Origin of the sequence: Streptomyces sp. NPDC059850 (assembly GCF_042731515.1) — a bacterium.
Lineage (GTDB): Bacteria > Actinomycetota > Actinomycetes > Streptomycetales > Streptomycetaceae > Streptomyces.
Map to the genome: position 1 here is coordinate 1 of NZ_JBHWJI010000066.1, position 48,819 is coordinate 48,819.

The window sequence follows — 48,819 nt, forward strand, 5'->3', positions numbered from 1 at the left end:
CGGCCGGGGCGCGGGGGCGCCCGCGTGTTACGGGGGGGTGTTTGCCGGTCGCCAACCCCGCGGCGCGCGCGCCGCGCTCGACGGGGTGTTCCTCGCGACGCGCACATGGTGTTCGGGGCCGATGTACGCGTCCGGAGCGCGGCCGGGCAGGGTCCAGGCGCCGGGGTGGGCACGCCCCGGACCCGGTGACCGGCGAGGAGACCCCCGACCATGTCCGGCATCCCCCTCGCCGTCCTCGACCTCGCCCCCGTCTCCTCGGGAGCCACCGCCACCGACGCCCTGCACGACAGCGTCGACCTCGCCCAGCAGGCCGAACGGGAAGCGGCGGCTGCGGGTCGACGTCAGAGCGCCTTGCCCGGGTTGAGGATGCCGTGCGGGTCGAAGGCCGACTTGATGCGGCGCTGGAGCCGGTGCTGGTCCGGTCCCAGCTCGTCGGCGAGCCAGCGTCGTTTGAGGGTGCCCACGCCGTGTTCGCCGGTGAGCGTGCCGCCGAGGCGCAGAGCGGCGCTGAAGATGTCGCCCGCCGCCTGCCAGGCGGCGTCCGGGATGCCGGGGAGGGCCGGGTCGAGGACGAGAATGGGGTGGAGGTTGCCGTCGGCGGCATGGGCGAAGGTGAAGATCCGCACCCCGTGGCGGTCGGCCGCGGCGTCGATCTCGCGTACGGCGGTGGCCAGCCGGTTCCGGGGTACGGCGATGTCCTCGATCAGGACCCGGCCCAGCCGTTCCAGCGAGGGCAGCGCGAGCCGCCGGGCGGCGAGCAGCCCGTCCGCCTCGGCCGGATCCGCGGTGACCTCGACCGACGTCGCCCGTTCGCGCAAGCACCGTACGGCCGCGTCGGCCTCGGCCGCCGCGCCCCGCCCATCGCACTGCAGGAGCAGCAGCGCGCCCCCGCGTGACCGCAGATCCGTGCCCTGGGCGTCGTCCACCGCGCCCAGCACCGGGCCGTCGAGCAGCTCGGCCATGGCGGGCTCGATGCGGGCGGCGGTGAGCGCGGAAACGGCCTCGGCTCCTTCAGCGAACGTGGCGAAGTACGCGGCGACCGTGACCGTCTCCTCCGGCACCGGGCGCAGCCGCAGGGTGGCGGCGGTGATCACCCCGAGGGTGCCTTCGGAGCCGGTGAGCAGGCCGGTCAGGTCATAGCCGGTGACGCCCTTGACGGTGCGCCGTCCGGTCCGCACCAGCGTCCCGTCCGCGAGCACCGCGTCAAGACCCAGCAGCGCGTCTCTGGTGACCCCGTACTTGGCACAGCGGAGCCCGCCCGCGTTGGTCGCGATGTTCCCGCCGACGGTCGAGATCGCCGCGCTCGCCGGATCGGGTGCGTACCGCAGCCCGAACTCGCCCGCCGCGCGGTCCAGTTCGGCGGTGATGACACCCGGCTCGACGACGGCGATCTGCTCCTCGGGACTCAGCTCCAGGACGCGGTTCATCTGTGACAGGTCGAGGACGACACTGCCCGCGCCCGCGCTCGCTCCTCCGGACAGCCCGGTGCCCGCCCCGCGCGGCACCACCGGTACCCGCAGGTCGTGGGCGTGGCGCAGCGCCGTCTGGACGTGCTCGGTGCGCGTGGCGTGGATGACCGCGAGCGGCACGCCGTCCGGCTGGCTGCCGGAGCGGTCGGTGGCGTACGGGCCGGTGGCCTCGGGGCCGGTGCCGAGTGCTTCGCTGGGCAGCTCGCGCCGCAGAACCGTCAGCAGCGCGGCGGCGGTATCCGTATCCGTAGCAGTATCGGACAGCGGGACAGTCATGTCGGCCTCTCACTTCGTGTGCCGAGCGCGGCCGCGCCGATGGCGAGCAGCGCCGTGTCTTCCTGCGGGGCGTGTACCGGGGCGCACTGCACGTCCCGGAAGTGGCGCTCCAGGGGGTTGTCGCGTGACAGCCCCGGATTTCCCAGCAGCCGCACCCCCATGGCGACCGCCTCGGTGGCATGCCGGTCCACCAGCACACGGGCGCCCAGCGCGTGTTCGGGTGCGTACGAGCCGTCGGCGCCGTCGACCCGCTCCGCACCCGTGAACACCAGCTGTTCGGCCGAGTCCAGCCGCAGCGCGATCTCACCGGCCACCCGCCGGAAGCGCTCGGTACGGGCCACCGGATGGCCGAGGTTGGCGGGGATCCGCTCGTGGGCGAAGCGGTGGACATCATCCTGGGCGGCCCGCGCCACACCCAAGTAGGGAGCGGCGAGCGGCAGATGGAGGGCCGCGCCCGCGCGGTTGTCCTGTTCCGCCGCGGCGCCGTGCTCGGCCAGGTCGATGACGTTGCCCTGGGGGATCTCGACGTCGTGCAGCGCGATGTCATGGCTTCCGCTGGCGCGCAGCCCCAGATGGTCCCAGCGGTGGGTGATCTCGATGCCGGGCGCGTGGCCTGGCACCACGAAGGTGCCGACCCGTGGCGTGGGCTCGTCCGTGGTGGCCCACACCAGCAGCCAGTCCAGCCCTTCCACCCCGGTCGCGAAGCGTTTGCGGCCGCTGAGCGACCAGCCGTCCGGGATGCGCCGGGCCAACGTCGAGGGCAGCCCTCCCCGCGCGGGCGAGCCGAGTTCGGGCTCGACACGCACGTGGTTGAGCAGCACCGGACGCGCGGCGGCCCCGGCCAGCACCTGTCCGTACAGCTCCTCAGGCCAGTGCGGCCGCACGGCCTGGCGGCGGTGGACGGACAGGCTCATGGCGGCGATCAGCGCCACCGACGGATCGCCTTCGCCGAGCGCGTGCAGGATGCGCGCGGTGTCCGCCACCCCGAGGGCGGGACCCCCGTACCGCTCGCCGACGGTGGCGGTGAGCAGCCCGGCCTCGTGCGCGGCGCGGATCCCCTCGGCTGGAAACACGCCGTCGCGGTCGTACGCGGCCGCGGTGGTGGCGAGCCGTCGCGTCACGGAGGACAGCGAGGTCAGGTCCGGGACGGGAAGCGATAGGTCGGTGGTCATGAGGCGAGCGCCTTCCGGAGCCGCGCGCTCAGCCGGTCGCTCCAGAATTCGTCCACGTCCAGCTTCCGCTGCACCGCGCCGAGGTCACCGAAGGCGTCGGCGACCTTCTGCTCGGAGGCGGTGGCCCCGGCGCTCACCGGCCGGATCCCGGTCTCGCGCTGGGCCTCTCCCGCAGTGAACTCCTCCAGCGCCTGATCCACCGGCTGGTGGGTGGCGGCGGCCATGAGCTTCGCGTACTCCTTCTGGCGCCCGTCGCGCACATAGGCGAACGCCTTGTCGATACGGGCCAGCAGATCCGCCAGCGCCTTGCGCCCGGCCGCGCCGCCAAGCGTGTCGTCCGAGGCCGTCCACAGGAAGTTGCCGGAGAGGACGTCCTTGCCGGAACCGATGGTGCGGGCGCCCCGCTGATGGGCGGTGATGACCGCGTTGCCGTATCCGGCGAACGCGTCGATGGAGCCGCCGTTCAACGCGGCGATCCCCTTGTCGGGATCGAGCGGGGCGGCCTCGATGTCGTCCCAGCCGAGCCCGGCCCGCTTCAGCAGTTCGTAGAGGAAATAGTGGGCGGTGGTGTTCTTGACGTAGCCGACCTTCTTGCCCCGCAGCTGTGCAATCGAGGTGATCGGGGACCCCTTGGGGGCCACCACCTCCTGGTTGAGGGTGTTGCCGCGCCGCACGGCGACGACCTTGAAGTTCGGCTTTCCGTCGGCCGCCGCGAAGACCGGCGGGATCTCGCTGGAACTCGCCACGTCCAGCGCCCCGGCGCGCACCGCCTCCAACTGCCGGTCACCGCCCTGGAACAGGCTCCACCGCACCTGGTACGGAGTGTCGTCCAGGTGCGCGAACTTCAGCAGGGCCTCCTCTTCCTTCCAGCCGGTCGCCCCGACCCGGAGGGTGACGGAAGAACCCTTCCCGCCCGCGCCCGAGGAGCCGCCACAGGCGCTCAGCGCACCGGCGGTCAGCGCCACGACGGCGGCGAGAGCGGTACGGGCGCGGGCGCGCCGGGAACGGGAGCGGGCCAGTGGCCTGGACATCCGGATGATGCCTTTCACGAGGAGAAGGGGGAGAACGGGGGCGAGGAGGGGCGTCAGGCGGCCGAGGTGGCGGCGCGGTGCGCCAGCTCCTGACGGACCAGTGGCAGCACATGACGCCCGTAGTCGATGGCGTCGTTGAGCGGGTCGTAGCCACGGATGGACAGCAGCTCGCAGCCGATGTCGACGTAGTCGAGCAGCGCCTTCGCGACCGTCTCCGGGGAGCCGACCAGTGCCGTGGACGCACCGGCGGCGTTGGTGGCGGTGGCGGGCGCGGTCCACAGGCAGCGGTCGTGCACCTCGCCGCGCTCGGCGACGGCCAGCAGCCGCTGCGAGCCGACGTTGGACGGGGCGCCCTGGCCGACCGCCGGGTAGTGGCGGCGCTTGGCCCGCTCGGCGTGGTTGGCCTTGACCGCGCCCAGGGTGCGGTGGGCCTTCTCCCAGGCCAGTTCGTCGGTGGGGGCGATGATCGGCCGGAAGGACACCCAGATGCGCGGCCGGGTCCGGCCCGCGGCGTCCGCGTACGCGTTCACCGCCGCGATCTGCTCGGCGGTCTCCTTCAGCGGTTCGCCCCACAGCCCGAAGATGTCGCCCAGCTGCCCGCCCACCCGGTACGCGTCCTGTGACGAGCCGCCCACCGAGATGGGGATGGTGCCGTTGTAGGGGGCGACATCGGAGCGGAAGCCCTCGAAGCGGTAGTACGGGCCCTCATGGGAGACCGGCCCGTCGGCCTCCCACACGTTGCGCAGGATCCGGATGTACTCGTCCGAGCGCGCGTACCGCTCGCTCTTGCTCAGATAGTCGCCCTCGCGGTGCTGCTCCTCGTCGTTGCCTCCGGAGATGATGTGCACCACCAGCCGCCCGGCGCTGATCTGGTCCAGCGTGGCCAGTGCGCGGGCCGCGTGGGTGGGGAACACCACCCCGGGGCGGTGGGCGAGCACCGGCTTGATGCGCTCGGTGTGATGGGCGACGAACTGCGCCAGCTGCAGCGCGTCCGGGGACGCCGAGTGGTAGGTGACCAGGGTGTAGTCGAAGCCGGAGTCGTCCAGGGCGCGGGCGTAGCGGCGGGCGTAGTCCACATCGATCCCGGAACCCGCGGTGGGGTCGCCCTCGGTGGCGGGATTGGGATGGACGGCGCTGATGAACTCGACGGGCATGGCTGCGGTCACTCCTTGACGAGGCTGGTGTCGACGTGGTCGGCGAGCGTCGGATTGGGCGTGAGCACACCGATGCCGTGCATGGTGTCGCCGACCTTCTGCACGGAGCGGATCACCGGCTCACTCACCGGCAGCAGGTCGCTGTTCGCCTGGTCGACCAGGGTCTTGGCGACCGTGGCGGAGGCTCCGTTGGTGCGCTGGATGGCCTTGGCGTACTCCGCGGGGTGCTGGCGGGACCAGACGAGCGCCTTGTCGAGGCGGCGCAGAAAGTCGGTGATGGCCTTCTTCTTCGCCGGGACATCAAGAGCCTTCTCGGAGGCCCCGATGAAGCCGTAGCCGCTCACCCGCCCGTTCGCCCCGTTGACCAGCAGACGGCCCCCGTGCTGTTCGGCCACCGTCTTGTACACGCCGAACGTGGCCCAGGCCTCGACCTTGCCGGAGGTGAAAGCGGCCTGGGCGTCGGTCGGCAGCAGATACTGCACCTTTACGTCCGAGTAGCTCAGCCCCGCCTGCCGCAGCGCGTGCGCCAGCAGATACTCGGCGATGGACCCCTTGGCCGAGGAGACGACGACCTTCTTCCCCATGAGGTCCTTGACGCTCTTCACGGCCGAGTTCTCACGGACCACGATCCCGGTGTGGGTGCCGTCGTTGCGCAGCGCCGCCACCGCCTTGACGGGCACCCGGCCGGAGAGCGCCTGGAGGGTGGGCAGATCGGCGGCGTACGAGGTGTCGGCGGCCCCGGCCTGCACGGCTTGGAACAGCGGTGCGGCGCCCTCGAACTCGGCCCACTTCACCTTGTACGGCGTTCCCTTGAGGGCACCGGAGGCGTCGAACAGCGTCTTCAGGTTCCTGGCCTGGTCGCCGAGGGTCAGCGTGACCTTCGACGGATCGGTCTCGGACGCCGCCTGGCTGTCGCCCGCGCACGCGCTGGTGGCGAGGAGGGCGGTGAGCGACAGCGTTGCGCCGAGAGCGCGCGCCACGACCCTGGCCCTGCGGTTCCCGGTGTTCAATTGCTTCAAGCTGTTCAAGCTGGTCAAGCGGTTCATGTGGTCACCTTTTCCCGGTGGTGCGAAAGGGCCGAGGCGTCGTCGACACCCAGCTGCCGCAGGAGTTCGCCGCGCAATGCCACGAAGTCGGGGGAGCCGAGGTCGCGCGGGCGGCCGAGGCCCACCTCCGCCTCGTAGCCGATCCGGCCCCCGTCCATCACCAGCACCCGGTCGGCCAGCAGCAGCGCCTCCTCGACGTCGTGCGTGACCAGCAGGATCGAGCAGCGGTGCCGCTGCCACAGATCGGCCACCAGCCGCTGCGCCTTGACGCGGGTGAGCGCGTCGAGTGCGCCGAACGGCTCGTCCAGCAACAGCAGTTCGGGTTCGTGCACCAGCGCACGGGCCAGCGAGACGCGCTGGGCCTGACCGCCGGAGAGCGTCCGAGGCCAAGCGCCCGCGTACTCCTCGATGCCGACCTCGGCCAGATAGCGCTCCGCGAGCGCGCGGTCTCCGCGCGGCAGACCGAGCACGACGTTGTGCCACACCCGCAGCCACGGCATCAGCCGCGGCGACTGGAACGCCACCGAGCGCCGCTCCGGTACATCCGCCTCGCCCTCGGTCTCGCTGTCCAGCCCGGCGAGGATCCTCAGCAGCGTCGACTTTCCGCAGCCGCTCTGGCCGAGCAGGGCCACGAACTCGCCCTCGCGGATGGTGATGTCGAGCCCGTCGACCACTGTCTTGTCGCCGAAGGCGCGCGTCAGCCCGCGGACCTCCACGCTGTTCGTGCCGTTCACCGCGGTCACGCTCCTTCTCCGTCGAATGAGGCCCGCCAGTCCAGGAGCCGCCGGGACAGCGTCCGCACCGCGAAGTCGCAGAGCAGCCCCAGCACCGCGTACACGGCGAGGCACAGGACGATGACGTCGGTCTGGAAGTACTGCTGGGCGTTGCTCATCAGATAGCCGATACCGGCGTCCGCGTTGACCTGCTCGGCGAAGACCAGGGCCAGCCACGCGGTGGACAGCGCGTACCGCAGCCCCACCAGAGCACCGGGCAGCGCGGACGGCAGGATCACGTACCGGATCAGTCCGATGCGGCCCAGGCCCACCATCCGCCCGGCCTCGATCAGTTGCGCGTCGGCGGAGCGGATGCCGCCGTAGATGTTGAAGTACAGCGGGTAGGTGACGCCGAGCGCCACCAGCGCGATCTTCGGTGTCTCGTCGATGCCGAACCAGACGATGAACAGCGGGATCAGGCCCACCCAGGGAATCGCCCGGAACATGCCCATGGAGGAGTCGATGACGTCCTCGCCCAGCCGGAACAGCCCGGCGGTGAGCGCCAGGGTGAGCGCCACGCCCGCGCCGATGAGGAAGCCGATCGCCGCGCGACGGCCGGAGGCGGCGATGGCCTCCGTCAGCTCACCGGTGCCGATGAGGTCCGCCCCGCGTTGCACGACGTCGACGGGGGAGGCCAGCACGGTCTCCGGGAGCACGCCCGTCGCGGCGGCCACGTACCAGAGCAGCAGCAGCCCGACGGGCCCGGAGGCCCGCCGGACCCCGCGCGGGACCCGAAGGCGCAGCCGTGGCCGGGACCGGGTGCGCGCGGCGGGCGGCGCGGAGTCCTTCGCCACGCCGGGCGTTGGCGGTGCGGTGGCGCGCGGGGGCGGTGAGGCCCCGGACACGGAGGAATACGGGGAGGGCATGATGCGGCCTCTCGGTCGGGAAGTGTTCAGGGGAGGTGTGTGCGGGCGGCGGATCAGCCCGTCGCCGCACCCACGGCCGCGGGGCGCCCGGTGTCGGTGGACCAGGCGGACCACGAGCCGGGGTAGAGCGCGGCCGTGACGCCGATGCGGGCCAGGGCCGCGACCGTGTGGGCGGCCGTGACGCCGGAGCCGCAGTAGACCCCGACCTCGCCCGTGCCGTCGGCGCCCAGGGCGGCGAAGCGCCGCGCCAGCTCCTCCACGGTGTGGAACGTGCCGTCCGGCGCCAGGTTGTCGCCCGTCGGGGCGGAGCGGGCGCCGGGAATGTGCCCGGCGCGCGGATCGACCGGCTCGGCTTCGCCCCGGTACCGCTCGGCCGCCCGCGCGTCCAGCAGGACGCCCGTACGGGCCACCTCGGCCGCCGCGTCGGCGTCCAGCACCGGCAGGTGTCCGGTGGTGAGCACGACGTCCCCCTCGGGCGGCGGGGCGGGCTCGCCCGTTTCGACCGGCAGCCCGGCCGCGTGCCAGGCTGCTAGGGCCCCGTCCAGCAGCGAGACCCGCTCGACCCCGGCCCATCGCAGCAGCCACCAGGCGCGGGCGGCGGCGGTGTTGCCGTTGTTGTCGTACACCACCACCGGCCGGTCGGCGGTGAGCCCCCAGCGGCGCGCGGCCCGCTGCAGCGCGGCGGGGTCCGGCAGCGGATGGCGGCCGTGTTCCGGGGCGGGAGGGGCGGCGAGTTCGGTGTCCAGGTCGACGTACACCGCGCCGGGGAGGTGCCCGGCGAGGTAGTGCTCATGGCCGTGCGGATCGCCGAGCCGCCACCGTACGTCCAGGACGACGGGCGCCGGATCGCCGTGGGCCAGCCGGGAGTACAGCTCGGCCGGAGTGGTGAGGACGGGGGCGGTCATCCGAGGTCCTCCGTGTCCTCCGTGACGGCGATGGGCGCCAGGCCCTCGTCCAGCCGCAGCCGTTCCAGGAAGAGGACCACCGTGGCGGCGGCGGTGCGGTGGGTCACGTCGTTGAGGACGTCGTGCCGCGTCCCGGCCAGGCTCACCAGCTCGGCGCCGGGCAGACTCCGGAACGCGCGGCGGACCTCACCGAGGGGACTGACGGTGTCCTCGGCACCGTGCAGCCCGAGCACCGGAACGGAGATCCCGTCCAGCACAGGCTCCAGCGGCGTGGGGCCCGCCAGGGCGCCGCGCCGGAACGCCGCGTCGGCGGTCAGCCTGCCCCGGTGCGTGGGGCAGGCGGTACGCCGCTCCAACTCGTCCTCCCAATCAGGGGATTCGGCGGGGCGCGGCCCGGTCGGCAGTCCGGCGAGGATCAACGCGTCCAGCCCGGGGGTGCCGAGGGCGGCGAGCCGCGCCGCGTGGGACGCCCCGGTGTCGGAGCCGACCAGGACGCGGGGGCCCGGGTGGGTCTCGTCGCGCAGCAGCTTGGTGGCCGCCTCGGTGATGGCCTCCGGGTCGGACGAGGCATCCCCCAGGGCACGGACACGGTAGCCGTCGGTGGAGATCCGGCGGCCGAACCGCTCGTACACACCGCCGTGTTCACCCCGCCCAGGGAGGAGCACGAGCGTGCCGCGCGGGGCGATTCCCGCTGGTTCGTCCCAGGAGTGGACAGGCAGAGCAGAGGACATGAGAACTCGATTCATCGACAGCGAAGCCAGCCCGCACGAACGGGGCGCGGCGGCGCGGACGGAACAGGGCGATACGGAGACACGAAGGCGACGGAGCAAAGGCGACCGCGAACGGGCGAGGTTCCGGCGGCGAGCCCCCGGAGAAACCGTCGGTCAGCGACAGCGCATGGCGCCGGTGAGGCCGAAGTCGACCACGCGCCGCCGGGTCAGCCAGGCGCGGCTGCTGGCGCGGCACAGCGCCGGTCCGGCGGCCGAAGGCCCGGTTCCGGTGAGGTGCGTGCGCGGCCGACGGGCCGCCACGAGCGCGCTGCGTGGCATGACCTCAGAATGCACGAGCCCGGAGTCGGCCGTCCAACGATGATTCGCCATCAAAACCGATCGTGATCTCCGATCGATCGGTGCTAGCCTGCACACATGCAGCCGGTACTGGACATCGTGGCGTTGCGCAGCCTCATCGCCGTCGCCGAGTACGAAGGCTTCCACCGCGCCGCCGGCGCGCTCGCCCTCAGCCAGTCCACCGTCAGCCAGCACATCCGGCGGCTGGAGAAGTCCCTGGGACGCCCCATCGTCGAACGCGACGGCAGGAAGACCCGGTTCACCGCCCATGGCACCCGACTGCTGGAAGAAGCCCAGCAGATCGTCGGCGCACACGACGCCGCCATCCGCCGGCTCATGGGGGAGGACCGGTCCGACGCGGCACCGGTCGTCATCGGCGCCACCGAACACGGCGCCGACCAGATCCTCCCCGTACTCACCGCGGCCGTACGCGACACCCGGCCCGGCGCCGAGGTCCGCGTACGCATAGACCGCTCGGCACGGCTGACGGACGCCGTCGCACGCGGCGAACTCGACCTCGCCGTCTACGTCACCGAGGCGGCACAGGCCCCCGGCACCCCCGTGGGCGAACTCCCCCTGCGCTGGTACGCCGCCCCCGGCTGGACACCACCGTCCGCCCCCGCCCCCTTGCCCCTGGTCGCCATCAGCGACCCGTGCGTGATCCGCCGCCGCGCCCTGACCGCGCTCGCCTCCCACCACACCCCCGCCACCGTGGTCGCCGAGGCCGGATACCTCGCCGGAGTCCTGGACGCGGCCCGCGCCGGACTCGGCGCCGCCCTGCTCGCCACCCCCGGCAGCCCGTACCCCGACGGCCTCACCCCACGCCACGACCTCCCCGCCGTCCCCCCGGTCCGCCTCAGCGCCCGAGCCCGCACCGGCTGCGACCCCTCCCTGACCCGAGCCACCATCGAGGCGGTACGCGCCCTGCTCACCTCCCGCGAGGCGGACACCCCGGTGTGAGCCGACTCCGTAAGAGGGGGCACCCGGCGCGTCGTCAGGTGCTTCGGACGCGGCGGACGAGCAGGTACATCTCGCAACCGAGGCAGTAGCCGAAGGCCGCGTTGAGGAAGGCGGCGGCCAGCGCGAGCGCGGTCGCGGCCATGCCCAGCCAGTGGACACCGGCGAGGTAGCCGACGGTGCCGACCAGGGCGAAGCCGACGCCGACGCCCTGGGCGAAGCGGGGCGGCCGGGCGTCCTCCAGCTCACTCGGCGGGGAGAGCCTGGGCTGGAGGACGACTCGGTACAGCCAGCCGTACGGGGAGTACCGCAAACCGGCGAACGCGCCGAGCGCGAAGACCGCGGTCTGTGCGGCGAGCAGCGCACTGCTGTCGGTGATCAGTACGGTGCACAGGACGATGGTGGTGAGCGCGGCGGCGAACCGGGGGCCGCGTGGGTCGATCTGCATGGAACGGGACTCCGGGAAGAGGGAGGACGGCCATCGGGCCGCGATGGGTGTCAGCGACAGCGGGTGGCCGTCATCGTAGCCACATGGCATTGAGCGTCGGTGGCCAGGTGGCGGGGGAGAGGCCGGGCGGGTGCAGACTGGTGGCATGAACGGGTTGGTGGTGTGTGCCGCGGTGCTCCTTCTGGCGAGCGTCTTCGGAGTGGTGCGCGCGGTGCGCGGCGGCAGGCTTCGGACGCGGCAGCGGGACGGCGCGGTGCGCCTGTCGGCGGTGGAGCTTGGAGCCGAGCTGGGGGACCGGGCTACGCTGGTCCAGTTCTCCACCGCCTTCTGCGCGCCGTGCAGGCCGACGCGACGGTTGCTCGCGGAGATCGCCGGGACGGTACCGGGCGCGGCGCATGTGGAGATCGACGCGGAGGACCGGCTCGACCTGGTCAACCGGCTGGGAATCCTGCGCACCCCGACCGTGCTGGTGCTCGACCCGGACGGCCAGGTCGTCGGCAGGGCGTCCGGGCAGCCCCGCCGCGCCGAGGTGATGACCGCCATCGGCAAGGCGACCGGGTCCTCCGGCGCCCCGTCGTGAGAGAACGCCAAGCCTCGGTACGGGCGATCACCGAACGGTCGCTTCCCGCTCGTACGGGATCTGCTCACCGGCCTCGATCGCGACCGGGAGCCAGGAGGCTGCCCGGTGTGCGCCCGTTGAACGCGGTCAGGCTCAGTGCCCGGCCATCGAGCTGGAAGTCGATTCGTCCGGGGGCGTTGTAGACGTGTTGCAGCCCCTCGACGGAAGCGCCCACGGTGGTCGGTCGCGGCTCGTCGAAGGGGGTGTAGCCGCCGGTGACCACCCAGCGCGGGTCCGGCGCGTAGGCGGGCGTTGCGGTGAACGCGGTACGCAGCGGATGCTCAGGGTGGCGCGGTCGGATCAGGTCGTGGCCGCTACGCTTGGCGATCTCGATCACCGCATCCCCCCAGACGGCGTTGACACCGCCGCGCTCCGGGATGGCGCCGAACGTGTGCCGTCCGTGCACCGCGGTGCCGTCGACGACGAGTTTGCAGGCCGGTGATGGCGAGGAATCCGTGCTCGTGGGCGAGTGCCGACTCCTGCCGGTGGTGCCATGCCTCCCATTCCGCGGTGAACGTGCTGCTGCCGGTGGCCGGGTGCTGGACGGTCATGTGTGTTCCTGAGGGAAATTGGCGCTGATGGCCGGAGAGGTAGATGGCCGCGGCGCCGGAGACGTGCGGAGCCGCGAAGGAGGTGCCGTTGCCGGTGTAGGTGGCGGTGTCGGAGCTGTTCCAGCCCGCTGTGATGTTCGAGCCCGGGGCGAAGAGATCCACCACCGAGCCGTAGTTGGAGTAGCTCGCCCTGGCGTCCGCGCTGGTGGTGGCGCCGACGGTGAGGGCGGCCGGAACCCGGGCGGGTGAGTAGTTCGCGGCGTTGGCGCCCGAATTGCCCGCGGCCACGGAGTAGGTCACGCCGGAGGCGATCGAGTTGCTGACCGCGGTGTCCAGGGAGGTACTGGCGCCGCCACCGAGTGACACGTTGGCCACGGACGGACCGGAGTGGTTCTTGGTGATCCAGTCCACGCCCGCTATGACGCCCGCCGTGGTGCCGGACCCGTTGTTGCCGAGCACCCGGACCGCCACGACCTTCGCCTTCTTGGCCACACCGTAGGTGGTCCCGGCGGCGGTCGTGGCGACGTGGGTGCCATGGCCGTAGCCGTCCTGCGCCGTGGTGTCGTTGTCCACGAAGTCGTAGCCGTACGACGCCCGGCCGCTGATCTCCGCGTGCGAGATCCGCACACCGGTGTCCAGGACGTAGACCGTCACACCGCTTCCGGCGCTGTCCGGGTAGGTGTACGTGCTGCTCAGCGGCAGGTTGGCCTGGTCGACCCGGTCCAGGCCCCAGGGGGCGTTGGTCTGGGTCGCGTCGGCGTGAACGGTCCGGTCCTGTTCGACGGAGGCGATGGCCGGATCCGCGGCGAGCCGTCTGGCCTCGGTGGCGCCGAGCTTGGCCGCGTAGCCGTTCAGCGCGGTGGTGAAGGTGCGCGTCACCGCCCCGCCATGTCTGGAGACGACCTCCTTGCCTTGGGCCGACGAGGCCTTCAGGCCCGCCGTCTTCTTCAGGGTGACGATGTAGCTGCCCGGGACCGCGTCCGCGGCGTCGGCGTGCAGGACCGCGCCTTCGGCCGGTGTGGCGTGGGCGGGGAGCGCCGTGCCCGCGCCGACGCACGCGGCCGCGGCCGTCGCGGCGATCGCTGCGGCGATCCGCCGCTTGGTGGTACGCATCACTGCCATCGCGAGGGTTCCTCCTCGATCGGTGGCGCGCTGTGGTGCGTGCGCACGCCTTCGCGGCCCTCTTCCTCGCCATCACCGGTCTCGCCGCGGCCATCGACCACCCCGACATACAGACCCTGCTGTGGCCCACCGGCTCCGCGTTCGTCGTCGGACTGCTGTACATCGCCGAAGGCGGGGCACGCCGCAACCCGCTCCACTACGGCCTCGGTACCTGGCTCGCCCTGACCTCCACCGCGGCACTCCTCCTCGGCATCCACACCCACAACGGGCTGCGCACCATCGACAGCCGGTACGTCGAACTCGCCGAAACGCTGGGACTGAGCCGCCCGCGCTTCCTGCTGCACATCGTGCTGCCGGGTGCGCTGCCCGGCTTCCTCCTCGGGATGCGCTTCGCCGTGACCACCGCCTGGCTGGCCCTGGCCGTTGTCGAGCAGGTCAACGCCACCAGCGGGATCGGCTACATGATGGGGCTCGCGCGCACGTACGGGCAGACCGACATCATCATCGTCGGGCTCGTCGTGTACGGACTCCTCGGGCTGCTCTCCGACGCACTGGTACGGCTCGTGGAGAGGGAGGCCCTGTCATGGCGACGCACACTGGCGGACTGACCGCCACCTCCCGGGAAACCGACGTGGCCGTCCGTATCGACGGGCTCGTACGGGCCTTCGGCACCCGCACCGTGCTGGACGGGCTCGATCTGACCCTGCGTGCCGGGGAGTTCGTGGCCATGCTCGGCCGTAGCGGCTCGGGCAAGAGCACCCTGCTGCGGGCGCTCGCCGGACTCGACCACGACGCCGGCGGCGAAGGCACGCTGAGCGCGCCCGCCCATGTGTCGGTGGTCTTCCAGGACGCCCGGCTGCTGCCGTGGAAGCGGGTGCTGGCCAACGTCAGCCTGGGCCTCACGGGCGCGGACGCCGGGGAACGGGCCCGCACGGCGCTCGACGAGGTGGGCCTGGCCGGGCGGGAGGACGCCTGGCCCGTGGAGCTGTCAGGCGGTGAGCAGCAGCGGGTCGCGCTCGCCCGCTCCCTGGTGCGCGAGCCCGAACTGCTCCTCGCGGACGAACCCTTCGGCGCGCTCGACGCACTCACCCGGACCCGCATGCACGCGCTGCTGGCCCGCTTGTACGAGCGCCACCGCCCCGCCGTACTGCTGGTCACCCACGACGTGGACGAGGCGATCGCACTCGCCGACCGGGTGGTGGTCCTGGACGAGGGCCGGATCGCCGCCGACCTCGCCGTGAAGCTTCCGGCACCGCGATCACACGGCACCCCCGAGCACGCCGCGCTGCGGACCCGACTGCTCGCCCGGCTGGGCGTCGACGGACCCGACGCCCTTTAGGAGTTTTCCGGTGAGCCACATCATCACCCGACCGTTCCTCAATTGGACAGCGCGTTCCGCCGGACCTGGAGCAGATCGCGGACGGGCCGGCTGAGGACCGGGAGTGGCGGCCGGTGAGCGCCAGGCGCGGGCCGTCCTCGCTTCCCGGGAGGGCGACGGCCTGGACCCGGCGTCGGCCGACGCCCCGTTCACCGTGCCCCCGGCCGCGCCCGGGGTCTGGCAGCCGACACCACCCTCGTACGCTCCCGCCACGCAGTACGGCAACCGCCTCGCGCGGCCGTTCGTACTCTCGGGTGCCGACCAGTTCCGGCTCGGGCCGCCTCCGGCACTGGACTCCCGGACGTACCGGTCGGACCTGGCCGGGGCGCGTGCCTACGGCGCGGCGGACAGCCCCCGGCGCTCGGCTCGCCAGAGGCAGCCCGCGAACTTCTGGTACGGTTCCTCGCTTGCCCTCTACACCGAGCCGCTGAGAGTCGCGCTGGCGCGCTGCGCCGCGTCGCTGGAGGAGCGGGCGAAGCTGGTGGCCCTGTTTCACATCGCTTCGGTGGACACGCAGATCGCGACCTCCGACACCAAGTACGAGTATCAGCGCTGGCGGCCGGTCACCGCGATCCGCACCGGCGCGATCGACAACGACCCGCACTGGACACCGCTGCACGACACACCGGCGCATCCGGACTACCCGAGCGGCCACAACACCTACTCGGGAGCGGCGGAGGAGATACTGTCCGCGCTCGTCGGCCCGCGTACCGCGCCGTTCGAGCTGACCGGTTCCACCGCGCCGGGAGTCACCCGCGCGTACACGGGCTGCCGTCAGCTGACGGCCGAAAACGTCGACGCGCGGATCTTCTCGGGCATCCACACCCGCTCCGCGGACGAGGCAGGCGTCACCCTCGGCAAGAAGGTGGCCGCCCATACGCTGCGCGCGAGTCGGGGTGGCTCTTCTCCGTTCCTGTGAACACCACCTCCGTCGCCCCGGCGTCCCGGTAGCGCCGCACCTCGGCGGCGACGGTCCTCTCGTACCACCGCCGGGTCGCGGCGTCAGTCGCTGCCGGGCGCCGTGCCGGGCTGCGTGGTGTCGAGAACGTACAGCTCCGGCAGGTTGACGACGATGGCCTCCTGGGTGCTGCGGGCGATCACCACGACGGCCTCGTCGTCCGGGCTGGGGTTCTCCTCGCGGTGCGGAACGTACGGCGGCACGAAGATGTAGTCACCGGGCGAGGTGCGGATGCGGATCTCCTCGGCCGTGCCGCTGGAGTCGTCGAGGAAGACGAACTCCGGGTGCCCCTTCACCACGTGGATCGCCGTCTCGGAGGCCCCGTGGTGATGGTTGGAGGACGCGGTGTCGGGGGCGACATGGGTCTGGCCCATCCAGATGCGTTCCGAGCCGACGCTGCGACCGCTGATCGCGGCGAAGCGCCGCATCCCTCCGGACTGTGCGGTGTCGCCGTCGAGGGCGTCGGCGCGGATGTGGTGCAGACGCGCACGCAGCGGCAGCGAGGAATCGCCTTCGGGGTGGTCGTGGAGATCAGGATGGAAGGCGTCGTTCTGGGGCGAGGGGGTGCCGCCGGACTGGGGCGAAGCGGGGGAGGAGGGCATGGGCGCCGACCGTAGAGAGCCGAGCCAAAGGACGTCAAGATGACCACCCCACTGGCCACCGCCCTCACCGGCGCCGATGAGCGAGACATACCGCGTCGCACTCTGCGCACCACCGCCTCGGGCGCAGGCGACGTTCGCCACAGCGGTCAGCCTCGCCGCTCCGACCGCCACCTGACCAAGCCAGGCCGGGGCAGCCCCCTGCAACGCGCCTATTCGTCGTCGTCCACATCGTCGACATCATCGGCATCATCCACATCGTCTTCGTCGTCATCGCTGTCTTCGCGTTCATCCTCGTCATCGGACTGCGAGGGGCCAGCTGAACCGCTGCTGGTCGACGGTTGAGGGGTGGTGGAGCGGGGCGGGGGAGTCCGTTCCTCCTCCTGACTCGGAGGGGCGGTGATCGAGGCCCCTCCTCCTGAGGGCTGCCTGCTGCCAGCGGAGAAGGAGGCCGAGTCGATGATCGCGGACATGGCCAGGACGCATCCGGCGAGGACCAGAGCGGCACCGCCCCCGGTGAGTATCGTGGTCTTGTGGCCCCTCAAGCGGTCCCGGACGCTTACGTCGTCGTTCCTCGCCTCATCCTCCCCATGGTGGTCCGGTAACGGAGACGACGGGTTTTGGGCTCCGGTATCGGATGACACATCTCCTCCTGGAAGCCGACGTGACGACGCTGTTGGAGTCACACGGAATGGGACGCGGCCGCCGACCACGCTAGTCGCCACCGGTTCAGGGCAGAGCCAGCGTTGCTCCAGCGCTTAGTTAAGGGAAGGCCAATATTCGGCTCCTATGGGCGCGGTCAGCGGTGGCGGGTGCCGATCCCGGTCCCGTGCCGTTGACGACCGAAGACCAAGACTGGACACGCCGTAAATAGCACGAACAGCCATATTCGTAGAAGATTGTCCTACCATGGCGCTATGCGCGGAATTCTGTTGGCCGGGGGTACCGGCTCACGACTGTGGCCGCTTACCCGCTCGGTATCGAAGCAACTGCTGCCGGTATTCGACAAACCCATGCTGTATTACCCGCTTTCCACGCTCGTGATGGCCGGAATTCGGGAGATTCTGATCATCACCACCCCCGAAGACCAGTACCAGTTCCGCAGGTTGCTCGGCGACGGCAGTCAACTGGGCTTGCGGCTGGAATACACGGCACAAGACCGCCCGGCCGGAATTGCGCATGCCTTCCTGGTAGGGGAAGACTTCATCGGCGATGAGTCGGTCGCTCTGATTCTGGGCGACAACATCTTCCACGGGAGCGGTCTCGGCACACAGCTCGCCCACCAGGACGGTCTGAAAGGCGGCAGAGTATTCGCCTACCCGGTCGCCAACCCCTCGGCCTACGGCGTCGTGGAATTCGACGAGCAGGGCCAGGCGCTCTCCATCGAGGAGAAGCCAACCCGACCCAAGTCCCGATACGCCGTGCCCGGACTGTACTTCTACGACAACCACGTCGTGGACATCGCGCGCGGCCTGCAGCCCAGCGCGAGGGGCGAATTGGAGATCACGGATCTCAACCGCATTCACCTCAACGCCGGAGCGCTGCGCGTCACCCAGCTCGACCGGGGCACCGCATGGCTCGACACCGGAACCTTCGCCTCCCTGGTCCACGCTTCGGAATTCGTGCGGGTGATGGAAGAGCGCCAGGGCCTCAAGGTCGGCTGCATCGAGGAGACGGTCTGGCGGGCCGGTCTGATCGACGACGATCAGCTCCGAGACCTGGCCCAGCCGCTGCTCAAGAGCGGATACGGCCACTACCTTCTGGGGCTGCTGGAAAACTCCCGGCACACCGTCCTGCCCCAGCGCGGCAGCGGAACCGCACGGTGGCAGGGGGCAAGCACGTGAGACCACTTCGCATCGAAGGGGCCTGGGTGGACACGCCCAGGGTGTTCGAGGACAACCGGGGACGGTTCCACGAGTGGTTCAAGAACGAGAGATTTCATGGTTCGGTCGGGCAGGGGTTCCAGCTCGAACAGGCCAACTGCTCCCGTTCCCTTCGCGGCACTCTCCGAGGCATCCACTACGCCTCGGTTCCGCCCGGCCAAGCCAAGTACGTCACGTGCGTCAGCGGCGCCGTCCTCGACGTGGTGATCGACATCCGCACCGGCTCCCCGAGCTTTGGGGTCTGGGAGGCGGTGCGGCTCGATGACACGACGCATCGCGGTATTTACCTCTCGGAAGGGCTGGGCCACGCCTTCATGGCGCTGGACGACAACTCCACCATCGTCTACCTGTGTTCGCAGGGGTACGCGCCACAGCGGGAACACGGCATCAACCCGCTCGATCCGGCGTTGGCCATTGCGTGGCCTGAGGGCCTCACGCCACTTCTTTCCGAGAAGGACGCGGCCGCCCCCACACTGGACGAAGCCGAGCGGCAAGGAATGCTGCCTTCTTTTGAAGCCTGCCAGGCGTACCGCAGAAGTCTCTCCACGGCACGTGAGGTGACCAAGCTTCGCCAGCGGGTCGACGCTGGCGATGACGGTCTTGTTGGTTGATACCTCAACAACGCCCCGTTCGCAGAGGAGTTTTGGCGCGCCTTCCTGCATGCTGCGGCCGTACGAGTGATTCTTCGTATGACACGAGCATAGGGAGAATCTTCCGACGGTGAAGAGTGAAAGATGGCTCCGTCCATGACTACGGACGCCGCGGGCACTCCTTGCGGTGTCGTCACTCCCAGCTTTGTGAGGAAGGTTCCAGTGAGCCGTAGAACTGGGCGGGCTTCTCGTTTGAAGTCCGCCACGATGGTTTCGGCAGGCGCGGTTGCCGTCATGCTGAACATGGTTTCGAGTACGGCGGCCGTCGCTGACGCGATCCAGCGTTCCGGCGGGGAGAGCAGCGTGGAGCTGCCCGGCCCGAACGGCGCCATGCGCTCTTACACCAACCACAACCATAACCATGACTATGGCCATGGCCACGACCACGACAAGGGTCACGACCACGACCACGACAAGGGTCGGGGTCCGCAGGGCCCCCAGGGTCCGCAAGGGCCGCAGGGTCCCCAGGGCCCCCAGGGATTCCAGGGTCCGCAGGGCCCCCAGGGATTCCAGGGCACCCAGGGCACCCAGGGCACGCAGGGATCCCAGGGTGCACAGGGCTCTCAGGGATCCCAGGGCGCGCAGGGGTCCCAGGGTGCACAGGGCACTCAGGGCGAGCAGGGTTCCCAAGGTGCGCAGGGCGCCCAGGGATTCCAGGGGTTCCAGGGATTCCAGGGCGAGCAAGGGGCCCAGGGGGCCCAGGGGGCCCAGGGAGCCCAGGGTGCGCAAGGCGCTCAGGGGGCCCAGGGAGCCCAGGGCACTCAGGGCGAGCAAGGGGCCCAGGGAGCCCAGGGCGCTCAAGGTGCCCAGGGTGAGCAAGGGGTGCAGGGTGCCCAAGGTGCTCAGGGCGCTCAAGGTGCTCAGGGAGCCCAAGGCGCACAGGGCACTCAAGGTGCACAGGGCGCACAGGGTGACCAGGGGGCGGCCGCAGGCTTGGGGAACTTCTCCGTTGTCCTCGGCGCCCTGGGTACGACGTCGACCGCCACCTGCCCGGGAGCCACCGACGTCGCCACCGGCGGTGGATTCCAGGCGGGAAGCCAGGGACAGACCATCCACGGCAACTTCGCGGTCGGCAACCCGGCCACGGGGTGGCAGGCCGCAACCGTCAACGCAGCCGGTGTCCAGGCCTACGTAGTCTGCTTCACGCCGCCGGCTCCGTAACCTTCACTGAACGCGGCGCGGTACCAGCCCTCTTCACCTGGTACTGAACGCGGTGCCCGAGAGCCTCGGCTTCCCGGGTACCGCCGCCGTTCCGCCCGGGGGCGAAAGCGCGGCCGCGCGCCTTGGACCAAGCCGGGTACCCCGGGCCAATGAGACATCCTCCGCCCTGAATTCGGGCAGCAAGCCACCTCGGAGAACCATGCGCATCCTCGTGACCGGCGGTGCCGGATTCATCGGGTCCGAATACATCCGCCAACGGCTGACGTCGGACCCGACGGCACGGATCACCGTCCTCGACAAACTCACGTACTCAGGCGTCGAGGCCAATCTGGCCCCGATCGCGGACCACCCCGGCTACCGCTTCGTCCGGGGCGATATCTGCGACCATGACGCGGTCGACCACGTGATGGCGGGCCAGGACGCGGTGGTGCACTTCGCCGCCGAATCACACGTCGACCGGTCGATCGAGGGAGCCGGTCCGTTCGTCCGCACCAATGTGATGGGAACGCAGGTGCTCCTGGACGCGGCCGCTCGGCACCGCGTCGGCCGCTTCGTCCATGTGTCGACCGACGAGGTGTACGGCTCGATCAGCGAAGGCTCCTGGACCGAAGACTGCCCGACGGCGCCGAACTCCCCGTACTCGGCCTCCAAGGCAGGCTCCGATCTGCTGGCGCTCGCCTACCACCGCACCCACGGCCTGGACGTCGTGGTCACCCGGTGCTCCAACAACTACGGGCCGTACCAGTTCCCCGAGAAGCTCATCCCGCTCTTCATCACCAACCTGCTGGACGGCAAGGCGGTCGCCCTGTACGGAGACGGCCGCAACGTCCGCGACTGGGTGCACGTCTCCGACCACTGCCGGGGCATCGACCTCGTCCTGCACGGCGGCAGGGCCGGGGAGATCTACCACATCGGCGGCGGGACCGAACTGAGCAATCACAAGCTCACCGGGCTGCTCCTGGACGCGGTCGGCGCCGACTGGGAGCGGGTCGTGTACGTGGAGGACCGCAAGGGCCACGATCTGCGCTACTCGCTCGACGACAGCAAGATCCGCGAACGTCTCGGCTACGCCCCGCAGACGGACTTCGTGGAAGGGCTGGCCGCCACCATCGCCTGGTACCGCGAACACCGCTCCTGGTGGGAGCCGCTGAAGGCGCGGGTCGAGCCGCGATGACCACGCGCTGGCTGGTGACCGGTGCGCGCGGAATGCTCGGTCAGGACATGCTGGCCGAACTCGCCACCGACCCGGACGCCACGGTGACGGGAAGGAGCCACGACCAGCTCGACATCACCGACCAGGCCGCCCTGCACCTGGCCGTCGCAGGTCACCACGTGGTGGTCAACTGCGCCGCCTGGACGGACGTCGACGGCGCCGAGCAGGCCGAGGCCGAGGCCGCCGCGGTGAACGCCACCGGTGTGCGCCACCTCGCACGCGCCTGCGCGGCCAGCGGTGCCGTCCTGCTGCACATCTCCACCGACTACGTGTTCCCCGGCAACGCCGACCGGCCGTACCCCGAAGACGCACCGACCGGGCCCGTCAACGCGTACGGGCGAAGCAAACTGGCGGGGGAGCGGGCGGTTGCCGAACTGATGCCGCGCACCGGCTACATCGTGCGCACCGCCTGGCTCTACGGCGGCCACGGCCACAACTTCGTGGCCACCATGCTCGAACTCGCCACCCGGCGAGCAACCCTGGACGTGGTGGCCGACCAGCACGGCCAGCCCACCTGGTCCCGCGCGCTCGCCCGGCAACTGGCCCTCCTCGGCCGCGCCGCCCTGGCCGAGCGGGCTCCGGCAGGCATCTACCACGGCACGGCGACGGGCCACACCACGTGGTACGGCCTGGCGTGTGAGACCTTCCGCCTCAGCGGTCTCGACCCCGCGCGGATCCGCCCGGTCGGCTCGGACACGTTCCCGCGCCCGGCGGCCCGCCCGGCGTTCGGCGTACTCGGACACGCCAACTGGGCCCGCTCCGGCCTCGCACCCCTCCCACCGTGGGACGAGCAACTGGCCACGGCCCTTGGCGCGCCGCCCTTCGACGCCCTGGCCGACGCGGCGCGGATGAGCGGCGGACGCCTGCCGATCTGAACGAGCGTGATGCCACTGGACTCGGAGGAAGGCCCCCGCCGGACTGACTGACAGTCCGGCGGGGGCCTCCGGCTCCCCGGGCTCTACACCAGCAGCGGGCCGCCACACCGCTCGGCGCCCTCCTTCATCGTGATCAGATTGGCGACCACGTAGGAGATGTTGTTCTGCGAGTGCCACTCGGTCGGGTAGTACGTAACCAACCGCGACCGCTGAAACTTGGCCTCGATCTCGGGGACGAAGGCGCGGTACTGGTTGTCCGTGTAGTACCAGAACGAGTTCTCGTTGTAGAAGGCGACGTGCGTCGGGTCCTGGTACGCGCCACGGCCATCCGAGCTGGGCGTCATGGTGAGAAGCATGCCACCGGGAGCCAGCAGCCGGTACAGCTCGTTGATCAGCGGCACCTTCGCGGGCACGTGCTCGAGGAAGTCCACCGCGCGCATCAGGCCGACGGAGCTGTCCGGCAGGTCCAGCTTCCCTGGCAGGGTCGCGACGATGTCGACGCCCTCCCCCGGGAACTGGTCCACGCCCAGATAGCCGGGCGGCTTCCGGTGGGCCGCGCCGAGGTCCAGCGCGAGCAGCCCGCGCCGCTGGGTCCAGGCGAGGGCGTTGGCCTCGATGTACTTGTCGTAGAGGGCGACCGTCTCCCGCTGGATGTGTGCGTTGATCTCCGGGTCGCGCTGGGTGTTCGCGGGGTGCATCCGCTGGAGGTACAGGCAGCGGGAGATGTGGTGGAAGTCCCCGACATGGAACAGACGGCACATCAGATCCTGATCGTCCAGGACCGTACGTGTGGCGTCGTATCCACCGGCCTTCTCGTAGCTCTCCCTGCGGAAAGCGCGCACATGGTTGGGCGCGTACCAGATGTAGGCGACGTTGTGCGGCGTCGGCGGCATGGTGATGGCCTGGAGCAGGTTGCGCCCGTCGACGTCCACCTCCTCGTACTGCCAGCCGTGCGACTCGTTGAAACGGGAGTCGTCCCTCTTCCCGGCCTCCGTGACGTGCGCGGTGTTGCTGTGGACGAACACAGCCTCGGGGTGTGCGTCGAACGCCTCGCCCAGCTCCGCCAGGCACGCCTTCGCCAGGAGATCGTCATGGTCGAGTTCCACGAGGATCTCGCCACGCGCCAGTTCGCAGGCCCTGCGCTTCGCCGCTCCGACGCCACGCACGTCGTCCGCGATCTCCACACGCACACGCTCGTCGGGGCGCTCCGGCCGCCACCGGGCTCCGTTGTTGAGCAGAACGATCCACTCCCAGTCCGGGCACGTCTGCGCCTGCAGGGTCGCCAGGCACTCATCGAGAAAACGCGGCCGGTGGCTGGGGGTGAAGACCGAGAATCTGGGTGTTGCGGTCGATGTCATCTGGTGGCACCTGCTCAGTTCGATGTCGGTGTGGGGCTTACGGCATCCTGGAACGATTCCGGTACCTCGGAATGGAGCGAGGGGTCGGCCGCGACAGCACGCCGGAACTCGTCCTCGGCATCCGAATCGCGGTCCCGCTCGGCGAAAATATGGCCGAGTTGCAGATGGGCCGTCGCAGCCCGAGGAGTCGCGGCGATAGCCCGCTCCAGAAGATCGACGGCCCGGTCGGAATCACGCGACTTCCAAAGGAGAGCCTCGTTGAAGAGCGCGGACGCGTACTTCGGATCGATCTCCAGCGCCTTGTCATAGGCTTCACGGGCGTCGGCTGCCTTGCCCTGCTGCTGCGCGAGGACGCCAAGGTTGTACCAGGCGACTTTGTTGCGCGGATCCAGCGTCAGGACGCGCCGGTACGTACGGGCCGCCCCAGCGGAATCATGGTGCTGCTCCTGCATAAGGGCGGTCTGCATGAGCACATGCGCCTTTTGGGCCTTCGGGACCGCTGACGCCAACGCCGACGCCGACGTTGACGCACCCGCGGATTTCTGCGGCGTGGCCGAATGGGACTGAATCACCCATACAGCCACCCCAGCGGCAACCGCCGCCGGCACGGCGAGCTTTACCCAGAATGTCCTACGTTTCACTTTGTCACATCTCATGGAATGATGAGGGACGGTGGACGTGCCAGATCTCAGGTGACCGAAACCGAAAACCGTGGTGAAAGCAGCGGTAATCGGAGTCCGAATCGCCCTACTGCCCGCCGAGATTACAAGGCTGCCCTGAAGATGCCGACCATTCGGCAGTCAATCCAGGATGCAGACCACCCGAATGTACGCAAAGATGCGCGGGCGAAGCCGCACCGTACAGTCCAGCTGGACTGGTCTCGGCGCGCAGCCGACTCGGTCAGCGTCCGAGCGCTGAACGGGGGGGCATCTGACGGAGCCGAGCCCCACTGATCGCGGCAAGAACCGGAGGACCAGAATGCCCGCCCTGCGTCAGGCCAACGTTTCTGACCATGGCACGCTCGTTGAGTGTGTACATCAGTGGTGGGGGGACTCACGCACCCCCGAGCAGGCCCGAGAGCTGTCCCTGCTGCTGCCCAGGCTGTTCCTGCAGTTCTTCTCCGGCACCAGCCTGATCCTTGAGGACGGCACGGACATCCGTGCGTTCCTCATCGGCTTCTACGCCGCCGACAACGACACCGAGGCTTACATCCACTTCGTGGGAGTGGACCCCAAACTGCGCGGACAGGGCATAGCCCGCCGCCTCTACACGGCGTTTTCCCAGCGTGCCGCCGAAGAAGGCCGCACGGAGGCCCGAGCGATCACCTCGCCGATGAACGCAGGATCCATTGCCTTCCACCGCGCCATGGGATTCTCCCTGGAGAAGGGGGACAGGGAGGACGACGGGCTGTCTGTCCACACCAGCTACGACGGTCCTGGGCAGGACCGGGTGTGCTTCTACAAGAAGATCGCTCTCTGACCTTCAAGCGTCAACTCGCCAAACGGCAGGCTGTGTGAGGCATCCCTCTTCCGTCGTCGTGGCACTGGTGGCCTGAGAAGGCCGACCATGTAGTCATGACCTCCTCGCCCCGCCCGCCGCACATCGGTGGCCGACCGGATCCGATCGGCGGGACTACCGCGCCCGGTGGAGAGTCCGCTCCCGCCCGCGGGTACCTGCTGGACAACGCGCGCGCCGAGGCGGGCGAGCGATTCGTTTGGCTGGCCGAGCTGTTCGACGGTGTGACGCGCGGGCACTTCGATCGACTCGGGGTCAGGGCTGGCTCGCGCTGCTGGGAAGTGGGGGCCGGTGGCATCAGTATCCCGGAGGCGCTCGCGGCGGCCGTCGGTCCGACCGGGCACGTGCTGGCCACGGACATCGACCCGTCGTGGCTGAAGGCAGGCGACGGGTACGAGGTGCGCCAGCACGACATCGCCGCTGATCCGCCCCCGGAGCCGGGGACGTTCGATCTGGTGCACGCCCGGCTCGTGCTGGTCCATGTACCCGACCGGGCCCGCGCGTTGGCCACGATGGCGGCAGCGCTACGGCCCGGCGGCTGGCTACTGGTCGAGGACGCCGATACCGCTCTGCAGCCACTGGCATGCCTGGACGACAGCGGCCCTGCGCAGCGGCGGGCCAACCGGCTGCGCGACGCGGTCCGGGAGCTGCTGACGGGGCGCGGCGCGGACCTGCGCTACGGCCGGACACTGCCGCGGGCATTGCGTGAGGTGGGCTTGGCAGATGTCGCCGCAACGGGCTCTTTCCCGGTCGGCGGGCTGGCCTGCGACCGGCTGGAGGCGGCGACCATCCGGCACGTGCGTGGCGAACTGCTCGCTGCTGGCCTGGCCGACGACACCGAGATCGACGCGCACCTGGCGGCCATCCACGCGGGCCAACTCGACCTGACACTCGCGCCGCTGATCTCGGCCTGGGGGCGCCGTCCGGCCGAGCCCCCTCCGGCACTCGGGTAGGTGCGGATCCAGGCGTTGTCCGACCTGCCCACAGCGCCGTTCGTCGAGGGAGGCCAGGCTGCTCGCGCAGGTGCGCGCTGCGCTTGACCAACTCCGCGAGCAGCCCGAACTCCGCCCCGAGGATGTCCAGCAGTCCGGCTGTGCGCAGGTCCGCCAAGAGGACCTCGTGGAGGCGCGGCCAGACTCCTGTACACAGCACGAAGATGATCCCGCGCAGAGCAGCCCCGTCATCCACTGGCCACCGCGGTTCGGGTCCGCCCCCCGGGGCCGAAGCCGTTGCGTCCCCGGAGCCCGACACCTCGGCGGGCGTCAGGCGACCCCGCTCCGCAGGGCTTCGACCTCGGCGTCCAGCGCCGCTTCGCGGGCGACGATCTCGCTGACCGACGTGAGCGCTTCGTCGGCGCGGTGCGGCGGAATGACGATGACGCCGTCCCCGTCGGCGGCGATGATGTCGCCGGGGTTCACCACGACGCCGCCGATGGCGACCGGTTCGCCGATCGTGCCCGGTCCGTTCTTGAAGGGACCGGCGGGAGTGAGCCCGCGGGCGAAGATCGGGATGCCGAGGTCTTCGATGATCGCCGCGTCGCGGACGTATCCGTCGATGATCGCCCCCGCGGCACCGTACGCGGCGAACCGCTGGGCGAGGTTGTCGCCGATGATGGCGCGGCCGTCGTAGCCGAAGGCGTTGATGACGAGGATGTCACCGGGGCGGATGTGCTCGAGCGCCGCGATCACGGCCTTGTTGTCGCCCGCCACGGTGAGGACCGGGAGCGCTGTGCCGACCGCCTTGGCCCCGTTCCAGATGGGGGCGATGCCCCCGTCGACGATGTTCAGCCGGTCGAGGGCGTCGCCGAGGTTGGCCACGGAGTGGGTGCGGAACTGATCGAGCACATGCCCGTCGACACGCTCCCACGCGCTGTTCACGCGCACGTTGTCCTGAGTCATCGCGGGCTCCTCCAGATGGTGGGGTGTGGGTGGGGAAGGCGGAGTGGGCCGGGACGGCCGACGAGGCGCGTACCGGAAAATGCGAAAGCTTTCGCGTTTTGTGAGAGTCAGTGTGCATCCATCCGTGTCGTGAGACAAGGGGTGACGTGCGAGGCGAGGCGAGGCGGGCCGCCGCCCGCGTGCCGGCCAGGTGGCGGCGGGAGAATCCTGGCGATCCAGTATGGAAGCGGGATTGAAGCGCAAGGTTAACGTCGGGGCAACGCACACCCTTGACCGCTCCGAGAATGCGAATCTATTCTCATTCGCGATTCAAGTCGCAACTTTGATGTCGGCGCTGCTCCGCGGCCCCGTACCGTGACGCCCCCCCAGCCCCCACCCCCGGGCGCACACCCCATGGGGGCCGACACGGCGGTGTTGCCCGGCATCGAGCCCGCGCAGGCCCTGTACGGGCGGATTCCTGAACAGCACCGAAGCCACACAACCACCCCGAGACCCCGTCGCCACGTCCCCTCCCCAGAAGGCCGGAACGGGCAGCGCACCTCGGCACAGGAGCGACTGTCGGCAGTCACCCCGCTCAGCGCATGATTCTAAGGACGCCGTTCCGGAGTCCGCGACACCGAAAGTGAACGCGCATGACAACGTCAGACCGGCTTGACAGAACATCGGACCGCCACGGGGAAGCGCCGGAACCGTCCGGCACGACCGCGACCGCGACGGCGCCCGACGTCGCCTCCGCCAACGACAAGGTCGTCCGCAAGGCCACCGTCGCCGGCGCGATCGGCTCCTTCGTCGAGTGGTACGACTACGGCATCTACGGCCTGCTCGTCACCTATCTCGCGATCAACATCATGGGGGAGGCCGACGCCGGAAACCTCTTCCTCACCAACGTCGGGTTCCTGGTCAGCTTCATCGCCCGCCCCTTCGGCAGCGTCATCTGCGGATACCTCGGGGACAAGATCGGACGGAAGAGCCTCCTGGCCACCCTTCTGGTGCTGATCTCCGCCGCCACCGCGGCCATCGGTCTCATCCCGTCCTCCACCGTCATCGGTGTCGCCGCACCCGTCCTCCTGGTCCTCCTCCGGGTGCTCCAGGGCTTCTCGGCGGGCGGTGAGGTGGCCGGCGCCATGTCCTTCGTCGGCGAGTACGCCCCGGACGCACGCCGCAACTACATGATGAGCTTCATCGCCGTCGGCTCGTTCATCGCCCTGATGTTCGGCAGCGTGTTCTCCGCCGTCCTCATCACGACGCTCGGCGAGGACACCATGACCTCGTGGGCCTGGCGGATACCGTTCCTCCTCGCCGTCCCGCTCGGCTACGTCGGTTTCTACATCCGCAGCCGGCTGGAGGAGACCCCGCACTTCAAGGTGCTGCGCGAGCAGAACACCGTCGTGCGCAACCCGCTGAGGGCCGCCCTGACCTCCCCGCGCCACCTCAAGGCGATCGTGCTCACGATCTTCCTCCCCGCGCTCAACGGCCCCGGCTACTACCTGCTGTTCGTCTACATGCCCACCTACATGAAGACCTCGCTCGGGGACCACAACTTCTCGATGCTGCGGGCCCTCATGGTCACGGCGTTCAGCCTGGTCGCCATCGCGATCTGTATCCCGCTCATGGCACGCCTGTCGGACCGGATCGGCCGCAAGCCCGTCCTCACCCTCTCCGCCGTCGCGATGGCCGTCGTCTCGTACCCGATGTTCCGGCTCATCACCACGGGAGAGTTCGGGCTGGCCTGTATCGGCACCGTCGTTCTCGCCATCGCCTTCTCGGGCCACGCCGCCGTCGTGCACACCGTCCTCGCCGAGATGTTCCCGACCACCGTGCGCTACTCCGCCTACAGCATCGGATTCAGCATCTCCACGATTATCTTCGGAGGGAGTGCCCCGCTGCTGATGACCGAGCTGATCGAGTCGACCGGCTCCAACCTGATCCCGGCCTTCGCCTCCATCCTCACGGCCCTGATCACCCTGGTCACCATCGCCTTCGTGCGAGAGACCAAGGGCCAGCCCCTCGCCTCCAGCTGAAACACCCCGGGAGACACCATGGGAATCAATTCCGTAGCCGTCGTCGCCGACCTCGGTGAGAGTTTCGGCAACTACACGATCGGCGACGACGGCGCTCTGCTCGGCCTCGTCACCTCGTCGAACATCGCCTGTGGCTTCCACGCCGGTGACCCGCGCATCATGGACCGGACCGTCGCCGACTGCGTCGAGCGCGGCATCGAGCTGGGCGCCCACCCCGGATACCCCGACCTCGTCGGCTTCGGCCGCCGGCTCATTGAGGCGACCGAGGACGAGATCCGCACCGACGTCCTCTACCAGCTCGGCGCGCTCGACGCCTTCGCGAGGGTGCACGGCGGCACGATCAGCCATGTGGCCCCGCACGGCCGGATGGGCTCGATCGCACAGACCGACGCCAAGCACGCGCGGGCCATCACCGACGCGATCGCCGCGTACAACACCGACTACGTCGTCATCTGTCAGCGCGGTCTGCTCGCCGAGGAATCCCGCAAGCGCGGACTCGAGGTCGGTTACGTGTTCCTGGCCGACCGGGGATACGGCGACGACGGCATGCCCGTCTCCCGCTCCCACGAAGGCGGCCTGATCTACGATCCCGAGCTGATCGGCCGGCGCTCGGTCCAGGTCGTCCAGGAGGGCACCGTACGGTCGGTCAACGGCAACGTGGTTCCGCTCGGACACGACGCCGACGTCCTGCTCCTGCACGGTGACCACCCCACCGTCCTGGAGAACGGCACCGCGCTGCGGGCCGCGCTCGGCGCGGCGGACGTCCGCGTCGCCGGTCTGCGCGACGTCCTGGCGGAGAAGGCGGAGGTCGCGCTCGCCCGCTGAGGGCCGAGCACACGAGGCGATGAGCACAGCACAGTACGGTGCCATCACCGTCGAGCCCTTCGGTGACTCGGCGGTGATGGTGACCATCCCCCATGCCGACCAGGCCATCCGCAAGTCCGGGATCACCGCGTTCCGCGACCGGTTCCTGGCCCACCGCCCCCACGGCGTGCTGGACGTCGTCTCCGGTCTCGAATCCCTGCTCATCGAGTTCGACCCGCTGCAAACCGCGCTCCAGCACGTGGAGTACGCGGCCCGGCTGGTGGCGGGGTGGGCACCGGCACCGTCGGACGGGCCGGACCACCTGCGTGCGGTCCGGAAGTTCGCCATTCCCGTCGTCTTCGACGAGGAGACCGGCCCCGATCTGGCGTCCGTCGCCGAGGACATGGGTCTGGCTCCCGCCGAGGTCGTCGAGGCGATCGCGGAGTCCAGCTTCACGATCTCCCTCCTCGGCGCGGCGATGGCCCCGATGATGGACGGTCTCAAGGTGCCCAGGCCGGTGCGCCGGCTCGCCGAGCCCCGGACCGACGTCGCCCCCGGGGCGATCATGATCGCGGGCACCCACGCGATCATCCAGCCGTTCCCCGGCCCGACCGGCTGGCGCGTGGTCGGGCGCACCCCGCGCACCATCGTCGACATCTCCCGGCCGGACCCCGTCTCGTTCGGCACCGGCGACATCGTGCGCTTCGTCCCCGTCACACGGGACGAGGCCGCGGTCCTGGGGGCCGGGTTCCTGCTGCCGGTGGGGGAGTCCCTATGAAGACCGTGGCGCTGGAGATCACCAGCACTGGATGGATCACGACGTTCCAGGACCTCGGCCGTAGCGACACGGAGCGGCGCGGTGTCCCGACGGGCGGCGCGGCCGACCAGCACTCGGCGGCCATCGCGAACCTCCTCGTGGGCAACCCCCGCGGCGCGACCCTGATCGAGAACCTCGGCGGCGAACTGGCGCTCGTGCCGGACGCGGACGTCCTGCTCGCCGTGACCGGCGCCGCCACCCGGGTCACCGTGGACGGCGGGCCCGTCGAAAGCTGGTCTCCGCTGGTGGTACCGGCGGGCCACGAGGTACGGGTCCACGGGGACGTGAGCCGGGGGACCCGTACCTATCTGGCCGTGAACGGCGCGCTGACCGCTGAGACCCTGCTGGGCAGCGCCGCCCCGGACGCCCGCATGGGCTTCGGGCAGGCCGTCGCCCGGGGCTCGCGTGTCCTCCTGGACACGGCATTCCAGGGATTCAGCCGACGGCTGTTCGAAGCGCCGCTGTTCCGGCTTCCCGTTCCGGTCCCGCGCTTCGACGCCGGGCCCTGGGACATCGACGTCGTCCCGAGCCAGGGGATCCACACGATCGCCGGTATCCGTGAGGTGATCGAGGAGGCGACCTACGTCGTCACCAACCGCTCCAACCATGTCGGGCTGCGGCTGGACGGGCCGGTGCTCCACCCGGACACCGACACCGAGATCGTGTCCCACGGGGTGCCCATCGGCGCACTGCAGATCCCGCACGCGGACGAGCTGATCGTGCTCGGCCGCTACCGCAGCCTGACCGCGGGCTACCCGATCGTCGGCGTCGCCTCTCGGGCCTCCCTGCCCCTGCTCGGGCAGGCCGGTCCCGGGCGGGAGCTGCGGTTCCGCTGGACCGACCGCGAGAGCGCGCTGCGCCGCTTCGCGCGGCGCGAGGCGGAGGTGCGCGCCCTCGGCCACGCGGTCACGGAGGCGTTCGCCGCACTCGGCTTCGCGGCACCCTTGTCCGCAGCTAGGTGAGAATATATTCTCACTTGAAAAGTCCATCTCATATCAGTCATGGAGTCAGTCATGGAGTCAGTCATGGAGGACGAACGGTGACGACGTCGGCCGGCAGGACCGCGATCATCACGGGAGCGGGCAGCGGGATGGGGCTGGAGACCGCCCGGCTGCTCGCCCGGGACGGCACCGCCGTCGTGCTCCTCGGCCGCAGACAGGAAGCACTCGACGACGTCGCGGCCACGATCCGCGCCGAGGGCGGCACCGCCCTCGCCATCGCCGCGGACGTCACCCGCGCGGACGACGTCACACGCGTCCTCGGCCGTGTCCACTCCGAACTCGGACCGGTCGACATCCTCGTCAACAACGCGGGCAGCGCCTCGTCGGTACTCAACCCGCAATGGCTGCCGCACGACGAGTGGCGCCAGGTCCTCGACGTGAACCTCACGGCCGTCTTCCAGTTCACCCAGGCCGTACTCCCCGACATGCTCGGCCGCGGCACCGGGACCATCGTCACCGTCTCCTCGCTCGCCGCCGTCAACCCCAACCTGCTCGGCGGCGCCGCCTACGGCGCGGCCAAGGCCGGGGTCCGCAACTTCATGACGTTCCTGCACAACACCTTCCGCAACCAGGGTCTGCGGGCGATCACCGTGCTGCCCGGCGAGGCGGACACCCCCATCCTCGACAACCGCGCCCGGCCCCCGGCGCCCGACGAACGCGCCGGGATGGTGCAGCCCGAGGACGTGGCCGAGGCCATCCGCCTCGCCGTCACCCTGCCCCAGCGCGTCGTCCTCCAGGAGATCGTCGTCGCCCCCACCCGCCAGCGCGACACCTCCGCCGACCTCGAGATCAGCCGTTGGGCGGGCGCACCCGCCGACGCCGCACCGCAGGCCTGACCACCCCGCCACCAGGAGGACCGCATGCCGCCCACCGCCACCACGCAGCCGCCCCTGTTCGACACCGCTCAGGCCGCCGCCCGCATCGCGGCCGCCTCCCGCCGGACGCAGCAACCGCAGTCCAAGGGCGACCTCGTCTCCCTCGCCATGGGCGAACCCGGCTTCGACACACCCCAGGCGGTGACCGAAGCCGCCCACGCCTCACTGCGCGCCGGACGCACCCACTACTCACCACTGCTGGGCGAGCCCCCCTTGCGCGAAGCGCTCGCCGAGAAGCTCACCGGCATCGCCGGGGCACCGGTCTCCGCCTCCGACATCCTGATCACCCAGGGCGGAACCGCCGGGCTCGCCGCCTCGATCCTCGGCATCGTCAACCCCGGTGACAAGGTGGTCATCCCCGACCCCACCTACTCCCTCTACGCGGACCTGGTCAGCATGGCCGGAGGCACGGTCGTACCCGTCCCGCTCGCGCCGGACCTGCACTGGGACCTCGACCGGCTCGCCGACGCCCTCACCGGCGCCAAGCTCTTCGTCTTCTGCAACCCCGTCAACCCGACCGGCATCGTCCACAGCCGCGACGAACTCGACGCGCTCGCGGGGCTGCTCGACGGCACCTCCACGATCGTCATCTCCGACGAGGCGTACTCGGACCTCGACTACACCGGACTGCCCTTCACCTCGACGATCTCGATCGACGGCCTGCGCGACCGCACCGTCTACTGCCAGACCTTCTCCAAGAGCTACGCGATGACCGGCTGGCGCGTCGGCTACCTGTGGGGACCGTCCCCGCTCATCCAGGCATCCGCCCGCATCCACAACACCTTCAACGGCTCCCTGAACACCTTCGTCCAGGACGCCGCGCTCGCCGCGGTCCACAGCTGCGACGAAGACATCGCCCGCATGCGCGCCGCCTACGAGCAGCGCGGCGAGATCATGCGCACCGAGCTGGCCGCCATCCCCGGCCTCACCCTCAGCGCCCCGGAAGGAGCCTTCTACCAATTCCCGCGCTACGACCTCGACCTGCCCTCCGTGGAGGTCGTCGCGGCGCTGCGCAGCACCCACGGCGTCGCCGTACGACCCGGAAGCGAGTTCGGCGCCCGGGGCGAGGGACACCTGCGGCTGTCGTACGCCGCCGACCCGGAAGCCATCACCGAGGGCGTCCGCCGGCTGGCCCGCGGCCTCGCGGCTCTCCGGTGAGCGCCGTCACGCAGGCCACGGGGGGCCGGCCGATGCGCAGCGACACCGAACGCAACCGCAGGTACCTCATCAAGGCCGCCGCGCGGCTGTTCGAGAACTCGCCGACGCCGGTCAGCCTGGCCGAGATCGCCAAACACGCCGAAGTGTCCACCGCGACCGCCTACCGCCACTTCTCCTCCGTCGAGGAGATCCTGCACGCCTTCCGCGCCGAAGTGGGCTCCGAACTCCGCGACTTCTGCGCCCGGCAGACCACCCGGGGCATGGCGAAACTCGAAGCGGTATCGCGCTGCTGGGTCTCCCTCGTCCTCGAACACGGCGGCGCGATGGCCCAGATGCGCTCCCACCGCGGCTACCTCGAGCGGCTCCGCGAAGGGACCGGCTACCTCACCCCCCAAGCCGAAGCACTTGCCGAGCCCCTGCGGCAGACCACCGAGGAACTCGGCCTGCCAGACCTCGGCGACGAAGCCCTCTACCTGTGGAACGCGTTGTTCGACCCCCGCGACATCCTCGACCTCATCAAGAGCGGACGCACCGAAGAGGAGACCGCCACCCGCCTGGTGGCCGCACTGCGCGGCGCCCTGGTCGGCTGGTCCGCGACGGAGCCGTAGGCGCGGCCAGAGACAAGCTCCGCTGTTCAGGTATGAGACGGTGGGCACCGCCTGGACGACGCCGCCTCCCGCGTGCTCTGCGCAACCTGAAGTCGAAGGAGCTGCCCGATGCTCAGCGGTGAGCTGGCCGAGCTGGCCGGCGTCACTGTCCGCACCTTGCGCTACTACCACCAGATCGGGCTGTTGCCCGAGCCACCGCGCTCGGCCGGGGGCTACCGGCACTACGACGTAGGCCACCTCGTCCGGCTCCTGCGCATCACGAGGATGACCGCACTCGGCGTACCGCTGTCCGCGCTACCCGCGGTGCTGGACGATCCGGCGGCCGCGGAGGAACTGCTCGATGAGCTCGATCGCCAAGCCGCCGCCGAGGTCGAACGGCTCGTCGCCCGCCGGGCCAGCATCGCCGCGCTGCGCCGCAGCGGCGCCCCGGCCGACCTGCCTCCGGAGCTTTCGCCATGGCGTTCCGTCCCCACGGCGGGAATACCGGCGGACATGGTCCGCTACGAGAACGAACAGCTGATCCTGCTCGGGCACCTGCTCGGGCACCTGCTCGGCAAGGACGGCCCAGCGGAACTCGCCGCTCTGCTCGGCGACGCGAACGACGGCATGGCCGCATCCGAACCGCTGACGGCGCGCTTCTACGCCCTCGAGCCCGACACCCCGGACGACGAGGTCGCAACGCTGATCGACGAGCTGGTGGCGCACCTCGAGCCGGTGGTGGCGCGACTGGCCGGTCTGTCCCCGCTCGACGCGCAGGCCGCAGCGCTGATGGACGAACTGAACGAGCAGACTCTCAGGCCCGCGCAACACCGCGTTCTGCACCGGGTCCAGCAGAGGCTGGTCCGGCCCGACGGGGCCTGACCGGCCTCCGAAGCGCTGTGCCGATGAACCCCTGTGAGCCAGATTACTCCGTGGGGTCTTGAGTATGACGCGACGTCGGGGCGTGGACTCGGGGGTGCCCGCACCCATCGACCATGAGGATCCATCATGACCGCTCCGCCGAAACTGATCGCTGTCGAAGAGTTCTTCGGGGCACCCACCCGTAGCCGGGCCCTGCTGTCCCCGGACGGCACGAAGGTCGCCTACCTCGCCCCGTGGCACGGGCGGCTCAACGTTTTCATCCGTGATCTGGACTCGGACTGGGCCACCCCCGACGACATCCACGGTGCCGACACCCCGGGCTGCCCGGCGCGTCACCTCGGACACCCGGCGCAACATCGACACCTTCTTCTGGACCACGGACGGCCGCTACCTGCTGTTCCAGCAGGACACCGACGGCGACGAGAACTGGCACCTGCATCGCGTCGACCTGACCCGACCCGACGAGCCCGCGGTCGACCTGACCCCCTTCGAGGGCGTGCGGCTGACCGGTGTGCAACTCCCCCCGGACCGGCCTGGGACGGCTTTCGTGCAGCTCACCATGCGCCGCCCCGACCTGATCGACCTGTTCCGGCTCGACCTGGCGACCGGCCGCCTGACCACGGCCGCGGAGAACCCCGGCGACATCCTGTCCTGGCTGCACACCCCCGACCAGCTGCTGGTGTTCACCATGGAGGAGGGGGGAGACCACGTGCTCTCGGAGTGGTCTCAGGGCGGGCCGCGCCCGATCGCGCGGTTCCCCGGTACCGATGTCCTCCTCGCGGTCTTCCCGGCTGTGCTGGCCCCGGACGGAAACGGACTGTGGATCGGTTCGGCGCGCGGCTCGGACCGTACCCGCCTGGTGCGGGTCGACCTGACGACCGGCGAGCAGAGCGAGGTGGACAGCCACCCCGTGTTCGACCTGGACACCCCCCGCCCCGAGGCCGACCCACGCTTCCCGTCCTCGCTGATCCTGCACCCGAGCACCGGGGAGCTGCTCGGCGCCCGCTACCTCGGCGCCCGTCAGGAGATCCACGCGCTCGACCCGCACTTCGCCACGGTACTGCCGCGACTGGCCGAGCTGTCCGACGGCGACCTGGCCCACGTGTCCTGCGACGCCACGGCGCAGCGCTGGGTGGTGGACTTCACCCACGACCGCGATCCCGGCGTCACCTGGTTCTACGACCACGCCACGGGACAGGCGCGCCGCCTGTTCCGACCGTTCCCGCACCTCGACCCGGCCCAGCTGGCCCCGGTCACCCTGATCACCATCACCGCCCGCGACGGCCTGGCGCTGCCCTGCCACCTCACCCTGCCGACCGGGATCGAGCCACGCGACCTGCCGACCGTGCTGCTGGTGCACGGCGGACCGTGGTACCGCGACAGCTGGTGCTACGGTCCAGAGGTGCAGCTCCTGGCCAACCGTGGCTACGCGGTGCTGCAGGTCAACTTCCGCGGCTCCACCGGTTACGGCAAGGCCCACACCCAGGCCGCGATCGGCCAGTTCGCCGGGCGCATGCACGACGACCTGATCGACGCCCTCGACTGGGCGGTCGAACAGGGCTACACCGACCCGGACCGGGTCGCGATCTACGGCTGCTCCTACGGCGGCTACGCCGCACTCGTCGGAGCCGCGTTCACCCCGGACCGGTTCGCCGCCGCCGTCAGCTACACCGGAATGTCCGACCTCGTCGACCTCGTCCAGTCGGTTGTCCCGGTAGCCCGTCGCCTCGTCAAGAACAGCTACCTGCGCTACATCGGCGACCCGGACGACCCCCGCCAGAAGGCCGACATGCTCGCCCGCTCGCCCATCAGCCGGGTCGACGACATCACCGCACCGATGCTGCTGATCCACGGCGCCAACGATGTCCGCGTCGCCCGCCGCCACTCCGACCGCATCGTCGATGCGCTTCGGTCCCGTGGCGCCGAGGTCGAGTACCTGCTGAACACGACCGAGGGCCACTGGTTCATCAACCCGGACAGCAACATCGAGTTGTACCGCACGCTCGAGCGCTTTCTGGCCCGGCACCTGGGCGGCGGTTGGCGCTGAGAACGATCATGGTCAGCCTGTGAGTGCGCTGGCCCGTTTAGGGACGCCCTGGGCGCCGTCGAGCGGCTGGCAGCGGGCGAGGAGCTGGTGGTGCACCGCCAGGACGGCGGTCACGCGCAGGGTGTAGCCCTGGCCGCGCCGTACGGTCGCCCCCTGGTCGAGCGCGGCCCGCTGGGCGGGCTCCAACCGGTGGTGCGGAGGAAGTCGGCGACCTCGCCCGGCACGTCGAGGGTTGGATCGGAGCCGTCGTCAGACCCCGGAATCACTGGGTTCATTGGACGCACGCCCGACCCTGTCGTCATTCGATCGTTTGACGGCAGGCGGACGACGCGTCCGGGTGATGTAGTCGGGACAGGCTGCTGTCTGCCATCGGTGAACACCACCCCGAGCGGGCGCGAGGGTCATTACCGTCCGGTCGCATGACGACGGTAACAACCCGTACGGTCGAATACCCGGCCGACAACCTGACGATGATCGGATACCTCGCGCTCCCGGCCGGTGCCGAGCGCCGGCCCGCAGTCCTGATCGGACCCGAGGGGATGGGGCTCAGCGATGTCGAGCGCCGGCGGGCCGAGGCTCTGGCCGAGCTGGGGTACGTGGCGCTGGCCTTCGACCTCCACGGCGGACGCTATGTGGAAGACCCAGAGGAAATGTTGGCCCGTTGCATGCCGCTGCTCGCCGATCCCGACCGCATGCGAGGAATCGGTCACGCCGCGCTCAACGTGTTGCATGCCGAATCACGGGCCGACCCCGACCGGACCGCCGCCGTCGGCTACGGCACCGGGGGCGCGGTCGCACTGGAACTCGGTCGCGATGGCGTCGACCTGCGCGCGATTGGGACAGTCAACGCACTGACCACGGGCCGACCGGGCGAGGCGGCACGCATTCGCTGCCCGGTCTGGGCCGGGGTCGGGTCGGAAGACCCCATCATGCCGCCCGCGCAACGGGCGGCGTTCACCGCAGAGATGCAGGCCGCGGGCGTCGACTGGCGCCTCGTGGTCTACGGAGGAGCCCTTCACGCCTTCCACCACCCACCGGTCGACCACGCCGCGCCTCCCGGCGTCGGCTACCACCCACGGCACGCGCAGCGAGCCTGGCGTGACATCGTCGCCCTGCTCGCCGAGTGCCTGCCCGTCACGGATTGATCCGATCGGCTCCTGATAATCACGCCTGCCCGTCGTCGTCTTCGTCCAGTTCTGGGGCGTCCGGGAGCTGTAGCGGCCGAGCAGGTTCAGGTTGCGGTGCTTGAGCGGCGACAGGCGGGCGATGTCCTCGTCTCGGTTGTCGGTGGCCACCATCTCCGGCTTCACGCCGCCGTCCAGGTTCGGCAGCGCGTCCAGGATGTGCAGGGAGTCGCGCGGAGTGCCGGGCACGACCATCTGCCCGATGCCCGCGACCTGGTCGTTGACGGCGTTGAGCCCGGTGATGCCGCGCTTGAACCCGAAGTACCTCGGCGACGGCGCCGCGCTGACGGTGCGGACGGGGACGACGAAGCGCGGCCCGTCGCCCCAGAACTTCACGATGGGCACCTCGGCCTGGGCGGCGATCAGCGCGGCGTTCGCCGCGGCGATCGTGTCGGCGCGCAGGTAGTACTGATCGACGTGCACGAGCCGGGCCCGGGTCAGGGCCTCGTAGCCGGGGTTCACCACCGGGGCCAGGCCGATGTTGCACGCCTCCGACACCAGCAGCGCGACCACCGAGGTGGACAGGTCCCTCACCGGCTCGCCGAGCGCGCCGAGCTAGTCGACGTTCAGCTTCACCCGCCCGTCGTCCTGCACCTCGATGGAGACCTTCGCCGCCGGCCCTGCCTCCTCCAGGCGCGTCGCGAGCTGCTTCCACCCGGCGTCCAGGCCCCGCACCAGCTCCGCCAGGTGTTCGGTGACGGGCATGTCCAGGCTCAGCCCGGCCAGCACGTCCTCCCCGCGATGGGCGCCGGACTGGCAACCCGCGCAAGGGCCCCCGGGCCCTGGCCGCCAACAGCCTCGCTAAGGTTCGGCCGTATGACCGACCGCGTACTGGAACTCTTGCGCACCCGCCCTGATCTGGCCGAACTTGCCGCATTCCCATTCAACTTCGACGTGTGCCGGGCAGAGCACCTCGAGCAGGTGCACCTGGCATCCGGCGCGTCCCTGGAGCCGATCGCCGGCGACGACATGGGCGGTACGTACTTCCTGTCCGGGGGCACGGCCGTGCTCCACGCGTCCGACGACGGGTACGCCTCACTGGTCGCCGACAATGTCAGCGAGGCGCTCGAGATCACCATCCGGCTGCCCTGGTGGTGCGAAACCATCACCGCCGATATGGACGAGGAGAGCCTGCGCGCCGCCATACGGGCGGCGGACGGCCAAGCGCGGGAGGACTTCGCCGCCGACCTGGACGCGCGGCGAGCGGCACTGATCCACGGCCTGGGGCTGCCGGACCGGCCGCTGGTCGAACTTTTCGCCATGTCCGAGTCAGCCACCAGGCGCACCGAACCGGACCACGTGCTCCTCAACTCCCAAGACCTCTTGGCCTACCAGCTCGAAAAACCATTCCGGCAGCCCCTGCGCGACATCGCCCTCGGCCCTGGCCGCGAGGCACTGGAACGGATGCGCCACGGTGACCTCGGCGCACAGGCGGAAGCAGCGGGAGACCCCGTGCTGCGCGCGGGGATGCTGCGCGCGGTGCAATTCGACCGCCGCGACGGCGACCTGCCACACCTGCGTTTCCTACTGGAGCACGAGAACGCCGCACCCACCGAGCGGTACGAGGAGCGGCGGCTGGCCGCGACGCTGGTCGCCTCCCACGGGCAGGACAGGGACGTGCCGCTGCTGCGGTCGGCCACTTCCGGACAGGTCACCGGCAGCGCCGGGGCGGTCGAGTGGGCCCGCGCCGAGCAGGCGAGACGCTATGGGCAGGATCTCGCTACTGAGGGCGAGTTCACCTGGATCGAGCTGGCCCACCGGCAGGGTCGCGTCGAGAACACCCGGGTCGCGCTCATCCGCATGCTGGACGACACGGGCCCGGACCCGGACCGGCTGCGTGAACTGAGCCGCGCGCTGGAACACATCGGCGACTACCCACAGGCTGCCCGCGCCCAATACTTCCTCCTCTCCCTTCAGGACACGGCGTGGGACCGAGCCTCCGAGGCGTACGTCCTGGCCCGTCTGGAGCGCCGCAAGGGTGACCTCGCGGCAGCGGGGCGGGCACTGGAACGGGCACGAGCGGCGGTCGGCGCCGACGGCACGGCGCCGGACGCAACGGTGCGGCAATGGCACCGGCGGGGACTCGGCCGAATGATCACCGAGCAGCACCTGGAGCTGACACTCGCCGCGGTCGACGCAGGCGACACGGAACTCGCGCGTACGACCATGAAGCACGGCAGGCGCCTGCTGGACACGATCGGCAAGAACTCGGCGAAGGCACTCGCCCGGCTGTCCACGAGGGCGAAATGGGCCGTGGCGGGACTTCCCACACCCCGTACCTGAGACTCCTCGCAAGGTCAGGGGAGGTCGAGGCGGACCAAAGCCCTTTCGAACGGCTCTCCGGTGGCGCGGGCGTATGCCATCCGTTCGCGTATCTCGTGGAGGGTACGTGGGCGGTAACCGGGGCCTCCGCAACAGCTCTTGTGAAAACGCACCCCTGCGTGGAGCAGCACAGAGAGCACCCTCCAACCCGCCGTGTCCCGTCGGCGAGGCGGAGCGAAGGCGGACCCCACGTGGACCATTGGTTTTGTGCAACGCGGGCACAGCCGCTCGTGGTCACCGACGTAGGGCTGCTTGTACGACGCCCGGCACGGCAGGCACACATACGAGGTCTTCGCGGTAGGCATGAGCTCATGCTAAATACCGAGACACTGACGATCGACAGGATTTCCGCAGGGGGAACAGCGTTTAGAGGGCGGTGTGGCGGTGCTGAAGCGCCGCCGCTTTCAGCAGGCCGACCACGGCAGCGGTGTTCCGGCCGATTTCTGTGTTGATGCGCTGCAGTTCCCGCTTCTCCGGGGGTTCGTTGGAGGTCCGGCCTTCCGCCAGGATGGTGACGCGTGAGAGTCCGGCGGCGGCGTATCCGCACACCCCCGCCTCCCCGGCCACGGTGGCGGAGTCGCTGCGAGGCAGTGTGACCCGCTTGACGTCCGCCTCGGCGATCAGCATGAAGCCATCCAGGGAAAAGCCCGTCAGCGCGCCGAGCGACCACTCCTCGATCCGGCCCGCCACCGTGTCCTTCACCCCGAGACCGGTCTGCGCGTCGGCATCGGTGGCACTGGGCGACGCCACGATGGCAGGGTCCAGGGGCAGGCCACCGAAGGTGACATGAGTGAGGATCTGCCGGGCCTGGACCGGATGGGTGCCCCGGGTGATCACGACCGTGCCCTGCGCCCTGAGCCCCTCAAGGGTGGTGGCCTGGCGCTGCCTCATGGCATCCAGCTCCCCAGCGGTGCCATGGTCCATATGCTGCTGGCACCACGCCCGATCCGTCGCGGCCGCCTCCGCAAGCTGCGCCGCCTGCGCGACGAAATCCCCGAACACCTGCCGCACATCCTGCAGCTCGAACGCAGCGGGATCGCCTGCCGCGACGAAGGCGAGCGAGCCCAGCACCGCGCGCTGAGGCGTGCCCTCCTTCGGTACCGCCGTGCCGAACGCCTGAAAGACCGCCGCCTTGGCCCCGGCGGCCGACCGCTTGTCGTACGTAACATCGTCGATCTTGAGCACAGCGCCCCTCTTCTTCCGGCGGGCTCCGCGGCCCCCGTGTAGGTCGCCCCGTCTCTCCGGTGCGGGGTCGGCACCGCGGTCACGATTCCAGAGGCGCGGTGGCGATGCGAGCATCCCACGCAATGACGACCATGCCACCCAATTAGTAAAGATCTTCGAAGCCAGCTAGGTCTTGGGGGCGGCGGGCTCCTCGCGGTGGTGGTCATCCCGACCTGTGGCTGGTCCGCCCTGGTCGGCCTGCGCGGACCCGCGCCGTTTCTGCTGGCCTCTTCGTCGCAGGGTGCGTCCGCGCGTGTGAGGCGCGGCGGCGGATGCCGCTGCCTCCTGCCGACCGAGTAGCACAAGCCCTTCATCCACCGTCGGATCATCTGGAGCGCCCGGTGGTGGTCGCTCTTCTGTGTGACAGGGGAGAGTTCGAAAGGACGACGCGCGCCAGCTGTTGCTTGCGCCGGTCCAGGGCAGAGGCGCCGAGTGATCCCCGGGCCGCCCCGGGTCGGCGGGTAGTCGGCCGGAGGCTTGCGGGGCGCCCCAGCTGCGTGCTGATGTGCCCGGCAGGAAGTCGAGTCGACGCCGAACAACCGACCGGGCCGCGGCCATCGCCATGCTTTACCTGGTGACGTCGGCCTTCGCCCTGGCCAACGTGATCCGGGACCGGCAGGAGGCCGGGCAACGCGTCAGCCGGGTCGATCAGGCCCGGGCGGAAAGCGGTCGAAGGCACGCCGGGGACCTGCAGCTGGGCCGGTGCGGGGCAGATTGACCCAAGCACCTTTGCTCGAAGGGAAGTTGTGTACCTGAGATCGAAACGCTGCTTTAATTGGGTAGTTGATCTTGAGCCCAGGCCCCTCGGAAAGGCGATCGTGATGTCCCCCGCCCTCTACCAGACCCGCTCCCGTTCCGAGGCCCCATCCGACGTTGCGGGCGCTGGCGTTCTCCGTGTCGTGTCCGACTCCCGCACTCCGGTGTTTCTCACGGTGCACGCAAGCGGACGACGCCGGTACGGCTACTGGCAGCCGTACGACTCCGCCACCAAGAGGGGAGGTTGCTATGTCGCCCTTCCCACCCCCGAATGCGACAGGCTGTACTCCGAGGGACGGACCACTCTCGGCGACCCCCTGGTGGATCCTGCTAAGACCACGTACCGCGTATGGTCGGACCGTTCGCCGGTCGTGCCGGTACGTATCCCGGTGGCACCCCGTCCCGTGGCGGCGGTGGCACGGGCGCTTGCTGCATGAGCTGGGGTTTCACCGTCCTGCCGACCCAGACCGACGAGGCCGGGGGCTCACCTGACACCCCCCCCGCACCCGGCCCAACGAGGCGCAGGGTGGCGGCGACCCTCAGCGGAAGGGCCGCGAGCAGGCGGGCGCGGGGCCGCCAGACGGCTGAGCTGCCCCGGTGATGCCGACATCCGGTGCGGCCAGGTATGCCCGGCACAGTTCCGCCAAATCGGTGGAGGGCGGGTTCGCGAGGTGGAAGGCAAGCGCGCGGCCCGCCCGGCGATCTCGCGCAGCATCGGCTCGGCAACGCACCCCTCCCGCCCGGACAGGTCGAATTAGCCCCGAACTCGGCGGCGCGCTCGGGCGGGACGGTCGTAGTGGCCGAGACACGACGGAACAGTGCCGACCTTCGCAATACGAGACGGTGGCGGCCCTGATGGGGCGGTCCCGTGGACGTGGTGATGTTGGTCGGGATCGGGCTCCTCACTGGAGCCACGACGGTTTTGTTCGGGCTCGGCGGCGGGTTCGCCGCGGTCCCGGTCGTGGGTGTGGCGCGTCGGCCGTTACCGGCTGTCCTGGCCATCACACTCCCGGCCACTGAGGTCTCGCTCGGTGGCACCGCGCTCCCGACGTCCCCCAGTGCGCAAAGATTCCTTTCGGCGAGCGATGAGTTTCGTGGGACAACGCGGTCTATCCCTGTGAAAGGCCACAGACGAAGGAGACGGCCCGTGTACCAGCAGATGATCTTCATCAACCTCGCGACGAACGATCTGGAGACCTCGAAGAAGTTCTTCACCGAGCTGGGCTACTCGATCAACCCGCAGTTCACGACGGATGACTGCGCATGTGTGGTCATCAGCGAGACGATCGTCGCCATGCTGCTCACCAGACAGCGCTACCAGGACTTCACCAACAAGGAGATCGCGGACTCCACCAAGACCTCGGAGGTGCTTCTGTGCCTGAGCGCGGCGAGCCGCGAGAAGGTCGACGAGCTGGTGGACAAGGCACTGGCTGCGGGCGGCGCGCCCGCCGGAGAGCCCCAGGACCACGGCTTCATGTACGGCCGGTCCTTCCAGGACCTTGATGGTCACACCTGGGAAGTGGTGTGGATGGACCCGTCAGCTGCCCAGAGCTGAGCTGCCGGGACGCGGATACGGAGGCGCTTCCGCTACCACGGCGTGGTGGGGCCGAAGCGCCTGCCTGCCGGACACGCGGCCGACCCGGGTGGTGTTCTGCCGAGCGGCAGGCTCAGGCGGCAGCGAGGCCTGCCTTGAGGGCGGTGGTGATGCGCACGACGTGCGCGCGGGTGGCCATGTGCTGACACCACCGACCGAGCCGATGCTGGCGCAGACGAGACACACCGCTCCTGGCTGATCGGGCGGTTCAGAAACTAGATGATCTCGTTCGGTTGCATGGTTCGGTTCCTCCTGCTCAGCCCAGTTGCTCGGCCAGTCCGACGATGATGCCCGCCGGGCCGCGGAGGTAGCAGAGCAGATAGCTGTCCTCGAACCGGGCGATCTCGCCGAGCAGCTCGGCGCCGTGAGGGCGCAGTCGGGCAACGGTGTCCTCGATGTCGTCGACGGCGAACATGACGCGGTGCGTGCCCAGAATGTTGTGCGGCCGGCTGCGCGGCCCGGCGCTGATCGCCGCGGGGCTGCGGTACTTCGCCAGCTCGAGCCGGCTGTGACCGTCCGGGGTCCGGACCATCGCGATGTCACAGCGGACGCCGTCGAGTCCGGTGCACTGGTCGGCGACGAGGCCCGCTACCTCCGCCCTGCCCTCCAGCTCCATACCGAGTTCCACGAAGAACGCGATGGCGGCATCCATGTCCTCGACGACGATGCCGACGTTGTCCATCCGCTGAATCGCCATGCTGGTTTTCGCCTTCTTCCTCGTGCAGCCGGTGGTCTCCACGGGCGACCTCCAGGCCCGGAGCAGTGGTCCGCAGGATGGTGAGGAAGCCGTCATCCTTATGAGAGCTGAGGCCGATCTCCTCGTGGGCGGGCCGATAGCGGTTGAACGTCAGGTGATACGAGCCGCCGGACTGGGAGCAGCCGCCGGTGGCCCGCGCCCAGTCCTGCTCGGATATGCCCACGTGAGCGAGCACGGAGCACAGCACCTGCTGCGAAATCCGGGTGAGCACCTCACCGAGCGCGGCGATCTCCGGCGGATAATCGGTGCCCCAGAAGCGCCGTTCCAGAAGAAACTGCTCGATCTGATTGATCCGCTGGTGGAAGCCGAGCAGCAGGTCGCCGAAGCGGTCGTTGCCGATGGTGCGGAACCGGCCATACGGGACGGTGGACGGCCCGCAGCAGAACTGCTGAGCGAACGCGTCACCGGCCGAGACGTCGACTTCGGCAGGGATCTCCAAGAAGAAGAATCCGTCACTGAATGCCCTGTCCTGCGCAGAAGAATCCATGAAGCACAGCTGCCCAGAGGAAATCCGGGCTTTCTCGAGCTGCGCTGCACCTAGGGTCGGCTGGTCAGGAGAACGCTTCGCGTAGACGTCTCGGTATATCTGCCCCCGGCGTATCTCGGGGGTCGGCGTACGAGGCGTGGATTCCATGCTCACCGGCCTTTCAGATGGAGGGACACGACGACGAGGTCGCGCAGCTCTTCTGGTGCTCCCGGATGTTCTCCTATCGCTATCTCGGAAAGCGTGCTGAAAGATCCTGGATACACCATCACGGTACTCGTCGAAGACCTTTCGCTCGTTCTCCGCGAACTGGTTGCCGAGTTCCAGTGCGCGGTCCCGGGCCTCCTCGGGTGGTATCCCGCGGGTCGATTCCAGTGTGAGCCGGTGGATGCTGTCACCGATGAGCACAGTGCAGCGGGTGAACCTCCGCGAGGTCCATTTGACCATGCTCGCAAGTTTTGCGGTGGTGAATTTGCTGTTCTCGAGGCTGACGCCGAGAAAACATATGTCGTACTGCTCGAAGGTAGTTCTGCTCGTCGCGGGAGACACAGATGCTATTTCCGCCTTGTAGCGCGTCCTGCGAGTCGTTTCCAGCTGCGGACGGGTAGGGGGGGGATCGCTTGAGTATCCAGCGCCATTGCAACCGCCTGAGTTCGTCGCGAAGTGCAGGGATTGCGTTCTCTCGGCTTCCTTCAGAATGTGCACGCAGCCCAATGTGACCCCACGAGAACATGACTCTGGAAAATCTCTGCACATCACCCTCGGGGGTCACACAAAATTGGTAGCAGTCGGACGATGAGGCAGCCAACGGCGGGGGCCCTCAATTCAGCCCCGTCGGCAATCAGGCATCGCATTCCAGGAAAAGGGCTGGTCACAGCAGGTGTGCGGGTGTAGACGCGGCGTGGCGGACGGTGCAGCGCCGACCCGCTCGCGCCGGGGCCGCACACGCAAGCGACGCCGACCAGTGCCACCCACATATGACGACCGATGAGCTGGGCATTTACCGCACGGGCACCGGATGCGCGGCGACACGGCACCGATCCGGAGAGCACACGAGCACCACGAAGGGCGAGCGGGCCAGCACCCAGCCGATGATGGCCGATATCTCTCGGACCCCCGTGTCGGCTTCCACGACAACCAGGGGGAGTTGGCAAGCAGTTCGGTGTCGACTACAGTGATCTCTCAGCCGTCCGGCGAGCAGCGAGCCCTACGTATCGCTCCGCATGACGTGGCATTCCGCCTTCTGCGGACGGGTCCCCCTCTTCCGGGCCTCGCATCTTCCACTTCTCTGAGCAGCAGCGACCCTCTCTTCAGGGTCCCTCCTCTGGCTGCGCCTTCCCCCTCCGCCATCAGCTCCTCAACCGCCGCTCCACCGTGCGGCGGTGTTCCCGACGATGCTGCCGCTGCAGCGTGAGGAAGGAGGCCGACCGTAGTGACTTCGGCACTCGCTAGCCGACGATGGGCCCTGCTGGCCATGTCCGTAGGCGTGTTCTGCATCCAGCTCGATTCGTTCGCCCTGAACTTGGCCCTGCCGCAGATCGGCCGTGATATCCACGCCGGAGGCGACGGCCTGCAGTGGGTAATCAGCGCGTATCTGCTGTCCACAGGGACGCTGATGCTGGGCGCGGGACGCCTTGGCGACCTGTTCGGCCGACGGCGGCTACTGGTCCTGGGCCTTGCCCTGTTCGGCACGTCGTCCCTGGTCTGCGCACTCGCCCCGACACTGCCCGTTCTGGTCGGCGCCCGGGTGGCCCAAGGCGCGGGCGCCGCAATGATCATGCCGGTCGGACTGTCCCTGCTGACCAACCTCTACCCGAGCGAACTGCGCGGCCGGGCCACCGGCCGCGCACTGGGCATCGGCGGAATCGCCACCGCCTGCGGCCCGTTCATCGGCGGCGTCCTCACCGACGCAGTGTCCTGGCGGGCGGTGTTCTGGCTCACCGTCCCCCTCACCGTGCTCGGCGCGGTATGGGCCTCCCGCACTGCCGAAAGCTACGACACCAGCACGCACCGGAGGGTCGACTGGCGCGGGCTGTTCACCGCCACGGCCGCGCTTGCGGCCCTCGCCTTCGTCGTCGACCGCGGCCGACACTGGCAGTGGCCCGTCGGCTTGGCTGGTCTGGTCGTCGTGGCTGCCCTGCTGACCTGGTTCGTACGGCAAGAACAGAAGACAGCAAGCCCACTGGTCGAACTCACGCTCTTCCGCAATGGCCCCTACGTGGCACTCACACTCGCCGGGGGAGTAGCCAACACCACAACAGTCATGTTCCTATTCGTCGTTCCTCTGACGCTCCAGGGACAGTGGGACCTGTCGGTCGCCGTCGCCGGTACCGCCTTCCTCGTCCCGGCACTGGCCATGGCCCTCGCAGGTCCGCTCGCAGGCTGTGTGGCTCCACCAGCCGCGGTGCGCGTGATGACCATCTGCCTCGGCATGGGAGCCGTTGTCCTCGCCTGCCTCGCCTGGGCGTCATCACTCGCGATGTACCTGACCGCGGCAACCGTCGGCGGTGTGGTCCTCGGGATAGCCAATTCACTGACCCTCATCGCCACTCAGGGAGTGATCAGACCAGAGCGGGCCGGGGAGGCATCAGGAGTCACCAAGACCATCATCACGGTGGCGGCCGGCCTCGGCGTTGCCCTCGCCGGGGCCGTCAGCGACCAAAGCCACGGCGTAGGTGCGGAAGCGGCCTCCGATACGGCATTACAGGCCACCGCGCTGGGTTGCATGGCTGCCTGTCTGATCCTCGCGGTGTGGATCGGGAAACGTGAGCGACCGCGACGGGACGCATGTCTTGCGGACCACGAAGATTGATCGGCTTCCAGATCGTGCCGGGCTCGTACTCCCCGCGCCACCGATGTCTGTCATCTTCGTTGTTTGTCGCGTGTTACTGCTCGTTGTGTGGGTAGCGGGTTTGTGTCTGTCGTGGTGGTTGTGGGTTGTGCTGGGTGGCTGTTTGGTCGGTTGTGGGGTGGGCGGGCTGGGGTTGGGGGGCAGTGGAGGTGTTTGGTGTGGGGTGTTTTGCTGTGCGAGGTTGGTGATCGCGGTGTATGGCTTTTCGTGGTCGGCGGTGTGGGTTCGTTGCGGATCATCGGGCTGCTCCGGTATGCCGTGGGTGTGGTGGCCTCGCGTCTGGTTCTGGCTTGGTGGTGTGGGATCTTCGTGAGTGGTTCGCTGTCCTCAGTTGGCGTGTTTCCGGCGGGCGCGGCGGTGTCAGACGATCGGGGGGTGGCTCGTGCGTGTCAGCCGCCGCGCCGTCCGCCACGACCTTGGGCGGCGTTCCCTCTGGTCTCCGTGTGAACCGTCCGCGATGTGCTTGAAGCGGAGGCTGAGGTTCCTGGAGGAGTGGGAGCGCCGCGAGTTG

The 48,819-nt window shown here is 69.8% G+C and carries 48 protein-coding genes and 2 pseudogenes; 26 read left to right on the plus strand and 24 right to left on the minus strand.

Annotation, left to right across the window (positions count from 1 at the left end; genetic code table 11):
• Nucleotides 1-341 precede the first annotated feature (341 nt).
• The 10 genes from ACFV9T_RS36320 to ACFV9T_RS36365 all read right to left on the minus strand — a co-directional run bounded on the left by ACFV9T_RS36320 (nt 342) and on the right by ACFV9T_RS36365 (nt 9,741).
• Nucleotides 342-1,745, minus strand: a complete 1,404-nt coding sequence (locus ACFV9T_RS36320; RefSeq protein WP_385446793.1) for an FAD-binding oxidoreductase — start codon at nt 1,743-1,745, stop codon at nt 342-344.
• The gene (locus ACFV9T_RS36325) at nt 1,742-2,917 is read right to left on the minus strand and encodes an acyl-CoA dehydrogenase family protein (protein ID WP_385446794.1); all 1,176 of its coding nucleotides are present in this window, start codon (nt 2,915-2,917) and stop codon (nt 1,742-1,744) included. The genes ACFV9T_RS36320 and ACFV9T_RS36325 overlap by 4 nt, the downstream gene beginning before the upstream one ends.
• A complete protein-coding gene (locus tag ACFV9T_RS36330; protein WP_385446795.1) occupies nt 2,914-3,948 on the minus strand; it encodes an ABC transporter substrate-binding protein in 1,035 nt (344 codons plus the stop codon). Before ACFV9T_RS36330 ends, ACFV9T_RS36325 begins: the two co-directional genes overlap by 4 nt.
• A 53-nt stretch (nt 3,949-4,001) precedes the next feature.
• Nucleotides 4,002-5,102 carry an LLM class flavin-dependent oxidoreductase gene (locus ACFV9T_RS36335; RefSeq protein WP_385446796.1) on the minus strand — a complete coding sequence of 367 codons (1,101 nt, stop codon included), beginning with the start codon at nt 5,100-5,102 and terminating at the stop codon, nt 4,002-4,004.
• Nucleotides 5,103-5,110: 8 nt separating this feature from the next.
• On the minus strand, nt 5,111-6,121 hold the full coding sequence (locus tag ACFV9T_RS36340; protein WP_385446797.1) for an ABC transporter substrate-binding protein: 1,011 nt from the start codon (nt 6,119-6,121) through the stop codon (nt 5,111-5,113).
• A 23-nt stretch (nt 6,122-6,144) separates the two neighbouring features.
• Nucleotides 6,145-6,882 carry an ABC transporter ATP-binding protein gene (locus ACFV9T_RS36345; RefSeq protein WP_385446798.1) on the minus strand — a complete coding sequence of 246 codons (738 nt, stop codon included), beginning with the start codon at nt 6,880-6,882 and terminating at the stop codon, nt 6,145-6,147.
• A 5-nt stretch (nt 6,883-6,887) separates the two neighbouring features.
• Nucleotides 6,888-7,787 (minus strand): ABC transporter permease, encoded by a 900-nt coding sequence (locus ACFV9T_RS36350; protein WP_385446799.1) that lies wholly within the window; start codon nt 7,785-7,787, stop codon nt 6,888-6,890.
• A gap of 53 nt (nt 7,788-7,840) precedes the next feature.
• Nucleotides 7,841-8,692 carry a sulfurtransferase gene (locus tag ACFV9T_RS36355; protein ID WP_385446800.1) on the minus strand — a complete coding sequence of 284 codons (852 nt, stop codon included), beginning with the start codon at nt 8,690-8,692 and terminating at the stop codon, nt 7,841-7,843.
• The gene (locus ACFV9T_RS36360; protein ID WP_385446801.1) at nt 8,689-9,423 is read right to left on the minus strand and encodes an alpha/beta hydrolase; all 735 of its coding nucleotides are present in this window, start codon (nt 9,421-9,423) and stop codon (nt 8,689-8,691) included. Before ACFV9T_RS36360 ends, ACFV9T_RS36355 begins: the two co-directional genes overlap by 4 nt.
• Nucleotides 9,424-9,576: 153 nt before the next feature.
• A complete protein-coding gene (locus ACFV9T_RS36365; protein ID WP_385446802.1) occupies nt 9,577-9,741 on the minus strand; it encodes a hypothetical protein in 165 nt (54 codons plus the stop codon).
• 96 nt (nt 9,742-9,837) lie between these two features.
• Between ACFV9T_RS36365 and ACFV9T_RS36370 the strand changes: the two genes are divergently transcribed.
• Nucleotides 9,838-10,719 carry a LysR family transcriptional regulator gene (locus tag ACFV9T_RS36370; RefSeq protein WP_385446803.1) on the plus strand — a complete coding sequence of 294 codons (882 nt, stop codon included), beginning with the start codon at nt 9,838-9,840 and terminating at the stop codon, nt 10,717-10,719.
• 34 nt (nt 10,720-10,753) lie between these two features.
• Here the strand turns inward: ACFV9T_RS36370 and ACFV9T_RS36375 are convergent, their stop codons facing one another.
• Nucleotides 10,754-11,164, minus strand: coding sequence for a DUF4395 domain-containing protein (locus tag ACFV9T_RS36375; protein ID WP_385446804.1), 411 nt, complete (start codon nt 11,162-11,164; stop codon nt 10,754-10,756).
• A gap of 145 nt (nt 11,165-11,309) precedes the next feature.
• On the opposite strand from ACFV9T_RS36375, the gene ACFV9T_RS36380 reads away from it, so the two are divergent.
• Nucleotides 11,310-11,744, plus strand: a complete 435-nt coding sequence (locus tag ACFV9T_RS36380; protein WP_385446805.1) for a TlpA family protein disulfide reductase — start codon at nt 11,310-11,312, stop codon at nt 11,742-11,744.
• 64 nt (nt 11,745-11,808) lie between these two features.
• Here the strand turns inward: ACFV9T_RS36380 and ACFV9T_RS36385 are convergent, their stop codons facing one another.
• Both ACFV9T_RS36385 and ACFV9T_RS36390 read right to left on the minus strand, forming a co-directional pair.
• Entirely contained in the window at nt 11,809-12,120 is a 312-nt protein-coding gene (locus ACFV9T_RS36385) for a DUF1684 domain-containing protein (protein WP_385446806.1), read from the minus strand.
• Complete coding sequence (locus ACFV9T_RS36390) at nt 12,098-13,456, minus strand: S8 family peptidase (protein WP_385446807.1); 1,359 nt, start codon at nt 13,454-13,456, stop codon at nt 12,098-12,100. Before ACFV9T_RS36390 ends, ACFV9T_RS36385 begins: the two co-directional genes overlap by 23 nt.
• Before the next feature lie 35 nt (nt 13,457-13,491).
• Here ACFV9T_RS36390 and ACFV9T_RS36395 point away from each other — a divergent pair, with 35 nt between their 5' ends.
• From ACFV9T_RS36395 to ACFV9T_RS36405, 3 genes are all read left to right on the plus strand, one after another.
• Nucleotides 13,492-14,064 carry an ABC transporter permease gene (locus ACFV9T_RS36395; RefSeq protein WP_385446808.1) on the plus strand — a complete coding sequence of 191 codons (573 nt, stop codon included), beginning with the start codon at nt 13,492-13,494 and terminating at the stop codon, nt 14,062-14,064.
• On the plus strand, nt 14,040-14,795 hold the full coding sequence (locus ACFV9T_RS36400) for an ABC transporter ATP-binding protein (protein ID WP_385446809.1): 756 nt from the start codon (nt 14,040-14,042) through the stop codon (nt 14,793-14,795). The genes ACFV9T_RS36395 and ACFV9T_RS36400 overlap by 25 nt, the downstream gene beginning before the upstream one ends.
• Nucleotides 14,796-14,898: 103 nt before the next feature.
• A complete protein-coding gene (locus ACFV9T_RS36405) occupies nt 14,899-15,753 on the plus strand; it encodes a vanadium-dependent haloperoxidase (RefSeq protein WP_385446810.1) in 855 nt (284 codons plus the stop codon).
• A gap of 83 nt (nt 15,754-15,836) precedes the next feature.
• On the opposite strand, the gene ACFV9T_RS36410 is transcribed toward ACFV9T_RS36405, so the two are convergent.
• Together ACFV9T_RS36410 and ACFV9T_RS36415 are read right to left on the minus strand one after the other, a co-directional pair.
• Nucleotides 15,837-16,394, minus strand: coding sequence for a cupin domain-containing protein (locus ACFV9T_RS36410; RefSeq protein WP_385446811.1), 558 nt, complete (start codon nt 16,392-16,394; stop codon nt 15,837-15,839).
• A gap of 209 nt (nt 16,395-16,603) precedes the next feature.
• Nucleotides 16,604-16,864 (minus strand): hypothetical protein, encoded by a 261-nt coding sequence (locus ACFV9T_RS36415; protein ID WP_385446812.1) that lies wholly within the window; start codon nt 16,862-16,864, stop codon nt 16,604-16,606.
• 444 nt (nt 16,865-17,308) lie between these two features.
• On the opposite strand from ACFV9T_RS36415, the gene rfbA reads away from it, so the two are divergent.
• The 5 genes from rfbA to rfbD all read left to right on the plus strand — a co-directional run bounded on the left by rfbA (nt 17,309) and on the right by rfbD (nt 22,173).
• Nucleotides 17,309-18,235, plus strand: a complete 927-nt coding sequence (rfbA, locus tag ACFV9T_RS36420; RefSeq protein ID WP_385446813.1) for a glucose-1-phosphate thymidylyltransferase RfbA — start codon at nt 17,309-17,311, stop codon at nt 18,233-18,235.
• On the plus strand, nt 18,232-18,885 hold the full coding sequence (locus tag ACFV9T_RS36425; protein WP_385446814.1) for a dTDP-4-dehydrorhamnose 3,5-epimerase family protein: 654 nt from the start codon (nt 18,232-18,234) through the stop codon (nt 18,883-18,885). Before rfbA ends, ACFV9T_RS36425 begins: the two co-directional genes overlap by 4 nt.
• Before the next feature lie 972 nt (nt 18,886-19,857).
• On the plus strand, nt 19,858-20,085 hold the full coding sequence (locus ACFV9T_RS36430; RefSeq protein ID WP_385446815.1) for a hypothetical protein: 228 nt from the start codon (nt 19,858-19,860) through the stop codon (nt 20,083-20,085).
• A 199-nt stretch (nt 20,086-20,284) separates the two neighbouring features.
• A complete protein-coding gene (rfbB, locus tag ACFV9T_RS36435; RefSeq protein WP_385446816.1) occupies nt 20,285-21,259 on the plus strand; it encodes a dTDP-glucose 4,6-dehydratase in 975 nt (324 codons plus the stop codon).
• A complete protein-coding gene (gene rfbD / locus ACFV9T_RS36440) occupies nt 21,256-22,173 on the plus strand; it encodes a dTDP-4-dehydrorhamnose reductase (protein ID WP_385446817.1) in 918 nt (305 codons plus the stop codon). Before rfbB ends, rfbD begins: the two co-directional genes overlap by 4 nt.
• Before the next feature lie 83 nt (nt 22,174-22,256).
• Here the strand turns inward: rfbD and ACFV9T_RS36445 are convergent, their stop codons facing one another.
• Complete coding sequence (locus ACFV9T_RS36445; RefSeq protein ID WP_385446818.1) at nt 22,257-23,531, minus strand: glycosyltransferase; 1,275 nt, start codon at nt 23,529-23,531, stop codon at nt 22,257-22,259.
• A 14-nt stretch (nt 23,532-23,545) separates the two neighbouring features.
• Nucleotides 23,546-23,998, minus strand: coding sequence for a tetratricopeptide repeat protein (locus ACFV9T_RS36450; protein WP_385446819.1), 453 nt, complete (start codon nt 23,996-23,998; stop codon nt 23,546-23,548).
• 511 nt (nt 23,999-24,509) lie between these two features.
• Between ACFV9T_RS36450 and ACFV9T_RS36455 the strand changes: the two genes are divergently transcribed.
• Both ACFV9T_RS36455 and ACFV9T_RS36460 read left to right on the plus strand, forming a co-directional pair.
• Nucleotides 24,510-25,010, plus strand: a complete 501-nt coding sequence (locus ACFV9T_RS36455; RefSeq protein WP_385446820.1) for a GNAT family N-acetyltransferase — start codon at nt 24,510-24,512, stop codon at nt 25,008-25,010.
• Nucleotides 25,011-25,105: 95 nt separating this feature from the next.
• Entirely contained in the window at nt 25,106-25,999 is an 894-nt protein-coding gene (locus tag ACFV9T_RS36460) for a methyltransferase domain-containing protein (protein ID WP_385446821.1), read from the plus strand.
• 309 nt (nt 26,000-26,308) lie between these two features.
• On the opposite strand, the gene ACFV9T_RS36465 is transcribed toward ACFV9T_RS36460, so the two are convergent.
• Nucleotides 26,309-26,944 (minus strand): RraA family protein, encoded by a 636-nt coding sequence (locus tag ACFV9T_RS36465; RefSeq protein WP_385446822.1) that lies wholly within the window; start codon nt 26,942-26,944, stop codon nt 26,309-26,311.
• A 632-nt stretch (nt 26,945-27,576) separates the two neighbouring features.
• On the opposite strand from ACFV9T_RS36465, the gene ACFV9T_RS36470 reads away from it, so the two are divergent.
• The 9 genes from ACFV9T_RS36470 to ACFV9T_RS36510 all read left to right on the plus strand — a co-directional run bounded on the left by ACFV9T_RS36470 (nt 27,577) and on the right by ACFV9T_RS36510 (nt 37,136).
• Complete coding sequence (locus ACFV9T_RS36470; RefSeq protein WP_385446823.1) at nt 27,577-28,965, plus strand: MFS transporter; 1,389 nt, start codon at nt 27,577-27,579, stop codon at nt 28,963-28,965.
• A gap of 18 nt (nt 28,966-28,983) precedes the next feature.
• Complete coding sequence (locus ACFV9T_RS36475; protein ID WP_385446824.1) at nt 28,984-29,790, plus strand: 5-oxoprolinase subunit PxpA; 807 nt, start codon at nt 28,984-28,986, stop codon at nt 29,788-29,790.
• 19 nt (nt 29,791-29,809) lie between these two features.
• Entirely contained in the window at nt 29,810-30,547 is a 738-nt protein-coding gene (locus ACFV9T_RS36480; RefSeq protein ID WP_385446825.1) for an allophanate hydrolase subunit 1, read from the plus strand.
• On the plus strand, nt 30,544-31,548 hold the full coding sequence (locus ACFV9T_RS36485; protein ID WP_385446826.1) for a biotin-dependent carboxyltransferase family protein: 1,005 nt from the start codon (nt 30,544-30,546) through the stop codon (nt 31,546-31,548). The genes ACFV9T_RS36480 and ACFV9T_RS36485 overlap by 4 nt, the downstream gene beginning before the upstream one ends.
• Nucleotides 31,549-31,625: 77 nt before the next feature.
• Nucleotides 31,626-32,423, plus strand: a complete 798-nt coding sequence (locus tag ACFV9T_RS36490) for an SDR family oxidoreductase (RefSeq protein ID WP_385446827.1) — start codon at nt 31,626-31,628, stop codon at nt 32,421-32,423.
• Between the two features lie 24 nt (nt 32,424-32,447).
• Nucleotides 32,448-33,620: a pyridoxal phosphate-dependent aminotransferase gene (locus tag ACFV9T_RS36495; RefSeq protein WP_385446828.1), complete on the plus strand. Its 1,173-nt coding sequence runs from the start codon at nt 32,448-32,450 to the stop codon at nt 33,618-33,620.
• Nucleotides 33,621-33,652: 32 nt separating this feature from the next.
• Nucleotides 33,653-34,228 (plus strand): TetR/AcrR family transcriptional regulator, encoded by a 576-nt coding sequence (locus ACFV9T_RS36500; RefSeq protein ID WP_385446829.1) that lies wholly within the window; start codon nt 33,653-33,655, stop codon nt 34,226-34,228.
• 108 nt (nt 34,229-34,336) lie between these two features.
• Nucleotides 34,337-35,089: a MerR family transcriptional regulator gene (locus tag ACFV9T_RS36505; RefSeq protein WP_385446830.1), complete on the plus strand. Its 753-nt coding sequence runs from the start codon at nt 34,337-34,339 to the stop codon at nt 35,087-35,089.
• Nucleotides 35,090-35,393: 304 nt separating this feature from the next.
• Nucleotides 35,394-37,136, plus strand: a complete 1,743-nt coding sequence (locus tag ACFV9T_RS36510; RefSeq protein WP_385446831.1) for an alpha/beta fold hydrolase — start codon at nt 35,394-35,396, stop codon at nt 37,134-37,136.
• 12 nt (nt 37,137-37,148) lie between these two features.
• Here the strand turns inward: ACFV9T_RS36510 and ACFV9T_RS36515 are convergent, their stop codons facing one another.
• On the minus strand, nt 37,149-37,322 hold the full coding sequence (locus tag ACFV9T_RS36515) for a hypothetical protein (RefSeq protein ID WP_385446832.1): 174 nt from the start codon (nt 37,320-37,322) through the stop codon (nt 37,149-37,151).
• Between the two features lie 233 nt (nt 37,323-37,555).
• On the opposite strand from ACFV9T_RS36515, the gene ACFV9T_RS36520 reads away from it, so the two are divergent.
• Nucleotides 37,556-38,281: a dienelactone hydrolase family protein gene (locus ACFV9T_RS36520; protein WP_385446833.1), complete on the plus strand. Its 726-nt coding sequence runs from the start codon at nt 37,556-37,558 to the stop codon at nt 38,279-38,281.
• Between the two features lie 33 nt (nt 38,282-38,314).
• On the opposite strand, the pseudogene ACFV9T_RS36525 reads toward ACFV9T_RS36520, so the two are convergent.
• A pseudogene (locus ACFV9T_RS36525) lies at nt 38,315-39,055 on the minus strand (Tn3 family transposase); the annotation flags it as partial.
• Between the two features lie 81 nt (nt 39,056-39,136).
• Between ACFV9T_RS36525 and ACFV9T_RS36530 the strand changes: the two are divergent.
• Complete coding sequence (locus ACFV9T_RS36530; RefSeq protein WP_385446834.1) at nt 39,137-40,603, plus strand: hypothetical protein; 1,467 nt, start codon at nt 39,137-39,139, stop codon at nt 40,601-40,603.
• Nucleotides 40,604-40,617: 14 nt separating this feature from the next.
• On the opposite strand, the gene ACFV9T_RS36535 is transcribed toward ACFV9T_RS36530, so the two are convergent.
• Together ACFV9T_RS36535 and ACFV9T_RS36540 are read right to left on the minus strand one after the other, a co-directional pair.
• Nucleotides 40,618-40,947, minus strand: a complete 330-nt coding sequence (locus tag ACFV9T_RS36535; RefSeq protein WP_385446835.1) for a deoxyxylulose-5-phosphate synthase — start codon at nt 40,945-40,947, stop codon at nt 40,618-40,620.
• A 61-nt stretch (nt 40,948-41,008) separates the two neighbouring features.
• Nucleotides 41,009-41,827 carry a hypothetical protein gene (locus ACFV9T_RS36540; protein WP_385446836.1) on the minus strand — a complete coding sequence of 273 codons (819 nt, stop codon included), beginning with the start codon at nt 41,825-41,827 and terminating at the stop codon, nt 41,009-41,011.
• 1,942 nt (nt 41,828-43,769) lie between these two features.
• On the opposite strand from ACFV9T_RS36540, the gene ACFV9T_RS36545 reads away from it, so the two are divergent.
• Nucleotides 43,770-44,177 (plus strand): VOC family protein, encoded by a 408-nt coding sequence (locus tag ACFV9T_RS36545; RefSeq protein WP_385446837.1) that lies wholly within the window; start codon nt 43,770-43,772, stop codon nt 44,175-44,177.
• Nucleotides 44,178-44,472: 295 nt separating this feature from the next.
• On the opposite strand, the gene ACFV9T_RS36550 is transcribed toward ACFV9T_RS36545, so the two are convergent.
• Nucleotides 44,473-44,913, minus strand: coding sequence for a VOC family protein (locus ACFV9T_RS36550; RefSeq protein ID WP_385446838.1), 441 nt, complete (start codon nt 44,911-44,913; stop codon nt 44,473-44,475).
• Between ACFV9T_RS36550 and ACFV9T_RS36555 the strand changes: the two genes are divergently transcribed.
• Nucleotides 44,912-45,514: a hypothetical protein gene (locus ACFV9T_RS36555; protein ID WP_385446840.1), complete on the plus strand. Its 603-nt coding sequence runs from the start codon at nt 44,912-44,914 to the stop codon at nt 45,512-45,514. The genes ACFV9T_RS36550 and ACFV9T_RS36555 overlap by 2 nt on opposite strands.
• Before the next feature lie 207 nt (nt 45,515-45,721).
• Here ACFV9T_RS36555 and ACFV9T_RS36560 read toward each other — a convergent pair.
• A pseudogene (locus ACFV9T_RS36560) lies at nt 45,722-46,213 on the minus strand (tRNA-dependent cyclodipeptide synthase); the annotation flags it as partial.
• A 718-nt stretch (nt 46,214-46,931) separates the two neighbouring features.
• On the opposite strand from ACFV9T_RS36560, the gene ACFV9T_RS36565 reads away from it, so the two are divergent.
• Entirely contained in the window at nt 46,932-48,269 is a 1,338-nt protein-coding gene (locus ACFV9T_RS36565; protein WP_385446839.1) for an MFS transporter, read from the plus strand.
• Nucleotides 48,270-48,819: the final 550 nt, after the last annotated feature.

Excerpts from the sequence above, each read along its gene's own strand:
- ACFV9T_RS36320 (WP_385446793.1), bottom strand. The coding sequence starts at position 1,745 with ATGACTGTCCCGCTGTCCGATACTGCTACGGATACGGATACCGCCGCC.
- ACFV9T_RS36325 (WP_385446794.1), bottom strand. The coding sequence starts at position 2,917 with ATGACCACCGACCTATCGCTTCCCGTCCCGGACCTGACCTCGCTGTCC.
- ACFV9T_RS36330 (WP_385446795.1), bottom strand. The coding sequence starts at position 3,948 with ATGTCCAGGCCACTGGCCCGCTCCCGTTCCCGGCGCGCCCGCGCCCGT.
- ACFV9T_RS36335 (WP_385446796.1), bottom strand. The coding sequence starts at position 5,102 with ATGCCCGTCGAGTTCATCAGCGCCGTCCATCCCAATCCCGCCACCGAG.
- ACFV9T_RS36350 (WP_385446799.1), bottom strand. The coding sequence starts at position 7,787 with ATGCCCTCCCCGTATTCCTCCGTGTCCGGGGCCTCACCGCCCCCGCGC.
- ACFV9T_RS36355 (WP_385446800.1), bottom strand. The coding sequence starts at position 8,692 with ATGACCGCCCCCGTCCTCACCACTCCGGCCGAGCTGTACTCCCGGCTG.
- ACFV9T_RS36360 (WP_385446801.1), bottom strand. The coding sequence starts at position 9,423 with ATGTCCTCTGCTCTGCCTGTCCACTCCTGGGACGAACCAGCGGGAATC.
- ACFV9T_RS36365 (WP_385446802.1), bottom strand. The coding sequence starts at position 9,741 with ATGCCACGCAGCGCGCTCGTGGCGGCCCGTCGGCCGCGCACGCACCTC.
- ACFV9T_RS36370 (WP_385446803.1), top strand. The coding sequence starts at position 9,838 with ATGCAGCCGGTACTGGACATCGTGGCGTTGCGCAGCCTCATCGCCGTC.
- ACFV9T_RS36375 (WP_385446804.1), bottom strand. The coding sequence starts at position 11,164 with ATGCAGATCGACCCACGCGGCCCCCGGTTCGCCGCCGCGCTCACCACC.
- ACFV9T_RS36380 (WP_385446805.1), top strand. The coding sequence starts at position 11,310 with ATGAACGGGTTGGTGGTGTGTGCCGCGGTGCTCCTTCTGGCGAGCGTC.
- ACFV9T_RS36390 (WP_385446807.1), bottom strand. The coding sequence starts at position 13,456 with ATGGCAGTGATGCGTACCACCAAGCGGCGGATCGCCGCAGCGATCGCC.
- ACFV9T_RS36400 (WP_385446809.1), top strand. The coding sequence starts at position 14,040 with ATGGCGACGCACACTGGCGGACTGACCGCCACCTCCCGGGAAACCGAC.
- ACFV9T_RS36410 (WP_385446811.1), bottom strand. The coding sequence starts at position 16,394 with ATGCCCTCCTCCCCCGCTTCGCCCCAGTCCGGCGGCACCCCCTCGCCC.
- ACFV9T_RS36415 (WP_385446812.1), bottom strand. The coding sequence starts at position 16,864 with ATGTCCGCGATCATCGACTCGGCCTCCTTCTCCGCTGGCAGCAGGCAG.
- rfbA (WP_385446813.1), top strand. The coding sequence starts at position 17,309 with ATGCGCGGAATTCTGTTGGCCGGGGGTACCGGCTCACGACTGTGGCCG.
- rfbB (WP_385446816.1), top strand. The coding sequence starts at position 20,285 with ATGCGCATCCTCGTGACCGGCGGTGCCGGATTCATCGGGTCCGAATAC.
- rfbD (WP_385446817.1), top strand. The coding sequence starts at position 21,256 with ATGACCACGCGCTGGCTGGTGACCGGTGCGCGCGGAATGCTCGGTCAG.
- ACFV9T_RS36445 (WP_385446818.1), bottom strand. The coding sequence starts at position 23,531 with ATGACATCGACCGCAACACCCAGATTCTCGGTCTTCACCCCCAGCCAC.
- ACFV9T_RS36450 (WP_385446819.1), bottom strand. The coding sequence starts at position 23,998 with ATGCAGACCGCCCTTATGCAGGAGCAGCACCATGATTCCGCTGGGGCG.
- ACFV9T_RS36455 (WP_385446820.1), top strand. The coding sequence starts at position 24,510 with ATGCCCGCCCTGCGTCAGGCCAACGTTTCTGACCATGGCACGCTCGTT.
- ACFV9T_RS36460 (WP_385446821.1), top strand. The coding sequence starts at position 25,106 with ATGACCTCCTCGCCCCGCCCGCCGCACATCGGTGGCCGACCGGATCCG.
- ACFV9T_RS36465 (WP_385446822.1), bottom strand. The coding sequence starts at position 26,944 with ATGACTCAGGACAACGTGCGCGTGAACAGCGCGTGGGAGCGTGTCGAC.
- ACFV9T_RS36470 (WP_385446823.1), top strand. The coding sequence starts at position 27,577 with ATGACAACGTCAGACCGGCTTGACAGAACATCGGACCGCCACGGGGAA.
- ACFV9T_RS36475 (WP_385446824.1), top strand. The coding sequence starts at position 28,984 with ATGGGAATCAATTCCGTAGCCGTCGTCGCCGACCTCGGTGAGAGTTTC.
- ACFV9T_RS36480 (WP_385446825.1), top strand. The coding sequence starts at position 29,810 with ATGAGCACAGCACAGTACGGTGCCATCACCGTCGAGCCCTTCGGTGAC.
- ACFV9T_RS36485 (WP_385446826.1), top strand. The coding sequence starts at position 30,544 with ATGAAGACCGTGGCGCTGGAGATCACCAGCACTGGATGGATCACGACG.
- ACFV9T_RS36495 (WP_385446828.1), top strand. The coding sequence starts at position 32,448 with ATGCCGCCCACCGCCACCACGCAGCCGCCCCTGTTCGACACCGCTCAG.
- ACFV9T_RS36500 (WP_385446829.1), top strand. The coding sequence starts at position 33,653 with ATGCGCAGCGACACCGAACGCAACCGCAGGTACCTCATCAAGGCCGCC.
- ACFV9T_RS36505 (WP_385446830.1), top strand. The coding sequence starts at position 34,337 with ATGCTCAGCGGTGAGCTGGCCGAGCTGGCCGGCGTCACTGTCCGCACC.
- ACFV9T_RS36520 (WP_385446833.1), top strand. The coding sequence starts at position 37,556 with ATGACGACGGTAACAACCCGTACGGTCGAATACCCGGCCGACAACCTG.
- ACFV9T_RS36530 (WP_385446834.1), top strand. The coding sequence starts at position 39,137 with ATGACCGACCGCGTACTGGAACTCTTGCGCACCCGCCCTGATCTGGCC.
- ACFV9T_RS36535 (WP_385446835.1), bottom strand. The coding sequence starts at position 40,947 with ATGCCTACCGCGAAGACCTCGTATGTGTGCCTGCCGTGCCGGGCGTCG.
- ACFV9T_RS36555 (WP_385446840.1), top strand. The coding sequence starts at position 44,912 with ATGCTGGTTTTCGCCTTCTTCCTCGTGCAGCCGGTGGTCTCCACGGGC.
- ACFV9T_RS36550 (WP_385446838.1), bottom strand. The coding sequence starts at position 44,913 with ATGGCGATTCAGCGGATGGACAACGTCGGCATCGTCGTCGAGGACATG.
- ACFV9T_RS36565 (WP_385446839.1), top strand. The coding sequence starts at position 46,932 with ATGTCCGTAGGCGTGTTCTGCATCCAGCTCGATTCGTTCGCCCTGAAC.